The 57,006-nt window shown below is 54.8% G+C and carries 46 protein-coding genes; 15 read left to right on the top strand and 31 right to left on the bottom strand.

Features of this window, described 5'->3' with window-relative positions; genetic code table 11:
* The 7 genes from JW953_05690 to ssnA all read right to left on the bottom strand — a co-directional run.
* On the bottom strand, positions 1-768 hold a 768-nt coding region (locus JW953_05690; GenBank protein ID MBN1992174.1), incomplete at its 3' end, for a hypothetical protein.
* A 50-nt stretch (positions 769-818) separates the two neighbouring features.
* Positions 819-2,783: a hypothetical protein gene (locus JW953_05695; protein ID MBN1992175.1), complete on the bottom strand. Its 1,965-nt coding sequence runs from the start codon at positions 2,781-2,783 to the stop codon at positions 819-821.
* An 89-nt stretch (positions 2,784-2,872) separates the two neighbouring features.
* Entirely contained in the window at positions 2,873-3,349 is a 477-nt protein-coding gene (locus tag JW953_05700; protein MBN1992176.1) for a DUF4878 domain-containing protein, read from the bottom strand.
* 104 nt (positions 3,350-3,453) lie between these two features.
* Positions 3,454-4,884 carry an HlyC/CorC family transporter gene (locus JW953_05705; GenBank protein ID MBN1992177.1) on the bottom strand — a complete coding sequence of 477 codons (1,431 nt, stop codon included), beginning with the start codon at positions 4,882-4,884 and terminating at the stop codon, positions 3,454-3,456.
* Positions 4,877-6,220 carry an HlyC/CorC family transporter gene (locus tag JW953_05710; GenBank protein MBN1992178.1) on the bottom strand — a complete coding sequence of 448 codons (1,344 nt, stop codon included), beginning with the start codon at positions 6,218-6,220 and terminating at the stop codon, positions 4,877-4,879. Before JW953_05710 ends, JW953_05705 begins: the two co-directional genes overlap by 8 nt.
* 30 nt (positions 6,221-6,250) lie before the next feature.
* The gene (locus JW953_05715; GenBank protein MBN1992179.1) at positions 6,251-7,153 is read right to left on the bottom strand and encodes a cation transporter; all 903 of its coding nucleotides are present in this window, start codon (positions 7,151-7,153) and stop codon (positions 6,251-6,253) included.
* Positions 7,154-7,159: 6 nt separating this feature from the next.
* Positions 7,160-8,497, bottom strand: a complete 1,338-nt coding sequence (gene ssnA, locus JW953_05720; protein MBN1992180.1) for a putative aminohydrolase SsnA — start codon at positions 8,495-8,497, stop codon at positions 7,160-7,162.
* Between the two features lie 358 nt (positions 8,498-8,855).
* Between ssnA and JW953_05725 the strand changes: the two genes are divergently transcribed.
* Positions 8,856-9,557: a glycosyltransferase family 2 protein gene (locus JW953_05725; GenBank protein ID MBN1992181.1), complete on the top strand. Its 702-nt coding sequence runs from the start codon at positions 8,856-8,858 to the stop codon at positions 9,555-9,557.
* Here JW953_05725 and JW953_05730 read toward each other — a convergent pair whose 3' ends face one another.
* Complete coding sequence (locus tag JW953_05730) at positions 9,558-11,072, bottom strand: PD40 domain-containing protein (protein MBN1992182.1); 1,515 nt, start codon at positions 11,070-11,072, stop codon at positions 9,558-9,560.
* 208 nt (positions 11,073-11,280) lie between these two features.
* On the opposite strand from JW953_05730, the gene JW953_05735 reads away from it, so the two are divergent.
* Positions 11,281-11,901 (top strand): redox-sensing transcriptional repressor Rex, encoded by a 621-nt coding sequence (locus JW953_05735; protein ID MBN1992183.1) that lies wholly within the window; start codon positions 11,281-11,283, stop codon positions 11,899-11,901.
* An 87-nt stretch (positions 11,902-11,988) separates the two neighbouring features.
* Here JW953_05735 and JW953_05740 read toward each other — a convergent pair whose 3' ends face one another.
* The 10 genes from JW953_05740 to JW953_05785 form a co-directional block, all read right to left on the bottom strand.
* Positions 11,989-12,996, bottom strand: coding sequence for a rod shape-determining protein (locus tag JW953_05740; protein MBN1992184.1), 1,008 nt, complete (start codon positions 12,994-12,996; stop codon positions 11,989-11,991).
* A gap of 156 nt (positions 12,997-13,152) precedes the next feature.
* A complete protein-coding gene (locus JW953_05745) occupies positions 13,153-13,605 on the bottom strand; it encodes a F0F1 ATP synthase subunit epsilon (GenBank protein ID MBN1992185.1) in 453 nt (150 codons plus the stop codon).
* Positions 13,606-13,634: 29 nt separating this feature from the next.
* Positions 13,635-15,035 carry a F0F1 ATP synthase subunit beta gene (gene atpD, locus JW953_05750; protein MBN1992186.1) on the bottom strand — a complete coding sequence of 467 codons (1,401 nt, stop codon included), beginning with the start codon at positions 15,033-15,035 and terminating at the stop codon, positions 13,635-13,637.
* 71 nt (positions 15,036-15,106) lie between these two features.
* On the bottom strand, positions 15,107-16,000 hold the full coding sequence (gene atpG, locus JW953_05755) for an ATP synthase F1 subunit gamma (GenBank protein ID MBN1992187.1): 894 nt from the start codon (positions 15,998-16,000) through the stop codon (positions 15,107-15,109).
* 12 nt (positions 16,001-16,012) lie between these two features.
* Positions 16,013-17,539, bottom strand: a complete 1,527-nt coding sequence (locus tag JW953_05760) for a F0F1 ATP synthase subunit alpha (GenBank protein ID MBN1992188.1) — start codon at positions 17,537-17,539, stop codon at positions 16,013-16,015.
* 53 nt (positions 17,540-17,592) lie between these two features.
* Entirely contained in the window at positions 17,593-18,120 is a 528-nt protein-coding gene (atpH, locus tag JW953_05765) for an ATP synthase F1 subunit delta (GenBank protein MBN1992189.1), read from the bottom strand.
* Complete coding sequence (gene atpF / locus JW953_05770; GenBank protein MBN1992190.1) at positions 18,120-18,611, bottom strand: F0F1 ATP synthase subunit B; 492 nt, start codon at positions 18,609-18,611, stop codon at positions 18,120-18,122. The genes atpH and atpF overlap by 1 nt, the downstream gene beginning before the upstream one ends.
* 52 nt (positions 18,612-18,663) lie before the next feature.
* Complete coding sequence (gene atpE, locus JW953_05775) at positions 18,664-18,903, bottom strand: ATP synthase F0 subunit C (protein MBN1992191.1); 240 nt, start codon at positions 18,901-18,903, stop codon at positions 18,664-18,666.
* A gap of 66 nt (positions 18,904-18,969) precedes the next feature.
* Positions 18,970-19,953 carry a F0F1 ATP synthase subunit A gene (atpB, locus tag JW953_05780; GenBank protein MBN1992192.1) on the bottom strand — a complete coding sequence of 328 codons (984 nt, stop codon included), beginning with the start codon at positions 19,951-19,953 and terminating at the stop codon, positions 18,970-18,972.
* Between the two features lie 46 nt (positions 19,954-19,999).
* Positions 20,000-20,209, bottom strand: a complete 210-nt coding sequence (locus tag JW953_05785) for an AtpZ/AtpI family protein (protein ID MBN1992193.1) — start codon at positions 20,207-20,209, stop codon at positions 20,000-20,002.
* 211 nt (positions 20,210-20,420) lie between these two features.
* Here JW953_05785 and JW953_05790 point away from each other — a divergent pair, with 211 nt between their 5' ends.
* Both JW953_05790 and JW953_05795 read left to right on the top strand, forming a co-directional pair.
* Complete coding sequence (locus tag JW953_05790; protein ID MBN1992194.1) at positions 20,421-21,464, top strand: response regulator; 1,044 nt, start codon at positions 20,421-20,423, stop codon at positions 21,462-21,464.
* A gap of 209 nt (positions 21,465-21,673) precedes the next feature.
* Positions 21,674-22,828 carry a hypothetical protein gene (locus JW953_05795; protein ID MBN1992195.1) on the top strand — a complete coding sequence of 385 codons (1,155 nt, stop codon included), beginning with the start codon at positions 21,674-21,676 and terminating at the stop codon, positions 22,826-22,828.
* A 34-nt stretch (positions 22,829-22,862) separates the two neighbouring features.
* Here the strand turns inward: JW953_05795 and JW953_05800 are convergent, their stop codons facing one another.
* From JW953_05800 to JW953_05810, 3 genes are all read right to left on the bottom strand, one after another.
* Positions 22,863-24,026: a flippase-like domain-containing protein gene (locus JW953_05800; GenBank protein MBN1992196.1), complete on the bottom strand. Its 1,164-nt coding sequence runs from the start codon at positions 24,024-24,026 to the stop codon at positions 22,863-22,865.
* Positions 24,013-24,807, bottom strand: a complete 795-nt coding sequence (locus tag JW953_05805) for a class I SAM-dependent methyltransferase (GenBank protein ID MBN1992197.1) — start codon at positions 24,805-24,807, stop codon at positions 24,013-24,015. The genes JW953_05800 and JW953_05805 overlap by 14 nt, the downstream gene beginning before the upstream one ends.
* Before the next feature lie 76 nt (positions 24,808-24,883).
* Positions 24,884-26,164 carry a DegT/DnrJ/EryC1/StrS family aminotransferase gene (locus JW953_05810; protein ID MBN1992198.1) on the bottom strand — a complete coding sequence of 427 codons (1,281 nt, stop codon included), beginning with the start codon at positions 26,162-26,164 and terminating at the stop codon, positions 24,884-24,886.
* A gap of 372 nt (positions 26,165-26,536) precedes the next feature.
* Between JW953_05810 and JW953_05815 the strand changes: the two genes are divergently transcribed.
* Positions 26,537-27,862 carry a S41 family peptidase gene (locus tag JW953_05815; protein ID MBN1992199.1) on the top strand — a complete coding sequence of 442 codons (1,326 nt, stop codon included), beginning with the start codon at positions 26,537-26,539 and terminating at the stop codon, positions 27,860-27,862.
* 90 nt (positions 27,863-27,952) lie between these two features.
* On the opposite strand, the gene JW953_05820 is transcribed toward JW953_05815, so the two are convergent.
* The 4 genes from JW953_05820 to JW953_05835 form a co-directional block, all read right to left on the bottom strand.
* The gene (locus JW953_05820; GenBank protein MBN1992200.1) at positions 27,953-28,687 is read right to left on the bottom strand and encodes an rRNA pseudouridine synthase; all 735 of its coding nucleotides are present in this window, start codon (positions 28,685-28,687) and stop codon (positions 27,953-27,955) included.
* Positions 28,684-29,397 carry a pentapeptide repeat-containing protein gene (locus tag JW953_05825; GenBank protein ID MBN1992201.1) on the bottom strand — a complete coding sequence of 238 codons (714 nt, stop codon included), beginning with the start codon at positions 29,395-29,397 and terminating at the stop codon, positions 28,684-28,686. The genes JW953_05820 and JW953_05825 overlap by 4 nt, the downstream gene beginning before the upstream one ends.
* 188 nt (positions 29,398-29,585) lie before the next feature.
* Positions 29,586-31,427: a glutamine--fructose-6-phosphate transaminase (isomerizing) gene (gene glmS, locus JW953_05830; GenBank protein MBN1992202.1), complete on the bottom strand. Its 1,842-nt coding sequence runs from the start codon at positions 31,425-31,427 to the stop codon at positions 29,586-29,588.
* Between the two features lie 6 nt (positions 31,428-31,433).
* Positions 31,434-31,667, bottom strand: a complete 234-nt coding sequence (locus JW953_05835; protein ID MBN1992203.1) for a hypothetical protein — start codon at positions 31,665-31,667, stop codon at positions 31,434-31,436.
* A gap of 463 nt (positions 31,668-32,130) precedes the next feature.
* Between JW953_05835 and JW953_05840 the strand changes: the two genes are divergently transcribed.
* Positions 32,131-33,396 (top strand): helix-turn-helix domain-containing protein, encoded by a 1,266-nt coding sequence (locus JW953_05840; GenBank protein ID MBN1992204.1) that lies wholly within the window; start codon positions 32,131-32,133, stop codon positions 33,394-33,396.
* Positions 33,397-33,403: 7 nt separating this feature from the next.
* Here JW953_05840 and JW953_05845 read toward each other — a convergent pair whose 3' ends face one another.
* On the bottom strand, positions 33,404-34,084 hold the full coding sequence (locus JW953_05845) for a (d)CMP kinase (protein ID MBN1992205.1): 681 nt from the start codon (positions 34,082-34,084) through the stop codon (positions 33,404-33,406).
* 273 nt (positions 34,085-34,357) lie between these two features.
* Between JW953_05845 and JW953_05850 the strand changes: the two genes are divergently transcribed.
* From JW953_05850 to JW953_05880, 7 genes are all read left to right on the top strand, one after another.
* Positions 34,358-38,929, top strand: coding sequence for an FAD-dependent oxidoreductase (locus JW953_05850; protein ID MBN1992206.1), 4,572 nt, complete (start codon positions 34,358-34,360; stop codon positions 38,927-38,929).
* A complete protein-coding gene (locus JW953_05855) occupies positions 38,926-39,360 on the top strand; it encodes a hydrogenase iron-sulfur subunit (GenBank protein MBN1992207.1) in 435 nt (144 codons plus the stop codon). Before JW953_05850 ends, JW953_05855 begins: the two co-directional genes overlap by 4 nt.
* A complete protein-coding gene (locus JW953_05860) occupies positions 39,357-40,043 on the top strand; it encodes a methylenetetrahydrofolate reductase C-terminal domain-containing protein (protein MBN1992208.1) in 687 nt (228 codons plus the stop codon). Before JW953_05855 ends, JW953_05860 begins: the two co-directional genes overlap by 4 nt.
* A 12-nt stretch (positions 40,044-40,055) precedes the next feature.
* Positions 40,056-41,048: a methylenetetrahydrofolate reductase gene (locus tag JW953_05865; protein ID MBN1992209.1), complete on the top strand. Its 993-nt coding sequence runs from the start codon at positions 40,056-40,058 to the stop codon at positions 41,046-41,048.
* A 23-nt stretch (positions 41,049-41,071) separates the two neighbouring features.
* Positions 41,072-42,460, top strand: a complete 1,389-nt coding sequence (locus tag JW953_05870; protein ID MBN1992210.1) for a 4Fe-4S dicluster domain-containing protein — start codon at positions 41,072-41,074, stop codon at positions 42,458-42,460.
* A gap of 252 nt (positions 42,461-42,712) precedes the next feature.
* Positions 42,713-43,552, top strand: a complete 840-nt coding sequence (locus JW953_05875) for a coenzyme F420-0:L-glutamate ligase (GenBank protein ID MBN1992211.1) — start codon at positions 42,713-42,715, stop codon at positions 43,550-43,552.
* A 39-nt stretch (positions 43,553-43,591) separates the two neighbouring features.
* Complete coding sequence (locus JW953_05880; GenBank protein ID MBN1992212.1) at positions 43,592-45,349, top strand: formate--tetrahydrofolate ligase; 1,758 nt, start codon at positions 43,592-43,594, stop codon at positions 45,347-45,349.
* Positions 45,350-45,390: 41 nt separating this feature from the next.
* Here the strand turns inward: JW953_05880 and JW953_05885 are convergent, their stop codons facing one another.
* On the bottom strand, positions 45,391-46,290 hold the full coding sequence (locus tag JW953_05885; protein ID MBN1992213.1) for a hypothetical protein: 900 nt from the start codon (positions 46,288-46,290) through the stop codon (positions 45,391-45,393).
* Positions 46,291-46,292: 2 nt separating this feature from the next.
* Positions 46,293-47,609, bottom strand: a complete 1,317-nt coding sequence (locus tag JW953_05890) for a nitrate reductase (GenBank protein ID MBN1992214.1) — start codon at positions 47,607-47,609, stop codon at positions 46,293-46,295.
* 335 nt (positions 47,610-47,944) lie between these two features.
* On the opposite strand from JW953_05890, the gene JW953_05895 reads away from it, so the two are divergent.
* Positions 47,945-49,867, top strand: a complete 1,923-nt coding sequence (locus JW953_05895) for a PAS domain S-box protein (protein ID MBN1992215.1) — start codon at positions 47,945-47,947, stop codon at positions 49,865-49,867.
* A 55-nt stretch (positions 49,868-49,922) separates the two neighbouring features.
* Positions 49,923-53,114, top strand: coding sequence for a PAS domain S-box protein (locus tag JW953_05900; protein MBN1992216.1), 3,192 nt, complete (start codon positions 49,923-49,925; stop codon positions 53,112-53,114).
* A 229-nt stretch (positions 53,115-53,343) separates the two neighbouring features.
* Here JW953_05900 and JW953_05905 read toward each other — a convergent pair whose 3' ends face one another.
* Genes JW953_05905 through JW953_05915 form a run of 3 tightly spaced genes read right to left on the bottom strand, consistent with a single transcriptional unit; the run spans position 53,344 to position 56,700 of the window.
* Complete coding sequence (locus JW953_05905; GenBank protein MBN1992217.1) at positions 53,344-55,113, bottom strand: PD40 domain-containing protein; 1,770 nt, start codon at positions 55,111-55,113, stop codon at positions 53,344-53,346.
* Positions 55,114-55,132: 19 nt separating this feature from the next.
* The gene (locus JW953_05910; GenBank protein MBN1992218.1) at positions 55,133-55,717 is read right to left on the bottom strand and encodes a hypothetical protein; all 585 of its coding nucleotides are present in this window, start codon (positions 55,715-55,717) and stop codon (positions 55,133-55,135) included.
* Between the two features lie 11 nt (positions 55,718-55,728).
* The gene (locus JW953_05915; protein ID MBN1992219.1) at positions 55,729-56,700 is read right to left on the bottom strand and encodes a zinc ribbon domain-containing protein; all 972 of its coding nucleotides are present in this window, start codon (positions 56,698-56,700) and stop codon (positions 55,729-55,731) included.
* Positions 56,701-57,006 lie beyond the last annotated feature (306 nt).

The raw sequence follows: 57,006 nt of genomic DNA on the forward strand, positions 1-57,006 counted from the left end.
AGCATTTGAATACCGATTAGCTTGACCTTTATTATCCCATATTTTCTTGTTAATGTTAAATCTTATGTCACTGCAAAAGTCGAGTATATATTTGGCGATGGTTTCTTCAAAGGCCGTGATAAATTGTTCCACCGAGCGCAATTGCTCCCGCCGGAATTCCTGCGCCTCCCGTTGAAACGCTTCGGTGATGGGGGGCACCGCTTTGCCCTTGACCGCATTGCGGGCCTGGCGCAGGAGCGCCGCCAGCGGCCCGGCCCCCGGCACCAGAGCCAGGGCTATTTCCGCCGCGCCTTCTACCGTGCCTTCCAGGGCCTTGGCCCAATCTACGGCCCAGCGGCCCAACTCCGTCCACTCTACCGTGCTGTACACCGATTGCTCCAGCCGGTCTAAATCCTTAAGCAACGCCTTTTGGTAGGGATCGGTCAATTCACCGGCCGGATAGGGCGAGCCGTCTTCTTGGCGGGGGCGCAGGGCGTCGAGCGTGCGCAGAATGAGCACCCGCCACAGGGCAATTTCTTTACGGTCGTATTTCCAGGCGTTGAACCAGGCCGTGTGGTAGCCCTGGGCGTCAACCTGCTGCTTCATCAATTGCATCAGGCTGGTTTTGCCGCTACCCCACCGGCCAAATACGCCAATGGTCAGGGGAGTGCTGGTGGCCGGATCAATAATCAGTTCGGCCAGGGCGTCAATGTAGGGTTGAAAATCCAGGCCGTCTTTGCCGGCGGGCCGGTCGGTGAGGATGGGATATTTGGTTTGGGCTGGGGCCATTGGTTCCTCCAGGGGTGGCGCAGGTTTGAACCCATTATAACACAAAGCGGTTAAAACAGGTTAATGATGGCAATGACCCCCCCGGCAAGGAACAAAAAGCCCACGATACTGCCAATCACTATGGCCACAATGCCGCCGGCGCCAAACTCGCCGCCTGGGCTGATCTCATCGCCCTCAAGGGCTTGTTTGACATTGCGCACAGCCTGTTGGGCGTAATATTCCCAGGAGCGCTGTCTGACCCCGGTCCAAACCCAGTTTGGCCTGGGGGTGGGAATGGTCAATTTGAGGGCGGGGCTGGCGGTTACGGCTGAAGCAACTTCTGGATGGGCTAGGGCTTGCCAGGGGCCAATGATGTAGTGGGCCGATTGAAGCACATCGGCTGAGAAGGGCTGGCCGTTCATTGTTTGAACAGCTTGCGGCGTGAGGCCCACCGGCTTAAGTTGCAGGTCCGGCAGTTCGTGCCGGAGATGTTCGATAACCGTTTGGCCCAACCGGCCCTCCTCATCGTCCATAACCACCACTACCACGTCGGCCAGCCGTTTGGCCTGGTCAGCCTGCTCCAGTTGCCCGTCTTTACGGATGGCCTGCCAGTGATACAACCAGACCCCGGCGGCTAACAGGGAAATGACCAGGGCGTCCAGCACCAGGGTAATGAAAGCGGGAGGGAGGTCCGCCCCCAGCAGGGCGGTGAGCAGATGGTACACAAACCAGCCTACACTGCCAAAAAAAGCCAGTGCAGCCACCAACATGTAAAAATAGAGGTAGATTTTGCGCGTGGTCGAACGGCGTTCTTCAACGGCGGCAGCGTCCGATTCTTTGGGCGGGGTCAGGGCCAGGGCCTGCAATTTACGCCAGAGTAACAGCCACACCGGCAAACCGATAATGGTCATGGCGGTAAAGATAGACACTTGCTCGCGGTAGAAAGAGAAGCCAATCGCCGCCGGGGTGGTCAGCAGGTCAATGAGGATACTGAGCAACCCCACCAGGCCGCTCAACAGCACGGCCAGGCCAATGGCTGCTACCAGGTAAGCGTAAATCCGGCGCACACTGGCCTGGCGCGGCGCTTCAGGGGCGCGTTCGGCGTCTTGATGGAGAACATACCAGTGATAGGCCCACAAAACGCCACCCACAATCACCAGGGGTAGCGGTCCGCTCAATTGGCTCAGCAGCGGTTCTTTGGCCGGCGGCGCGCCCAGGGCCAGTTCAATGAAACGTTTGAAAAGGGTGCTGGCGCTGGCCACGGCCATCACCGAGAAGACAAAAATATTCAAATAAAGATAGACTTTGCGTAAAACGGAGCGTTCTTCGAGCGGGCTGCCGGTGAAGAAGGCGCGTTGCAACACAAGCCAATGGCCCACCCACACCCCGCAGCCCACCAGCAATTGGGCGCTGCCGTTGGCTACCGGGGTGCGCCAGTTAAGGCCGGTGGCCAAAGCTTGCATGAGGGTTCCCAGCAAGCCAATTGCGCCCAGGCTGATCATCACCACTCCGGCCTGGGCAAAGGCCAGCAGATAAAGCCGGCGAATTCCCAGAAGATCTTCGCGGGGCGGGGTGAGGCGGTTATCGCTTTGTAACTGCCGCCAGAGGTAAAACCAGATCATGCCCCACACCACAATGGCCGCCAGGTGTTCGGCCGTGGTCAGGTTGTAGGGGTAATAAGTTTGGTGGACCCCGCCGAGCAGGTTGAGCAAGGCGTTGTCAAGCAAACGATAGATATTGCTGATAATGGGCGTGGCCCCGGTAGCCATTACTACGCCAAAAAATATGCGACGGATGGTTGAGCCGCGTTCGGCCTCATCCCTGGCGGCCAGGCGTTGGGCAATGAGCCAGTGGAACAGGAAAATGGGCAGGCCCACGATAATGGCGGCCAACAGGGAGGCCAGGGCGATAATTTGGCCCTGGCCAATCTCCTGGCTCACAATCAGCCGGATCAGGCCAATGATGGCCCAGGCTATGACGGTTAAACTGATGGCCGACACCAGATATAGGTAAATGCGTTGGAGGGTTTGCATCATTATTCTCCTGAAAAATAGTAAGGGTTAAAAGGCAGGAGGAGAGGCAGACAGAGGGCACACATTCCTGCGTTCCGAATCTTTTGCCCTACTTAATCCTTATTCTCTTCCTCATTCCAATCATAGCCCCAGTAAGGATAGGGGTATTCAATCACCTGCCAGTTGCCGCCGCCGGCGCGGCGTAGATAAACGGTTTCCTCCCTGGTGTAGTGGCCGCGCTCAAAAGGCCCGCCGCCGCTATAGGTGGTAATGGATACTTCCACCCTGGCCCGTTCGCCGTTGATGCTGCTCCGGCCAATTTGCAGCGAGGCTTCTGAACCGTTGTCTACCGTGCGGATGAATTCGTCGAGGTCCGGTTTGGATTTGAGTTCATCCGAAAGATAGCCGTAGGCTTTTTCAAACTCCCCGCGTTGGATGGCCAGAAAGTAGTTATGCACCACGCTGGCCGGGGTATCGTCGGCAATGTAATCTTCTTGTCGGCCGCTGCGGGCCAGCACCATGATCACCGCGATGATCACCAGGAGCAGGATGCCAATGACAATGCCGATGAGAAATCTGTCGTTTTTCATTGCTTATCTCCTTTGCCAATCTTTTACCAGTATAACATTAAAATGGATGGTTGTAACCTATCAAAAGTTAGGTTGTGCGGGTAAAGGAATGAGCAAAAGGCGTGTTATGCCCCAGGCATTGCCGCTACGGGATACTCAATGCGGGCGCGGGCCACGGCCAGGCCGTCAACGGCCAAGACGGTAAAGTGGATGTTGTGACAGTAGGTAAATGTGTCGCCAACCTGGGGCACGCGGCCCAAGCCGGTCATGATCAGGCCGCCAATGGTCTCAATGTAGGGCAGGTTTTCTGTGCAGCCCAAATTGAGGTGTTCTTGCAAATCCTCAATTAAATAATCCCCCGCTACCTCAAGCACCCCGGGCGCAATTTGAACCAGCGGTTCGCTTTCCAGGTCAAACTCATCCCGCACTTCACCCACCACTTCTTCCACCAGGTCTTCCAGGGTGACGATCCCGGCGGTGCCGCCAAACTCGTCGAGGACAATGGCAAAATGGATGCGCCGGCGTTTGAAGGTGGTCAATAGGTTTTCCACCGGGTAATGTTCGGGCACTACCGGCACGGGCCGGAGCACCAGGCGAATATCAAACGCGCCTTTGGAACGAGCCTGGTAACGCACCAAGTCTTTGATGTGCAGGATGCCAATAATCTGATCCAGGTTTTCTTCGTAAACAGGCAGACGACTGTATGGACTTTCGGCCATTTGTTTAAGCAAATCGGGCCAGGGAGTATCGTGGGCAACCGCTTCCACTTTAGGCCGGGGGGTCATTACCTGTTGGACCTGCCGTTTGCCAAAATCAAAAATATTCCGAATAATTTCTTCTTCGTTTGGGTTCAACAGACCGCCTTCAACACTTTCTGAGACCAGCAGCTCCAATTCTTCGGGAGAATGGAGTCGGGCGCCTGTTTCAGCCGGGGGAATACGCAAGAGGTACAGTAAAGCGTTGCCGACGCCGTTGAGCAAATACACCGGCACGGCAAAAATAAACTCCATCAGGCGCATGGGTTGGGCGGCAAAAAAGGCGGCCCGATTGGGCGCGGCCAGGGCCAAAGACTTGGGCACCATTTCGCCCAGAACGACGTGCAAATAGGTGAGAAAACTGACGGCCAGCACATAACCAAATGTAGTGATCAGAGCATCATGCGGGTCAATGCCCAGGAGCCGGCCCAGATAAGGTTCAAGAAAATGAGAGATCTGCGCCTCGCCGTACATGCCCAGGCCAAGCGAAGCCACGGTGATGCCCAACTGGGCCGTGGCAATGTAGCGATTTTGTTGGGGCAGGGAACGTAAAATGGTCAAAATGTGGCCGGCCGGTTTATGCCCCTGGTTGGCCAGTTGTTCCATCTGGCTGGGCCTGACGCCTATGAGGGCGAACTCGGCCAGCACAAAAAGGCCGTTGAGCATGACCAGCAGAATAATAGCCAGCGAAGGAATGACCAGGGTATCAAGGCCGGGCAGGTCTTGGGCAGCGGTGACGGCGGCCGCCAGGAAAAAAACGGGCAGCGGCAGGCTTAAAGCCGGCAGTAAAAGTTTACTCATCACTCCCCACTTCCCATTCATTGATGTGGGGCTGCGCGCCGGGGCGCAGTTGCAGCGAAACCTCGGTGATGCTGCGCGTGTCTATGGCTTCTACCCTAATTTTGATGCCCGACGTGCCAATGGCGGCTTCGTCGCCAACCACCGGCAGGCGGCCCAGGGCGCTAAAAACAAGCCCGCCCAGGGTGTCGGCTTCGTCATCGGGCAGCGCCAGCCCCAGATATTCATTAACGTCCGTCACCAGCAGGTCGGCCCGCAGGTGAATCCGGCCTCCCGCCTCGGCCGAGATCAACGGCAGTTCGTCGTCAAATTCATCCTGAAGCTCGCCAAAAATTTCCTCAATCAGGTCTTCAAAGGTGATCAGGCCCGCCGTGCCGCCGTACTCATCCAGCACAATGGCCATGTACTGGCGCTGCTCATTCAGCGTGGCCCAAACATCGGCCACGGGCAGCGTTTCGGGCACATAAACCACTTCCCGCACCACTTCTTGAGGATGCTGCTGGCCGGCCAATCGCAGGCGAAATAGGTCTTTAACATGCACAAAACCAACAAGGTCGTCTATACGGGTTTGGTAAAGGGGTATCCGGGAAAGACCGGCCTGGCAGGCCCGCTCCAGCAGGTCGTCAACGGAGCTGTCAACGGGGGCGGCAGTCAACCGGGTGCGAGGAACCATCACCTGGCGGGCCAGCAGTTCGCGCAGGCGAAAGGCGTTGCGCAACATTTGTTGTTCCCCTTCATCAAGCAGCCCACCTTGGTAACTTTCGCCCACCAACAGCTCAATCTCTCCGGGAGAATGAACGTGGTGGTGAGGGCCATGTTGTTTGATCCCCATTACTTTGAGTATTAAATTTCCGCTGCCGTTCAACAGCCAGATAAAGGGGCGGAGGATAACCAGGGACCACTGCATGGGGATGGTGACCATCAGGGCCATCCGTTCGGGGTAAAGCAGGGCTATTGATTTGGGGAACAGCTCGCCCAGAACAACCTGCAAGATTGTCAGACAGATAAGCACGGTGGTAGCGGCAATAGAATATGCCGCTGCTTCAGCCAGATGGCCCAATTTGCCCAGCAGCGGGGTAATGGCGTTTTGGCCGTAAGCGCCCAGCGCCAGCGAGGATACGGTGATGCCTACCTGGCAGGCCGCAATATAATCGTCCAATAACGTGGTGTTTTCAACAATCGGGCGCAATATTCTGGCCAAGCGATGGCCCTCGCCGGCCATTTGATTGATGCGGGTTTTGCGGGAACTGACGGTGGCAAATTCAGCCGCCACGTACAGGGCGTTGGCTGAAACCAGCAGGGTAATAACGGCTATGACCAGGATGATTGAGATCAACATTTTAAGCCTAAAAGGATCGGGGTTATTTTATCAAGAGAATTGAGCCGGCTCCACATGGACCACTACATCCTGGATCTCAAGTTCGGCCTGCAAACGGTCTTGCACCTGGTGCCCCAGATAATGCGCTTGAGTCAGCGACAAACGGCCATCCACCTGAATGTGCAAATCCAAATAGGTAGCCTGATCGGCGCCCCGGCTGCGGATTTTGTGGCAAGATTCAACCCCTTCAACCGACAGGGCGATTTTTTCTACCAGGGCCGGGTCAACCACAGCGCTATCGGCCAGCACGCCTGTGGCCCGTTGAATAATTTGCCAGCCAATCCGGCCAATCGCGGCCACAATAAATAACGCCACCGCCGCGTCAACCCAGGCCCAGCCCAATTTTACGGCCGCCAGGCCGGCAATGACCGAAACCGAAACAAAAATATCTGAACGGGTATGGGCGGCATCGGCCAGCAACAGGCTGCTTTTCAGTCGCTGCCCCTGGCGGCTTTCGTAGGATGACACCCACCAGTTCAGGCCAATGGTCACAAACACCACGGCAAAACTTACCACGGTCACTTGGGGGCTGCTGCCTTCAACCAGGCGGGTAAAGGCGCTTTTGATCACGTTCCAACTACTGAACAGTAACAACAGGCCGATGCCCAGGGTGGCGAACGTTTCAAATTTTTGATGCCCGTAGGGATGGGTTTCATCGGGCGGGCGTTCGGCAATGGTCAAACCAACCAGGCCAATAACGTTTGACGAACCATCCAGGGTGGAGTGAAAGCCATCGGCCATCATGCTGATTGAGCCGGTAACTGCGCCCACGGCAATTTTGGCCCCGGCCACCAGCAGGTTGAGGCCCAGGATTTTCCAGAGAACTCGTTTGACTTGAGGCGAAGAGGGGGTGGTTTTTGGCGAGCGAGATGGAGGGATATTGGGGGTGACCATATCCGGTTACATCTCCCTCACCCGTTGCCAAACTGTTGTAGCCAACTGAGTAGCTTTTTCCGCGATAGCAACCTCATCCAGGGTCAAAACCTCACGATTTTTCATTAGCATTTGTCCCCCGGCAATGGTGTGGGTCACGTGGCTGCCGTCCATGCCAAAAACCAGGTGCCAGGGATAGTTGGCGTCGGTGAGGGGGGTATAGGGCACGTAGTCCAGCAGAATGATGTCGGCAAATGCGCCGGGAGTTAGAGCGCCAACCGGCTTGGGGAAGAACAAGGCGGCAATGGCGGCGTTATTGTTAAAGGCTATTTCCATCAGGCGGTCGCCGGGCATCACCCGGGGGTCGCCTTTGTTGATCCGGTGCAGCAAGTAGGCGGTGTGGATTTCGGTGAACATGTTGTTAGTAAACCCATCGTTGCCCAGGCCCACGGTAATGCCTTTATTGAGCATTTTCTCCACCTCGGCCACGCCTACGGCGTTATTCATATTGCTGCGGGGCTGGTGACTGACTTTGGTTTGGGTGGCCCGGAAAGCGTCCATTTCATAGGCGTCTACGTGAATGGCGTGCGCGACCAGTGTTTTTGGGCCCAAAATGCCGCGTTTCTCCAGCCGTTCGGCCACGCGCAGGTTGTACTTTTTAAGGCTGTCGGCTTCATCGGCCTTGTCTTCGGCCACGTGGATGTGAAAGCCGGTGTTCAAGCCCTGGGCGGCCTCTACGCAAGCGGCCAGCGTGCCGTCGCTCACGGTAAAAGACGCGTGCAAGCCAAATGAGCCTCCCAACTTGGGGTTGGGCTGGGCCTGTAATTTTTTGAGAAACCGCGCATTTTCCACAATGCCGGCCGCAGCTCCGCCTAATCCATTCCGGTCGGTCACCTCATAACAGAGGCCAGCCCGCAGCCCAGACTCAACCACCGCTTCGGCCAGCGCGTCAAGCGAACCGTCAATGTGGTTAGGGCTGGCATGGTGATCAATCAGCGTGGTGGCGCCGTGGCGAATGGCGTCAACCAGGGCCACCAGGGCGCTGTATTTGCTGTCTTCCAGGGTCAGGGCGCGGTCAATTTTCCACCACAACCTTTCCAAGATTTGCATAAAGTTTTTGGGCGGTTCGCCGGGAATAGCCATACCGCGGGCAAACGCGCCGTAAAAATGGGTATGGGCGCAGATCAAACCGGGCATAACAATTTTGCCGCCCGCGTCCAATTTTTTGGCATGGGGGTATTTGCCGGCCAGGTCGGCTGTGCGGCCTACTTCAATAATTGTATCGTCTTCATAGTAAACAGCCCCGTAAGGCAAAACCTTTTTGTCATCGCCAAAGGTGAGAACCGTGCCATTTGTAATTAACATGTTAACCTCTTTGTTATGGTGATGATGTCATTTTAATCCGGTGAGGGGATAAGGTCAATTCATAGGGTTGGGGAGGGGACGTTTATATTTGCTACACGCCCCGCTTGGGTTATAATGCGCTGTCCCCTTAAAAATTGTGAATTGTGAATTGTGAATGATTAATTATTAATTTTTTGTTTTTGGCCGCGCCCTAACCTGGGCAAGCCGGAACCAAAAAAGGGTTTTTACCACAAAAGGCACAAAGAATCTTGGTGATTTCGTGCTCTTGGTGGCTTTGTGGTTAATATTCTTGTCCAAAAAGCACGGATGCAACGGCTAAGGTACAACGCCGGGGACCACTTTTTAGTTGAGGTAAAGGATGAACAAAATCTCTATTGTGATACCCTGTTTTAACGAGATCAATACGATTGAAGATATTGTCCAGACCGTGCTCCGGGTTGAATTGCCGCTTGAGCGAGAACTGGTGATTGTTGATGACTTTTCCACGGACGGCACCCGTGATTTTTTACAAACGTTTGCCGGCCGTAATGAGATCAAGGTTGTTTTTCATGCCGTTAACCGGGGCAAAGGAGCGGCGTTGCGCACCGGCTTTGCGCACGCCCAGGGAGACATTATCATTATTCAAGACGCCGACCTGGAGTATGACCCGGATGAATATCCTAGATTGCTCAAACCTATTCTTGATGGCAAGGCCGATGTGGTTTATGGCTCCAGATTCGCCGGCGGCGAGTCGCACCGGGTATTATATTTTTGGCACGCGTTGGGTAATCGGTTTTTGACCTTCCTGTCCAACATGTTCACCAATTTGAACCTGACCGATATGGAGGTTTGTTACAAGGTTTTTAAGCGCAGTATTTTGGACCGGATTGAATTGGCCGAAGACCGCTTCGGCTTTGAACCGGAATTCACCGCCAAAATCGCCCGGCTCAATTGTGTTATCTACGAGGTGGGCATCTCTTATTATGGGCGCACCTACGAAGAAGGGAAAAAGATTGGCTGGAAAGATGGCATGCGGGCCATTTACGTTATTTTGAAGTACGGTTTGTTCAAAAAATCGTAACTATTCCAGCCAATTCAGCATCCGTTCGTTCATGCCGCGATACTCCAGGCTAAATTGGTTTTGCGCCTCCGGCGGGAAAAAGGGCTGCTGGTTGCTGCCGTCAGCGTTCATTACCCAAATTTCCCACTGTTCGGTGCGATTGGTAACAAAGGCAAGCTGTTGGCCGTCGGGCGACCAGGCCGGGGAGGCGCTGCTGTATTGGGGAGTCGCCAAAATTGGCGGTTTGGTCAGCCGCTGCCGGTCGCCGGTCGCCAGGTCAAGCGTGTAAACTTCCCAGTGATCGTGTTGTTTATAAGTGAGGGCCAGCTTTTGCCCATTGGGCGAGAATACCGGCCCGGTGTCGCGCAAGTCGGCGGTAAGGGGCAATTGGGTGTTGTTGGTCAGGTCAAGTTGCATCAAGCCTTGTTCCCCATCGTAGATAACGCGCCAGGGATTTTGCGGGTCCCAGGCAGGGTTATAGCTGTACAAATCGGTGGGCAGGTCTGCAAAGTGTCCCGTAGCCAGGTTGACCCGGCGCAACTTCCATTGCAAATCCTCCAGCCGGATAAAACATATCGTCAGCACGCCGGTGGCCGAACTTAGATGGGTTTTGATAATCCGGATTCTGTTGGGTAAACGCACGCCGTCATCGTAGTCAAAACTTCTACATTCGGGTTGTGGATCGCGTAGCCCGCCGTGTTGGAAGGAAACGATGATCTCTTGTCCATCCGGCGACCATGTGGGTGATTTGGCCTGAAGGGTTTCCTCCAAAATCACCCGCTCCTCACCGCCATCTAAATTGATGGTGTAAAGCGTGCCCATCTCCGCCCCGTCCCAGCGGGTAAAAGCAACCCGGCTTCCATCAGGCGAAACCACCGGATCAATGGCCCCGCCGGCCAGCCGGCGCAGGCCGGTTCCATTGGCGTTGATAACGTAAAGATCGCCGCCGCTGCCGGTCATAAAAACCAACTTGCCGCCAAGTCCGCCGCCAATGTTTGACCCGCCGGCCGGGGTGTTTGCGGGCGATGCCGGCGGCGGCGAGACCTGCGCTGTGGGCACGTAATTCAGCGAGCCGGTAATTTTAATATAGGTTGGCTTGCCCGAAATCCAGCCGCGCCGGCCGTTGGCCGTGACCACCTGCACCCAATGGCTGCCGGCAGCAGCGCCAACAATGTTGAAGGTATCCCCCTTATAAGCAACCCCAACAGCGGGATATTCTGTGCCTGGCCCCTGGCGGATGTTGATTGAATGGACAATAACTTGAGCCTGGGCGACGAACGGCGTCGCTGTTGGCGGCGGGGTGGGCGTGGCCGACAACAGCGCCAGGTCAGAAGCCAGCAGCGGAGTGCGGGTAGGGGTAGGGCTGGGATAAGGCAGGCGTGTGGCCGTTGGAGGAACGTCCTGGGCTTGGCTCTGCTCCGTGGCAGAACGCTCAAACGGGACGATGGTGGGGGTAGGCGTGCCGTTGCCAACAGCGCAGGCGTTTAAAGCAAATAGGATTGGCAGGATGACGGGCATCCAGGACTTTATTTTCATTTTGGCAATATCGCTTTCGCTTGAAAGGTCATTGGTTTGACTCGCGCCGCGCGCGTGGCCGAGTATAATCATATTCAATTGGCGCAGACAGGCAAGAAACAACCCGGAAGCCGGTCTGCTGTTTGGCTGTTGCCAGTTTGGTTGATTTATGGTAAGATAGTTACAGATTTCACTTATATTATTGTAAAATAAGAGGAGGGGCTGAATTATGCCAGTAAATGATGTGCCTGATATTGTGATTGGACGGTTGCCGATTTATTTACGGGCCTTAACTTTAATGCAGGAGGCAGGCCAGGAGATTACTTCGTCTCACGAATTGGGGGAGAAGTTGGGTATTGGCTCGGCGCAAATTCGTAAGGACCTGTCCCATTTTGGCGAGTTTGGCAAGCAGGGCACCGGCTACGAAGTGGGGTATTTGCGGGAGCAAGTGGCCAAAATTTTGCACGTTGATCGAGATTGGATAGTGGCCCTGGTAGGTTTTGGCGACCTGGGGCAGGCCATTTTGCATTATGGAGGGTTTGACCGGAAAGGATTTCATATTGAGGCTATTTTTGATAACGATCTGGATAAAGTGGGGCAGGTTGTTGAAGAAAGAACGATCCGTTCGTTGGAAGATTTGGAAGGGGTGATTTCGGGCCAACATATCCAAATTGCCATTTTGGCCGTGCCGGCCGGGGCTGCCCAGGAGGTAGCCAATAAATTGATTGAGGTAGGCATCAAGGCTATTCTCAATTACGCTCCCATTACCTTGAGCGTGCCAAATAATATTCAGGTGCAGTATATTGACCCAGTGATGCATTTGCAGCGGATGGCCTATTATCTGGCGTAAGGCAAAAGGTATTTTTTTGCAAAGAAAAAACTCCCGCCGCAGGTGATTCTCGGCGGGAATTTTTTTTAGACTTATCCAAACAGTTTTTTAATATACAGGCGAAGCTGCCCGTTCCAGCATCTCGCGGATTTCCAGGCCCCGGCCGGCCCCCAGGGCCACACAGGCCACAGGATTATCGGCGACGTAACAGGGCACGTCAACTTGTTGGGTGAGCAATACGTCCAGGTTGCGCAGTTGCGCTGTGCCGCCGGTCATAATAATGCCCCGGTCAATAATGTCGGAGGCCAGTTCCGGCGGTGTTTTTTCCAGCACGCTTTTGACCACCCCGCAGATGGCGGCCAGCGGCTCGCTCATGGCCTCGGCTACTTCGTTGGAATTAAGGGTGATGTTTCGGGGCAGCCCGGCCACCTGGTCGCGCCCTTTAACTTCCATTTCCATCGGTTCGTCCATAGGGACGGCGCTGCCGATTTGAATTTTGATTTCTTCAGCGGTTTGTTCGCCAATGGCCAGGTTGTGTTTGCGACGCACGTAGTTGATAATGGCGTCATCCAAACTCATCCCCGCCACCCGAATTGAATTGCTGGCCACAATACCGTTCATGGCTACCACCGCGGCTTCGCTGGTGCCGCCGCCCATGTCAACCACCATGTTGCCGGTGGGGGTGTCAATAGGCAGGCCCGCGCCAATGGCGGCGGCCAGCGGTTCGGGAATGGTATAAGCATCACGATGGGCTGCTTTTTTGGTGGCGTCTTCCACCGCCCGGCGCTCAACGCTGGTAATGCCAACCGGGGTACTGATCATCACTTCTGGCTGAAATAGTCGGAAGCGCCCCACCAGCCGTTCCAGGTAAAAAGTCAACATGCGTTCAGTCACGTAATAGTCGGCAATAACCCCGTTACGCAGGGGACGGCTAATCTCAATGGCTTCGGGCACGCGGCCTAACATGGCCAGGGCTTCTTGGCCGATGGCCACAATGCGCTCATCGTTTTGCGAGATAGCCACCACCGACGGCTCTTGCAAAACAATGCCGCGCCCTTTGATATAAATAAGAATGCTGCTGGTGCCTAAATCAATACCTATTCTCTTGGTGAACATACCTTACTCCAAATCCGATTAAGCCTGAATTGTAATCTAAATTCAAGATTGAGCAAGAGACAGGCCCTAATACCGCAAAAAAACCAGGAGCTGTTCTTCCTGGTTTCAAAGAACACCGGATTTGTTGGGGGGCAGGCGTCAAGGTGCGGCTCGGGCCTAATCAGGCGGCCTTTCCCCGGTGGGTCTATCTCTGGTTTTGCGACGGCGTTGGGCCACTTGGATACGAGTGGCCGAACGCCGCAGCGCAGCTTCGGCCTGGGCAAAATCCATTGCGCCACCGGGTTTGGCTTGGGCTAAAGAGGTTTCAGCCCGTTGGCGGGCCATTTTGGCCCGGTCAAGGTCAATCTCGTCGACCCGTTCGGCCGAATCGGCCATAACAACCACGTGAACGGGCTGCACTTCCATAAAACCGCCGCCAATGGCAAAAAATTGGTCCGGCTCGCCTGTTTTTTTTACTTGCAACTCACCGTAAGTGAGCGTGGTGATTAAAGGGGTGTGATGCGGCAAGATGCCCAGCATCCCTTCGGAGCCGGGAGCAACCACCATACTCACGTCGTCATCAAATAGAGTGCGTTCGATGGTTAGGATTTCAAGATGGAGCGTTGGCATTAGCCAATCCTTTTTGAGAACTGAGAATTTTAGTCTTGAGCCTGTTCAAACCGCTCAAATACTTCGTCAATGTTGCCGGCCATGTAGAAGTATTGTTCCGGCACATTATCCAGTTCGCCTTCCAGAATCTTTTTGAAACCGGCCACGGTTTCGGTAATTGGCACGTAACGTCCGGGGCGGCCGGTAAAACCTTCGGCCACGAACATGGGTTGCGAGAAGAATCTCTGTATTTTCCGGGCGCGAGCCACTGCCATTTTATCGTCCTCTGACAACTCGTCAACACCCAGGATGGCGATAATGTCTTGCAGGTCTTTGTAACGTTGCAGCACCTCCTGCACGTTTCGGGCCACTTCGTAATGCTCCTCGCCCACAACCCGGGGGTCAAGAATACGGCTGGAAGAAGCCAGCGGGTCTACGGCCGGGTAGATGCCCAATTCTGAAATGGAGCGTTCCAGCGAAATGGTGGCGTCCAGGTGAGCAAAGGTAGTGACCGGTGCGGGGTCGGTGTAGTCGTCGGCGGGCACGTAAACGGCCTGCATACTGGTGATGGAACCGCGCCGGGTGGAGGTAATACGTTCTTGCAGCTCGCCCATTTCGGTGCCCAGGGTGGGTTGGTAGCCAACGGCGCTGGGCATCCGGCCCAATAAGGCCGACACCTCGGAGCCGCTCATCACAAAACGGAAGATGTTATCAATAAAGAGAAGAACGTCCCGGCCTTGATCGCGGAAATATTCGGCCATGGTCAGGCCCGCTAGAGCCACCCGCAAGCGCACGCCCGGCGGTTCGTTCATCTGGCCAAAAACCATACAGAGTTTGTCCAGCACCCCGGCCTCTTGCATCTCCCGGTATAACTGGGTTCCTTCGCGGGTGCGCTCCCCCACCCCGGCAAACACAGAATAGCCACCATGTTCCCGCGCCAAAGAAGAAATCAACTCTTGAATAATGACCGTTTTACCCACTCCGGCGCCACCAAACACGCCGGTTTTGCCGCCTTTGGTAAAGGGGGCTATTAAGTCAATGACCTTAAGCCCGGTTTCAAAGATTTCGGTTGTGGTCACTTGATCCTTAAATTCGGGGGCGGGGCGATGAATGGGGTAATGGGTATTGCTGTCAACCGGCCCCAGCCCATCTACGGGCCGGCCTAACACGTTAAAGATACGTCCCAATGCATTAGGCCCAACGGGCACCGTAATAGGTCCCCCCGTGTCAATCACCGTCTGTCCCCGCCGCAAACCATCGGTGGCATCCATGGCAATGGTGCGCACAATATCATCGCTCCGGTGTTGTTGCACTTCCAGCACCAGGGGTTCCTGATTCTCGCGTTCAACTTCCAGGGCATAATAAATCTCGGGTAATTGTTCCGGTGGAAATTCTACGTCTACAACCGCGCCTAAAACCTGCACCACGCGGCCGGCAGTTCCTTTAGTCATTCGTCCTCCAAAAAATTAGAGATGAGAAATTAGAAGCCAATCGGCCAGTTCTATTTTCTCATTTACAACGCCTAGGCCAAAGCCTCGGCGCCGCCGGCAATGTCTAACATCTCCTTGGTGATAACGTCTTGACGGATTTTGTTATAGGTTAAGGTGAGTTCATCAATCAAATCATTGGCGTTATTGGTGGCGTTACGCATGGCCACCATTCGCGCCGAGTGTTCGCTGGCCAGGGCTTCCAGGATGGCTTGATAAATCTGCAATTCAGTAAAGTGAGGCAAGATAGTGTTAAGCAAGGTGGCCGGGTCAGGCTCATACAGATACTCGGTGGCGGCCATGGTGGTTTCTTCGGTCAAGTGTCGACTCATTACCTTGCCGGCAAGTTGGCCAGAAATTGGCAGCAGCAGCCGGATGGTAGGGTCTTGCTGTAGGGTGTTGACAAACCGGGTATAAGCCAGATAAACCTCGTCGTAATCCCTGCGCAAAAAACCATCAATTGCCACCCGGGCGATGGGGGCAATATCCAAAGAAGTGGGGCGGGGGGGCAAATCGCTAAAATCGGCCTCTATGGTTCGCCCGTAACGCGCCATCAGATCACGCCCTTTGCGGCCAATGGTGATCAGTTTGGCCTCTTCCCGCTTGTTCTCGGTCATAAATTGTACGGCAGCCCGAATAACGTTGGTATTATAAGCTCCGGCCAGTCCTCTGTCGGCAGTAATCAAAATAATGGCCACATTTTGCACGGAGTCTCGATGGGTCAGTAAGGGGTGCAGTTGTTCGTTCCCCGGCTGCGCGGCCAAATACATTAAGATTTGCCAGGCTTTGTTAGCATAAGGTCGGGAAGCCAGCGCCTGTTCCTGGGCGCGGCGCATCCGCGAGGCAGCCACCATTTGCATAGCCCGCGTAACCTGGGCAATATTTTTGATACTTTTGATTCGTCGGCGAATTTCACGAATAGAGGCCACAACTGATCCTGCTTAACTTCTCTTCGAGATTTCGTAACCAAAAGAGTGGTTGTATTCGGCCAGAGCTGTTTTGAGCGAGCGTTCTATTTCATCGGTTAATACACCCTGGTTGGCTATAGCCTGGCCAATCTCTGGATGGTTGGCCTGCATAAAATCCACCAGATTGGCCGCATAGGTTTGAATCTGCTCCACCGGCACGTCTTGACCAAAGCCATGGGTGATGGCGTAAATGGAAATAACCTGGTCTGCCAACTCCATTGGTGCGTATTGCGGTTGTTTGAGGACTTCGGTCAAGCGCCGCCCGCGTTCAAGCTGTTCGCGGGTGGCTCTATCCAGATCGGAGCCAAATTGGGCAAAAGCGGCCAACTCGCGGTACTGGGCCAGTTCCAGGCGCAATTGGCCGGCTACTTGGCGCATGGCTTTAACCTGGGCGGCGCCACCCACACGCGATACGGATAAGCCAACATTTATGGCTGGCCGTTGGCCGGCATAAAATAGGTCGCTCTCCAGGTAGATTTGGCCGTCGGTAATGGAAATAACGTTGGTAGGGATGTAGGCGCTCATATCGCCGGCCAGGGTTTCAATAATGGGCAGCGCGGTTAACGACCCGCCTCCCTTTTCCGGCGACAGCCTGGCCGCGCGTTCCAGCAGGCGCGAGTGTAGGTAGAACACGTCACCCGGATAGGCTTCACGGCCGGGGGGACGGCGCAGCAGCAACGAAATCTCACGGTAAGCCCAGGCATGTTTGCTGAGATCATCGTACACTACCAGCGCGTCTTGGCCTTTGTCCATAAAATATTCGCCAATGGCGCAGCCGGCGTAGGGGGCAATGTATTGCATCGGGGCCGGTTCGGAGGCCCCGGCCACCACCACCACGGTGTGCGCCATTGCGCCGTACCGTTCTAACGTGGCTACCACTTGCGCCACCTGGCCCTGCCGCTGACCAACGGCCACATAAATGCAGATCAGGTTTTTGCCTTTTTGGTTGATGATGGTATCAATGGCCAGGGCGGATTTGCCGGTTTGCCGGTCGCCAATGATCAACTCTCGTTGGCCCCGGCCAATGGGGATCATCGAGTCGATGGCTTTGATGCCGGTTTGCACCGGCGTGTCCACATTTTGCCGTTCAATCACTCCGGGCGCGATTTTTTCGATGGGATAGTAACCCTTGTTGGCAATAGGGCCTTTGCCATCAACGGGTTCACCAATGGCATTCACCACCCGGCCAATCAGGGCCTCGCCCACCGGCACCGAGGCAATGCGGCCGGTGCTTTTTACCGTGGCCCCTTCTTCGATGTGCTCGTAGTCGCCCATAATCACCACGCCAACCTGTGCGGCTTCAAGGTTGAGGGCGATACCCAGAACGCCGCCGGGAAATTCCAGCAACTCGGTAGCCATCGCTTGGGTCAGGCCACTGACCTGCGCAATCCCATCGCCCACGCTCAACACAGTGCCCACATCGGTATATTCTACGGGGGCTTCAAAGGCTTCTATTTGTTGGCGTATTTGGGCCGTAATCTCGTCTAACTTTAGAACCATCTTTTCTCCACAAATATTGGTTGAACGTTAGCCACGTTAGCCTGTTAAAACGTTCAACGTTTAATGCCTAAGGCGTTGCTCATTGCCTCAAGCCGGGTAGCGACGCTGCCGTCAATCACTTTGTCGCCAATTTGTACCACTACCCCTCCGACAATGGTCGGGTCAACGGCAAAAACAAATTCCAGGTTTGCCCCGTATTTGGCGCGTAGTTTTTGGCGGAATTGTTCTTTATCGTGGTCGGACAGGGTAATGGCCGTGTTCACCCGGGCCACCTGAACCTGGGGGCCGCCCCGGGACATCTGTTGGATGTCGGTCAGAACGTCAGCCAGCAGGTCTATATCGTCATTTTTGAGCAGGGTGTACAGGAAATTACGCACGGTTTGCTCGGCGTTAAGGGGGATGATGTCGTTCAATTTTTGCTGCCGTTCGGCAAACGGATGGTTGGCATCTTGCAAAAAGCCAGCCAGTTGTGAGTTGCCGGCTAACTGTTCTTGCACGGTCTTGAGCGGCAAGAGCCATTGTTCCAGGGCCAGGCCAAAAACAGCCAGGGCATATTTGCGCGATAACTCCTGCGCTTTCACTACGCTTCTCCTAAATCAGTTAAAAACTGGTTTACCAATTGGCGTTGGGTGTGGGCGTCAATGCCCTCGCCGATGATTTTGCGCGTCATCTGGAGGGCCAGTTCGGCCGCTTGTTTTTGCAGGTCGGCGGCAATTTGCTGCTTTTCCTGCTCGGCTGCGGCCCGGGCTTGGGCCTTGATTGTTTCGGCTTCCTGGCGGGCGGAGTCCAAGATATCCAGCCGCATTTTTTCGGTAACTTCTGCCGCTTTGCGGGCTTCGGCCTGAGAAGCTTCGCGGGCCATAGCCAACTCTTTTTCAAATTGGGCCCGTTGTTGGGCGGCTTCTTGCGCGGCAATATCGGCGGCCTCAAGGCTTTTGGCGATTCGCTGTTGGCGTTCGGTCAGCATAGTTTTGACCGGCTTGTACAAAAACAGGCGGAGCAGGATAACCAACAGGGCAAAGTTAATGATATAAGCAATAATCCCGTTCAGGGAAATACCTAACGCTTCCAATTGTCTGTGCCTCCTTTTCCCCAATAACAGGGGGGAAAATTGCTTGGCGCGTTCAAGCCACAAATACCAGGATCAGGGCCACAACTAGGTTGTAAATGGCCACGGCTTCGGTAAAGGCCATTCCAATGAACATGTTAATGCGGATTTGCGGCTCGGCCTCGGGATTTCGGCCTATTGCCTGCAGGGCGCCCATAAACAAAATACCCAGGCCAATGCCAGGGCCAAGCGCCCCCAGCCCCACGGCCAGGGCTGCGCCTAATAATTTGAAGGTTTCGGGCGTAAGTTGTTCCATAACTAAGCCTCCACGGTGATTAAAATTTGGATATTTCAAATAGCGAATTACAAACAGTTTTTTTGGTCAATGTTCTTCGTGGGCTTGGGTGGCAATGGAGAAGAACACCAACGATAGGATGAAAAAAACAAAGGCTTGGATCAAGCCCACAAAAATTTCCAGGCCAAAAAACACCAGCACCAACAAGAGCGATACCAGGGACGTAATGACAATAAGCACCACTTCCCCGGCAAAGATGTTGCCAAACAACCGGAAGGAGAAGGAGATGATTTTGAAAACTTCGCTGACCAGTTCAATCAGGCCAACAAGGAAATCGAGCAGGCCCATCCAAACGCCTTGGGTGACAAAACTTTTTAAGCGAATGAAATGGCCTATATAGTTGAAACCATGCTCCCGCAGGCCAAACACCTGCACCAGCACCATTGTAACCAGGGCCAGGCCCAGGGTTAAATTTAAGTCGCTGCTGGGAGCGCGAAAAATAGGCACAATCGTTACGTTGAGGCCGCTCTCTGCTGCGGGCGTAATCTCCTCTTTTGGAGGCGTTTCATCTTCACCGGCATGATCTTGTTGGTGGGGCAAGGCCTCCGGGTTGAGGATAATAATATTTTCTACCGGCACACCGCCGTGGGCAGTAGGGTGCACAAAACCAAAGCTGCCCAGCAGGGGGGTCAACAGGCTGAACCAATTGGCAAAGAGGAGATAGATGAAAATGGTGGCCAGGATGGGGAAGAACGTTGCCCCCCATTTTTTGGGCGCAAGCGAGGTTACAAGGCCATCCAGGCTCTCAATCAAAAATTCAACAATATTCTGCATGCCCCCCGGTTTTTCTTTAAGGTTGCGGCCGATGAAGAACGCGACCACGAGGATGATGATTGACAGAATGAGGGAAGTAAAAAAGGCATTGGTCACAATAAACGGCCCAACGGCGAAAATAGGCTCGGCTGCTATTTCGATGGCGGCCCGGTCAACGGGAAACAGGATGTTCCCGATGATCATGATGGCGATAATAACAAGGGCAATGCCTGAGCCTATAGCAATTTTTCTGATCATAGCCGGAATTACCTTTAGCTGTGGTCAAACAATGGGGACTGATACTCTATTTGGTTTCATTTACCGTGCGATAAATGGTATACATGGCAAATGCCAAACCCACAATCATCAAAACAAGCAAAAGCCATGGCGCGGTGCCCAGTTTATTATCCAGCCAAATACCCAACCCCAGGCAGCCAAAAACTGAGCATAATAAAATGCTACTGATTTGGGCAAATAAATAATAGCCTTTAAGGGGCCCCAGTTTCTTTTTCATTGTGCAAAAACCCCCGGGCAACAGAAAGCGATTATACCACGCCGCAAAAATTTAGCAAAATGATTATAAAATTGTCTATTTTCTGGCCCAGCATAGGCCGACCATACTGGGCTAAAGTGTCTTGGAATCAATACTCTTTGTAATAAGTTGACATGAACAGCAAAAACAGATACAGTTCTCTATGACAACTTGATGGTTTGAGTTTGTAATTATGAAAAGAATTTTGGTAGCTTGCGACCATCCTCAAATGGATAATCCTCTGCGCCGCAGCCTGGCGCACCTGGTAACTTCTTGTGAGATTGACGTGGCCTATGATGGTTACACCGCTTTTGAACAAATCAGTAGGCAACCGTATGATTTGATTGTGGTTGATTTTTTGCTGCCCGGCCTGGACAGTTTAGAATTGGTGGAGAGCATCCAGTATATTGATCCCGGCGTGCCCGTTATCCTGCTGTTGCAAAAAGAGCATAAATCCATCAAACAGCCGGCGCATACGGTCAAAGCTCAGCCTATTTTATGCCCCTTTAAGCCGCTCAAATTTTTACGGCTGGTAGACAAACTGCTGCACCAACAGTTAAATCGTTATCGGCAATTGGCCGGCACTTTGCAAACCATTCTGGAAACGCTGCGCCAACAAACGTGTACCCCCTGCGTTTTTTTGGCGGAGGAGAATGGGCAGGTTCTTCTCTCTCACGGCGAGCTTGATGAAGAACAATTGGCCGCGCTGGGTAATCTGGCGGTTGGTGTTTCGATGTTGGAGGAGGAACTTAAACGATTGTTTGCCGGCGACAAAACATTGCATGCGCATTATCAACGAGCGCAAAAAAACCACGGCCTATACGTGGTGCCCGCTACAGAAAACCTCAACCTGGCCCTGCTTTCGTCACAGCTTCCTTCGGTTCAGGATGTCGAAATTTGGCGACAATTGGATCAAACCGCTCTCCAAATCCAGCAGGCTTTTGACTGTTACCATCAGGGGGCAACACCCTCGGTTGGCGATGAACATGAGTTTGATCAGCCTGAAATCCTGGCCCAGGATCACGTGTTCATTCCGCTCTCGTTTGAAATTGAGTTTGACGTAGATGAAGCCCCCGTTGAGACAATTTCCCCCCCTGAGCAGGTTGAGCGTGAGGCTGAGCATGAGGCCGAGGCTGACCTTGAGGCTGAAGAAGATGAAGTGGCGGTCAATTGGGCCATTCTCTCCAGCAATGCCAATCTGCTGAACCGCCTGCACAATCTCACCCGGACCGACTGAGGAGAATATTTGTTTTGGCAAGAATCGTTGTAAATGGGCGGTTTATGGGCCTGCTCAGTAGCGTATCCCCCTTTGCTTTGACGCGCTGACTATAAAAAAATTGGGCAAGATTAGGTGAATTTTTCATCCTGTAAATCCGGTAAATCCTGTCGAAAAGTCTATTTAAGAGTCAGAGTGGTTACCCCAAGTTCCCCAAGGAGTTGATGTTAATGACACGGTTACAATTTTTTAGCCAACAGGTTATTGTTCTTTTTGTTGTGTTAATTCTGAGTACGGCCTGTACCCTACCCCGTTTGGGAAAGGGTAACGATTCCGTAGGGGGCGGCCAGATGCCCCAGGTTACGCTCACCAATCCCATTGCCGGTCAGAAATTGGAAACGGGCCAGGAACTCAAGGTGGTCTCTACCGCCATAGACTCCACTTCCGGCATTGTCCGGGTTGAGTTGTTGGTTGATAACCAGGTAACTTGGGTTGACGCCAATCCCCAACCCCAACCCAACGAACCTTACATTGTGGCCCAACCGTGGACTCCCCTCATCCCCGGCAGCCATGTGCTTCAGGCGCGGGCTTACAATACGGATAATGTAGCCGGCCAATCGGAGCCGCTGGTGGTTGACGTAGTTGTCCCGGCTCAAGCGGCAGTTGCGGAGCCGCCAACCCCTACCGGCGAAATAATTGCGGAAAACACGCCTACCAATACTCCCGCCCCTCTGGTTGATGCTCGCGCTCCTGCGACAACCCTTTTGCCGGCGACGAACACACCCTCACCGCAGACCTCTACGCCAACAGATACCCCGCCTCCAACCATCACTCTCACCCCTACCGCCACCCCTACCCCCGGCTCTTTTCAAGCAACCGGGCTTGAACCGGATGGCCGTTTTAAGGACATCTGGCAAAAAATAGGCGCGGGTGAGAGCCGCCTGGGCTATCCCATCGGCCCGGAACTGACCGACCGCAACTTTGCCCGCCAATATTTTGAAAGAGGGCTGATGTACTGGTGGGATAATCCTGATGGGTCTGACGATATTTGGGTGATTGACTCCCCCGCCGCCGATTTAAAAAGCGGCGCAACCTGGAATCGTTATCCTGACGAGTGGGCCGGGGATGAGGCTTATGCCTGTGATGAGGCCCGGCGTAATGGCGAGATGGGGCCAATCCGCGGGTTTGGCTGGCTGTGGTGCGCGCGGCCCGAATTACGCGCGCGCCTGGGTAATCCCCGCACTGGAGAAGCCGGATCCGGCGGCAACCCTCCTTTTGCCCACGTGCAATTTTTCCAGGGAGGGGTCATGCTTTTGAATCCACTCAACAATGAAGTGTTTGTTTTGTTTGACCAGGGAGATTGGCTGAGGTTTGGGTGGAATTGAGGGGAGTGCGTCCCAAGATTTTGGCGGTAGGGATTTAATATTTTGTTGGGGCCATGCTGCGGCCGGCATCAATATCCTTGGTGGATAGCCCTTCGACCATAAAACTGATCACCCCGGCAATAACTTCTGGGATGAATTGGGATAGGTGCAGGATAATGGTTGCGGCCGCTACTGTTTCGGCAAAATTGGGGGCCACGGGCAGGCCGGCAAATGTCGAATCTAGGGTGAGTTTGGCCGCAAATTGCACCAGCCCTACCCCGGCCGGCGCGCCGGGAATGGTCAGGGCCAGGGCCATAGCCGGGAGCATCAACACCGACGTTTGCCAGGGCAGCGGCGCCCCAAAATCAAAGGCTTTGAGGGCAAACCAGAAAGCCAGGGGGATGGGTATCCAGGTAAAAACATTCCACAACAAAACCATGGCCAGGTGGGGAGGGTTTTTGAGAATGGCCAGGCCGCCGGTAAAACCGTCCAATATTTTTAGAGCCAATTGCGCCAGGTTTTGGGGCAAAAGTTTGGCAATCAAAGTGTCGGCCCAGTGGCGTTTGAGCAAAAAAACAACCAGGGCCGCCAAAGCGCCTACGTAAAGCACCGCCCCGGCCATGCCTGCTTGTTGTAAAACCTCATTGCGGACCCCCAAAGCAATGACCCCCACCAAAACCAACAAGACGGTCAGGCCATCAAGAATTCGCTCCACCACCAGCGCGGCAAACGCGCCTGTTTTGGATAGACCACAGGAGCGGCCCTGCACATAGGCCCGTAAAAACTCACCGGCCCGGGCCGGTAACACCACATTGGCCGTAATGCCAATCACCAACGCCCGAAAGGTAGGCCAAAAGGGAGCATGGCCCATAGGCTTGAGTAGCCATTGCGCCCGCAGGGTGCGGAAATAAAGATGCACGTATACAAAAATGGTTGAGGGCACCAGCATCCAGTAATTGGCCTGGGCCAGGGCCTGGCCCACTTCAACCAGGTTGATGTCGGCAAAAACAAAATCCAGAAAAAAGAAGCTGATGGCCAGATTGAGCATCATGTTTTGCCAGCGGGGGGGCAGGCGGTCAACCAGACTCAAGAGGCCGATTCCAGCAAAGACAATAATGTAGACGGGATAAATCACACTGCCCAGTTGCCCATAACGATAACCAAAAAAGGCGGCAATGGCCAGGATGATGAGGCCGCGAATTAAGTTAGCTCGTTTCATGATGGTATGACCGTTTTACCGTTTCCTTGTTTTTTTGCGCTAATGGCTTTTGCGTCAAACAGATGAGACTGCTGCCCAGGGGCAGCGTGCGGCCCTGGCGTAGCCATTTTGCTTCCAGGGTTTGCACCCCAATCAACCACCGGTTCAACCAGGCCGGCAGGGGCCGGGAGTCAAGCCGGCCCAGCGACGGCAGCCGGCGCGCCGCCAGGCGCACCATAGTGACAACGGGTAACAGGATTGAATTGGTGTATGAACATGTTTGCAACTGAAAACCGGCCTTAGCCAATTTTTTGCGGATATCGGCCAGCGTGTATCGCTGCCGGGCGCAGTAAATCTCGTCGTGAACGCTGTGCAGGCCGGGCAGGGCGGAGTCGGTGAGCAAAAGCCAACCGCCCGGTTGCAGAATGCGGTAACATTCGGCCAGCGCCTGATGGTCGTCCGTGATCCAGCGATGATACAACACATCAAAGGCCGTAACCAGGGTAAACGTATGATTGGGATAGGGCAACGTTAAGCCGGAGCCTTGCACCAGGCAAGATGACGGGCGGCGGCGACGGGCCAAGTTCAGAGCCAGGGAACTCAGGTCCAGGCCGATAACGCTGCCCCACCGGGCCAAAAGTTCCAGGTTGCCGCCGGTGCCGCAACCAATGTCAAGAATAAGTTGCGTTGAGGCGGCGGGAATGTGGCGTTCAAACAGGGCTTGCGCCATCCGCCGCCGGCCGGTAAACCACCAGTGCCAATCTTCATAGTGATACATCCACTCATATTCTGGCTGTTGCATCAATCATTCTCCGGCGGGGTTAAAAAATGGGGATTGCGGTAAAGCGGCCCGGCGCCGGCCCTTCCGGGAACAACAATCAACCGGCGACCTCTTGATAGGCTCGACCGATCACGGCGGCAATATACTCGATTTGCGGCGCGGTCAACGATGAGGCCGAGGGCAGATAAAAGCCGCGCTCACACAGCCTCTCGGCCACCGGAAAACGTTGGCCCTTATAATTTTGATAATAGATAGGCTGCAAATGCATGGGAATAAAAAAGGTACGCGTTTCAATGCCATGCCGGGCCAAATAAGCCCGGAGTTGATTGCGATCCATGCCAAACTCGTCTTCCACCAGGATGGAGTACATCCAGAAAACATTTTTGGCCCACTCTGCTTCGGGCGGCGTGACAATCCCGGGGATTTTTTTGAGGAGTTTGGTATATAACGCTGCATGGCTGCGGCGACTTTCCACAAAGTGATTTAAGCGTTCGGTTTGGGCCACGCCAACTGCCGCCTGCATATTGGTCATCCGGTAATTAAAGCCCACGTATTTGTGCCAGAAATGACGTTCTTTAGAAAAAGCATGGTCGCGTAGATTGCGGGTCAGGTCGGCCAGGTGAGCGTTGTTGGTGGTAATCATGCCGCCTTCGCCGGTGGTGATGATTTTGTTGGCGTAAAAGCTGAAACCGGCGGCGTGTCCCAAGCCCCCGGCCCGCCGGCCTTTATACTCTGCGCCGTGGGCTTCGGCGGCATCTTCCAACACAAAAAGGCCATGTTTGTCGGCCAGGGCCATCAGGGGGTCCATGTCAACCGGATGGCCGTAGGTATGAACCGGCATAATGGCTTTAGTTTTGGGTGTGATTTTGGCGGCCACCTGGTCAACGTCCATGTTCCAGGTCTGGAGTTCGGAGTCGATCAGCACCGGGGTGGCCCCGGTATAAGTGACAGCATTGATGGTGGCAATCATAGTGAAGGCGGGAATGATCACTTCATCGCCGGGCGCCAGTCCCAGGGCGGCCAGCCCCAAATGCAAAGCGACCGTGCCGTTGGCGCAAGCGATGCCGTATTGGCAGCCACATTCGGCCGCAAACATTTCTTCAAAGCGGGGGATAAAGCCCCCAATTGAGGAAATCCAATTGGTGTCCAGACATTCCGCAACATATTTTTTTTCATTGCCGCCCAGCGTCGGTTCGCACACCGGAATGATGCCGCTCAATTCTTCCGCCGCCAGCACAAAAGCCCGGTTGCCTAAAGCATCCACCCGGTCAATCAATTCAGAGCGATCCGGGGCTTGCAATTTGGGGTCCTGGCCGGGAATAATTGCGGCTAACTCTTCGCCAAAATCTTGCGGGGTAATGGTTGATGGTTCTAACATGGTCAAAAGTGGCTCCTTTTTATGCAACATAAAACGTGAAACGTAAACCCATTCTTACGTTTCACGTTTTGACATTATGTTGATGAGGCTATTATTTTGCCGAGTCAACTGCGGCTATGGAATTATAGTCACTTCAGCCGGTTGCGCAACCTATACTTTGCCCGCTGGCTACCAACCGCTAGCTTTTCTTGTTCTCATCTAAACTTGTTTGGCCCAAGCCTGATTTGGGAACAAGAAACCCCGGAACAACTTTGAATGTAGAAACCTTCTTTTTCAGGTTGTGTTAACCAATGAATCGTAAGATAATAAAGATCAAGCCCGTTTTTGCGGCAAGGATTGTGATAGTTTTTAACGGAGTAATAAGTTATGGGTATGATGAAACGATTGTTGACTATGGTCGTTATGGCTTGGGTTCTTTTTTTTGTTATCTCGGGCGCTTTTGGCGCAGGGGTTGTTTTGGGCCGGTCGGACTTCTTCTTTAATCCGGCCGTGGTTCACGCCGAAGATCAACCGGCTGAGTTCGGCGTATTCTGGCAGGTTTGGGACCTGGCGCATCAATTTTTTATTGACCGGGAAGCCCTGGATAATACTCGCCTTACTTATGGCGCAATCAACGGCCTGATCGCGGCCCTGGGCGACGAAGGCCACACCCGTTTTTTAACGCCTGAAGAAGTGGAGCGCCAGCAAACCGAAATTTCGGGTAAATTCTACGGCATTGGGGCCCAGGTGGGCATAGAAGACGGCCTGCCCGTGATTGTTGCTCCCCTGGATGGCTCCCCGGCGGACCGGGCCGGCGTAAAGGTGGGTGACATTATCCTGGAAGTAGATGGGCAAGACGTGACCACCATGCCCCTCAACGAGATCATAGATCTCATCCGGGGTGAGGAAGGGACAGAGGTGGTCATCACCTTCTTCCGGCCTGATACCAATGAAAGCCTGGAAATTGCCATTATCCGGGCCGAGATTGAACTGGACGCGGCCACGTGGACAATGATCCCCGGCACTGAGGTGGCTTTGATCCGTTTGGCCCAGTTCAGCGCAAATTTGAATGACGACGTGTTGGCTGCCATAAAAGGGGCCAGAGCCGCCGGGGCGACGGCCCTGGTGCTGGATGTTCGTAATAATCCTGGGGGGCTATTGGAACAGGCTGTTATCGTAACCAGTCAATTTTTAAAGGGTGGCAACGTGCTGTTACAGGAAGATGCCGAGGGCAATCGCGTGCCTTATCCCGTTGAGCCGGGCGGCATTGCCCCGGACATACCCATTGTGGTGCTGATCAATCGGGGTTCGGCCAGTTCCGCCGAAATTTTTGCCGGGGCTATTCAGGATCATGAGCGCGGAACGGTGGTGGGCGAAACCACCTTTGGCACCGGCACGGTCTTGCGTCCCTTCAAATTGGATGACGGGTCGGCTTTATTGCTGGGCACCAGCCAATGGTTGACTCCCAACGGGCGATTGATCCGCAAGCAGGGCATCGAGCCGGATATTGTGGTTGAGTTACCTGTAGGCAGTGACCTGCTCTCCACTTATGAGCTTAAAGAAATGAGTGTGTCTGAGTTATTGGATAGTGAAGATAAGCAGTTGCTTAAAGCCTTGGAAGTGTTGGAAGCCCTGCCTCAAACCGGTATCGCTCCCGGCACTGTGCTGGATCATTACCTGCCCGACTACTTACGACCCGCGCGAGTAGGGGTTGAGTGAACTCTATATTGATTGAATTGTATCCCAAGAGAGCCTGGATAATGGTCCAGGCTCTTTTTGTGCTTAGGGATGAGCATAATGGGTTGTGAGTTAACGGGTGGTTGCTTTTTTTAGCCGTTCCACTTCTCTGGGATTCAAATGCCGCCATTGGCCCGGCTTGAGGTGGCCCAATTTGAGCGGCCCCAGACGCACCCGGATCAATTTTTTGACCGGGTGGCCCAACGCTTGGGCCACTGCCCGGATTTCCCGTTTACGCCCTTCGGTGAGGATGACTTTGAGCCAGGTGTCTTCACCTTCCAGGTTCAATATTTCCACAATGGCTGCGCCTACCGGCTTGCCTTCTACCTCAAGGCCGCCCTGTCGCCAGCGCAGGAGCGTTTGAGTGGCGGGATGGCCGCCGACCAGGACGTGATACTCTTTTTCAATTTGATAGCGGGGATGGGTTAGTTTTTGGGTCAGGTCGCCGTCGTTGGTGAGTAAAATCAAGCCTTCGCTGAGCAGGTCAAGCCGGCCGACCGGGTAGATTCGTTCCGGCGAGTCAACCAGGTCAAGCACTGTTTTGCGCCCTCGCTGTTCATCGCTGGCGGCGCTCAAAACGTGGCGGGGTTTATTAAGGATAATGTAGACCTGTTTCCCCACCCGTTTGCCCAGCGGCTGGCCGTCCACGGCGATAACGTCGCGCTGCGGGTCGGCTTTTACCCCCACTTCGGTCACGGTCTGGCCGTTGACCGAAATCCGGCCCTGTCTGATTAACTCCTCACAGGCTCGCCGTGAAGCTACGCCCGCATGAGCCAAAATTTTTTGTAAGCGTTCTTGGGTGCTCACCGGATATATTTTTCGGCCCGGTTGAATAGGCCGTACTTTTTACCATCAGGCATAATGGCCCCGCTCAAATTGGTTGCCTTTAGCTTAACGCCAAACAGTTTGGCTTCGTTCAAATTGACCCCCCTCAGGTTGGCCCCGCTCAAGTTGGCCCCAAACAGGTTGGTGTGGCTCAAATCGGCCCCAAACAGCATGGCCTGGCTCAAATCGGCTTCGGACAGGTCGGCCCCTCTGAGATTGGCCCCGCTAAAATTAACCTGGCTGAGATTGGCCAGGCTCAGGTTGCTCTGGCCCAGGTCGGCCCCGGCCAGGTTGGCCCGTCTCATTTTGGCCCGGCTTAAGTTGGCGTTAAGTAGAACCGCCTGGTATAGATTGGCTTCCGTCAAATCGGCTTCGGACAGGTCGGCTTGCCATAGGCTGGCTTCGCTCAAGTCGGCATTGTTGAGCCTGGCCCAACTGAGGACAGTTTCCTTCAAACTGGCTCCCCTCAAGTCAGCGTCCCTTAAGTCGGCCTCATGTAGAATGGCCCGGCTCAAGTCTATTCCCCTCAGGTTGGCTTCACTCAAATCGGCTCCGCTCAGGTCGGCCTGGCTCAAAACTATACCCCTCAAATCGGCCCCCCTTAAGGACGCTCCGCTTAAATACGGCTTTTCACTTCTCTGGCGAGCAGATTTTACCATCTGCGCCATCTGCGCCTGGGTCAATTTGTTCATAGTACGGTTCCTTCCCCGCTTTCATTGCGGAAACGTCCTGTTGATAAGATTACTATAGCATAGAATTTGGGGCTAAACAATTTGCCCTTGAAATAAAATGATCCCCTGCCGTTATTTTGCTTGTAGCACGGCAGGGGAAGGAATGGTTGCAGTTTTTTTATTGAGGTGAAACTTTTTGGGCTGAACCTCTATTCCACAGTTACACTTTTAGCCAAATTGCGCGGCTGGTCCACGTCGGCGCCGCGCCAGACGGCGGTGTGGTAGGCCAGCAATTGCAGCGGGATCACCGAAATGATAGGCGTGATCAGCGGATGCGCCTGGGGAATGGTCAGCACATGATTCGATTTGCTGGCTACCTCTTCATCCCCCTCATTGATCAGGGAGATCACAATGCCGTTGCGAGCGCGAACCTGCTCGATCTGGCTGATCATTTTATCGTACACATGATCCTGGGTGGCAATGCAGACAACGGGCATGTTGTCGTCAATCAGGGCAATGGGGCCATGTTTCATCTCGCCGGCCGGGTAACCTTCGGCGTGAATATAGCTGATTTCTTTGAGTTTGAGCGCGCCTTCTAAAGCAATAGGGAAGTTAAAACCACGCCCCAGAAAAAGATAATTGGCGTGTTTGTGATACAGGTTGGCCAGTTTTTCGTAATCATTGTAGCCTTCGGCCAAAACCTGACCGGCCAGTTCCGGGAGGTGGGCCAGTTCTGAAGCCAGGCGATAACTGGCTTCATGGGAAAGCAGGCCGCGCAATTGGCCCAAATATATGCCCAGCATAAACAGGTCGGTCAGGGTAGTGGTGAAAGCTTTGGTGCTGGCTACCCCAATCTCCGGCCCGGCTTTCATCAAAATGGCCCCGTCGCTGATGCGGTGGGCCATGCTGCCCATCACGTTGACAATGCTCCAAAGTTTGGCCCCTTTCTCCCGGCCTTCCTCCATTGCGGCCAGCGTATCCACGGTTTCGCCGGATTGGGTAATGGAGAGGATCACGGTTTTATCGTCAATCAACGGGTCTCGATACCGGAACTCGGAGGCGTAATCCACAGAAACATTGATCCGGGCCAGTTGTTCGATGATAAATTTGCCCACCAGCCCGGCGTGATAAGAGGTGCCGCAGGCCACAATGATGATCCGCTTGATCTCGGCGGCTTCAGCCGGGGTCAACTTCAATTCCTCAAAATTGATTTGGCCGGTGGTAAAATCAACCCGCCCGCGAATGGTGCTTTGGATAGACTGCGGCTGCTCGTAGATCTCTTTTTGCATAAAGTGGCGATATTGCCCTTTGGCCGCGCTGACCGGGTCCCAGGAAATGAAGCGTGGTCTTTTGAGCACCGGGTCGCCGGCCAGGGTTTGATAGGTGACTTCGGCGGCGGTGATAACGGCCATTTCGCCGTCTTCTAAAAAAACAACCTGTTGCGTGTGCTCCAAAATGGCCGGGATGTCGGAGGCCAGGTAATTTTTGCCCTGGCCCAAACCCACAATCACCCCCCCGGCGTTGCCTAAGCGGGCGGTGACAATTTTATCCGGTTCACCTTTGCTGATAACGGCAATGGCGTGCGCTCCCTCAAGCTTAAGAAAGGCCTGCCGGCAGGCTTCCACCAGGCTATGGCCTGCGGCCATGAATTTGTCAACCAGGTGAGTGATCACTTCGGTATCGGTGTCGGATTTGAATTCATGGCCCTCGGCAATCAATTTGGCCCGCAATTCAATAAAATTTTCCACAATGCCGTTTTGTACCACGGCTATGGCCCGGGCCTCGTCAACGTGAGGATGAGCATTGCGCTCAACAGGGGGGCCGTGCGTGGCCCAGCGGGTATGGCCAATGCCTACATGGCCGGTCAGCGGGGCAGCTTGTAATTTTTGCTCCAGATTAATCAGCTTGCCTTCAGCCCGGCGAATATCCAGGTCGCCATCCACCGCGGCAATGCCGGCGGAGTCGTAACCGCGATATTCCAATTTTTTTAAACCTTCAAGGATGATTGTTGCGGCTTCGGGTGTGCCTACACAGCCAACAATGCCACACATAGTTATTTACTCCTTTCCACGCTGTGGGTACTTGTGTTGAAAAATGATAATAGGATAGGTTCCTTGTTTGTGCTTTTGGAAGGGCCACTGCCCTTCTACTGAAGGGCCACTGCCTTTCTTTTGTCCCAGCAATTGCTTGCCGGTTTTGCGGAAAGGTTTGTGATTTTTCTCAGCAAGAGAAAAGAGGGGATAAATCGGGGTGTGGCTACCCGGCAGGTACCCGCCGATAATTTCGATCAACCTGCACCTCGTCACCCGGCTCCAGAAAAGATGAGGGCTATCTCTGAACTTTGTTCAGAAACGAACTTTGCCTTCATCCTGTTTAAAGTTGGGTCTGGCGCTGATTATCCCCGGTTCAATTATTTAACTTTTTTTCATATAGTCTGCCTCCTGACGGTTGGATGTGGGCGGGGGTCTGTCCCAATTTTTTAGTCATGGGGTAAGGACAGGATATTGTCCTGTCCTTACCGCCAAAATCTTGGGATGCACCCATGGTGCCTCGTTGCTTTTTGTATTATTTGTAAGTATAATATCTCAAAAATACACATCAGTCAATAGATTTTGATGACTCTTTGTTGTAAAAATAAATACTAAAAGAAAACAAATTTACCCTGAATAACTTTTTTGGATTAATAATTGTGTATTTAGTATACTTGCTTACTTATTGTTGAACTTTATGGGTATATATGGAGGAACGAGACGGATGCATACCAATGAGTTTGGCCTGCGCCTCAAACAACTGCGCGCGGCTAAAGCGCAAAAACTGGAACGGCGCAAGATTCCCCAGCGAGAAGTGGCCGAAAAATTGAACGTTACGCCCGGCGCTTACGCCAGTTGGGAGTCGGGGCGCACCCGGCCCGATATTAACTTACTGCCTCAAATTGCCGGTTATTTTGAGGTGAGCATTGATTTTTTGTTGGGCTATACGACCAATACCCCAACCGGCGCGGAATTCATCCCGGTCCAGGCCGATGAAATATGGTCGTTGCGCCGGAAAGTGCAGAGCGAGGGCGAGCGTTTGGGCATAGAGATTTGGCAGCGTCTTCTGGCCAGGGCCAGTTTGCAAACCATTGGCGCATCGCTCAAAATTCACGCCCGCGCCGAACTGGAACGTTACCTGCGTGACGTTTTTTATACGGACCTGATCAGTATTGACCGTTTACCCCAAGAGAGTGACCTGGCTCAACAACTGCAACGCGCTTTCCGGCTGCGCGAGGTGATTGTGGTGCCGGTGCTGGAGGAAGCGCCGTACTTTATCAGAAATGTGCTGTTGGGCGAAGCGGCGCGAGCTTATTTTAATACTCACGTTTTTGAAGGAATGAAAGTGGGCCTGGCCGGCGGTTACTCTGTTAGCCGCATGGTCTACTCCCTCCGGCGCGGCGAGTGTCGCTCTATTGAGGTCTATCCGCTGGCCATTAGCCCGGTGATTGAAGCCGTTGGTATTGACGCAAACAGCCTGGTAGGGGCGCTGGCGTATCGCCACGAGGGGTACAATGTGCAGGGATACACTTTGCAGTACGCCAGCCCGCTGGATTGGCAGGACGCCGAAAATATCCGGCAGTTTGCGCCTACCTTGCGCATCCTGGCCAAAGCCAAAAGTGTAGACATTGCTTTTATGGGCCTGGGTATTGTGGGCCGCCGGCGCTCGCCCATTGACCTGCTCGGCGACCTGGTGGACACGCTGACGCCGGGCCTGGAGCTTATGCGCGACAGGGGCGCTGTGGGCGACATTCTCTATCACCTGGTTGACCAAACCGGCCGGCCGGTGGTTCCCGAAATCAGTAATCTTATTTGTTCTATTGAATTACAAGACTTACACGATATGGTGCAGTTGGGCATACCCGTTATCGCCATTGCCTCGCGCCGGGAGAAATTGGCCATTGCCCTGGCCGCCATAAAAGCCGGGTATGCCAACGTGTTGATTATTGACGACAAACTGGCCCAGGCCCTGTTGGCGGCCAAAGCCTAACCGGCCCCTAATTTTTGGCGGTTTGCCGGGCCAAGTGTTTTAATTGCTCCACCACTTCCTGGATGCTCAAATTATCGGTATCCACAATAATCGCATCGTCAGCCGGCGCCAGGGGCGAGACCGGATTTTCCCGGTCCTGCCGGTCCCGTTTTTTGATAGCGGCCAGAATTTCGTCAAAATTGGGATTTTGGCCCTGGGCCAAACTGTCTTTATAACGGCGGCGCGCGCGCTCCTCGACAGAGGCGCGCAAAAATATTTTCAGGTCGGCCTTGGGCAAAACAACCGTGCCAATGTCTCGCCCCACCATCACTATAGCGCCGCCTGCGGCAATACGGCGTTGTTGGTCTGTTAAGGCCCGGCGCACGCGCGGGTAGGAGGAGACGCGGGAAACAAATTTTTCTACTTCCGGGCTGCGGATGGCCCAGGTTACATCCTGGCCGTCGGCCAAAACAGTGTATTGGCGACCGTCGTCCGGGCCGTCTGGTTTTACGTCAATAATTAGCGTTTCGGCCAGTTGTGAAACCTGTTTCACGTTTTCCACGGCCAGGTTACGGTGCAGGGTGGCCCACGTTACCGCGCGATACATCACGCCGGTGTCAAAATATAAATAGCCCAACGCCTGGGCCAGGCGGGCGGCGACGGTACTTTTACCGGAGGCGGCGGCGCCATCTATGGCAATGATCACTATACATCACACTTTCTACACCTTAATTTTGCCCAATTCTACTCGCCGCCGAGTCAAATAGCAAACTGAATGGGAAATGATCATAGCGGCAACTATTTGTGACTAAAGGCGTTAGATTATAAAATATCTGCCCCGCCGGTGGTAGTGGGGCCGAAAAGGGCCAGATTATACAAGTTCCGGCCATGCTGACCATTTCTTTTAACAGATTATTTTGTATACTTAATAATAAGGGGAAATTTTCTTCCGCTGTTTGGAATAAGTTGGAGACAGATAAGTATGACCAATAACGGCCGCGAAAAAAACAAAACCGTGGTTGGCGCGGTGATGGTGGTGGGAGGGGGCATTGCCGGTATGCAGGCCTCGCTGGATTTGGCCGAGGCCGGCTACCGGGTTAACCTGGTAGAAAACAAAAGCGCCATTGGCGGGCACATGGCCCAACTGGATAAAACCTTTCCCACCAACGATTGTTCCATATGTACCATCTCGCCCAAGTTGGTTGAGGTGGGCGGCCATCGCAACATCAAGCTGATGACCAATACCGAGGTGTTGGATATTAAAGGGCAGGCCGGAGATTTTACGGTCACGGTCCGCCACAATCCCCGTTACATTGATCCCGTCAAGTGCACCGGTTGCGGCGATTGCGCCAAGGTATGCCCCATTATCCTGCCCGACCATTTTAATGAAGGACTCTCCGAGCGGCGGGCCGCCTATAAACTTTATCCGCAGGCCATGCCCAATGCCTATGCCATTGAAAAGCGGGGCGTTGCGCCCTGCCGTAACGCCTGCCCCGCCGGCCAGCGCGCCCAGGGTTACATTGCCCTGATCAACGCGGGGCGTTACGCCGACGCCATGCGGGTCATTAAAGAAGATAATCCCTTTCCCGGCATTTGCGGCCGCATTTGTAACCACCGTTGTGAGGATGCTTGCAACCGGGGCCAAGTGGAAGAACCGCTCAACATCCGCGCCCTCAAACGGTTTGTGACCGATTGGGTTTACGAGCAGCCCCGGGTGTTGCCCGATCCGGTTGAACAAAAATATGCGGAACGGGTGGCCGTGATTGGGGCCGGGCCTTGCGGCCTGACCGCCGCCCAGGACCTGCGCCGGCTGGGGTACGGGGTTACTGTGTTTGAGTCGTTGCCGGTGGCCGGGGGCATGCTGCGGGTGGGCGTGCCGGAATTTCGCCTGCCCGCTGAAATTGTGGAGCGCGAAGTGCGGGACATTGTTGACCTGGGCGTGGATTTGCGCCTAAATACCCGCGTGGATAATTTGGACGACATTTTTGCCGAAGGTTTTCAGGCCGTGCTGGTGGCCGTGGGCGCGCATAAAGGGGTAAAACTGTCCATCAAAGGGCGCGACCTGGCCGGGGTGCTGGTCAATATGGACTTTTTGCGCAACGTGCGGCTGGGCGCCCCGCCTAATTTCTCCGGCAAACGGGTGATGGTGCTGGGCGGCGGCAACGTGGCCCTTGACGTGGCCCGCACGTCGGTGCGGTTGGGCGCGGCTGAAGTGCGCCTGGCCTGTTTGGAAGAAAAAGAAAAAATGCCGGCCCATGCCTGGGAAGTTGAAGACGCCGAGGCCGAAGGCGTTATCATTCAACCGGCCCGCTCTTTTAAACAAATTCTGGACAACGGCCGGGGAGAGGTAGGCGGCCTGGAATGTTTGCGCGTTAACTTTATGGAATTTGATGAAGAAGGTCGCCTGACCCTGGAAACAGAACCCGGCTCCGAACATGTCATTCCTTGCGACATTGTTATTTTTTCCGTGGGCCAGCGGGCGGAACTGGCCTTTATCCCGAAACGGGCCGGGGTGGAAGTTACCAAACGCTCCACCGTGGCTGTTGATCCCCACACCCTGGCTGCCGGCCGGCCCGGCGTGTTTGCCGCCGGCGACGCCGTGACGGGCACCACGTTTGTTATTGAGGCGGTGGCCGGCGGCCATAATGTGGCGCAGTCCATTCACCGCTATTTGCGCGGCCAAAAATTGGAACCGCCGGCTAAACCGGACCTGCCGGTGGTGGAAATGTCCCGGGCCGAAATTCAAGAACGCCTCCACCAGGGCGAAATCAAAATTGAACCGCGAGTGGCCATGCCCGTGGCGCCGGTGGCAGAACGCCGCCAAAACTTTGAAGAGGTAGAACAGGGCTACACCGAAGAACAGGCCCGCGCCGAAGCGGCCCGCTGCCTGGCCTGCGGCATCTGCTCCGAGTGCCTGAGCTGCTCGTATGAGTGCAAGGCCGGGGCCATTAACCACGATGAACCACCCCGGATTGAGCAAGTTCAAGTTGGCGCGGTAGTTTTAGCGCCCGGCTACCAGATTTATCAGGCCGAATTGTCCGAGGAGTATGGTTTGGGTCGCTACCCCAATGTGGTCACGGCGCTCCAATTTGAACGGCTGTTGAGCGCGTCCGGGCCAACTCACGGTCACGTGACCCGCCCCTCCGACGGCAAACCGGCCCGCAAAATTGCTTTTCTGCAATGCGTTGGCTCGCGGGACCAATCGCACGATTATTGCAGCGCGGTGTGTTGTATGTACGCGGCCAAAGAAGCGGTAATGGCCCGCGAGCACGACCCCGAGGCAGAGGTGACCATCTTTTTTATGGACATGCGGGCCTATAGCAAGGGTTACGAGGCTTACTATCGCCGGGCCGAAGAGCGGTACGGCATTCGTTATGTGCGCTGCCGCATCTCGGCCGCCAAAGAAGACCCGCAGACCGGCAACCTGCTGGTGCGCTACCTGGCCGCCGCCGAGGGCAACGGCCACGAGCGCGGCCCGGAACAGGTGGTTGAAGAATCTTTTGATATGGCGGTTTTGTCGGTGGGCATGGAAATCTCGCCGCAGGTGCGGGCGTTAGGCCGGAAACTGGGCATCCAACTGGACGACTACGGCTTCTGCCACACCACTCAGTTTAATCCCCTGGAAACCAGCCGGCGCGGCGTTTACGCCGTTGGCCCCTTCCGCGAGCCAAAGGACATTCCGGAATCGGTGATGGAGGCCAGCGGGGCCGCGGCCCTGGCCGGGGGGCTGCTGGCGCCGGCGCGGGGCACGCTCATTTCCCCGGCTGAATATCCGCCCGAACGAGATGTGGGCCGGGAAGAGCCGCGCATTGGCGTGTTTGTGTGTCACTGCGGTTCTAACATTGGCGGTTTTTTGGATGTGCCGGGCGTGGCCGCGTATGCCCAAACTCTGCCCCACGTGGTTCACGCCGAAGACAATCTTTACACCTGCTCTCAGGATTCCATCAAACGCATCACCGAAAAAACTATAGAATTCAAGCTGAATCGGGTGGTGGTGGCCTCCTGCACTCCCCTCACCCACGAGCCGCTTTTTCAAGACAGTATTCGCCAGGCCGGGTTGAACCCCTACCTGTTTGACATGGCCAACATTCGCAACCAGTGCTCCTGGGTTCACGGGGATGATTTTGCCGGAGCCACCTTAAAGGCCAAAGAGTTGGTGCGCATGACGGTGGCCCGCGCCGCCGAGCTAAAACCGTTGCATCGCCTTGAGGTGCCGGTCACCAAACGGGCGCTGGTTATTGGGGGCGGGCTGGCCGGGATGCAGGCCGCGCTGGCCCTGGCCCAACAGGAAGTAGCCGTGGACCTGGTTGAGCGAGAAGCGGCCCTGGGCGGTAATTTGCGCCACGTCCGCTTTTTGCCGGAGTTGTCGGGTTCAAAAGACCAAACCCGGCTCCAATGGCGCGACGCCCAAGCTTATCTGCAAGACCTGATCGCGCAGGTCAACGCCGCGCCGGGCATTACGGTCAGGCTGCAAACCCAACATCTTAAAACCGACGGTTACAAGGGTAACTTCACTTCCACGTTGCGTGCGCCGGAGGGAGAAGTAACCGTTCAGCACGGCGCAACCATTGTGGCGGTGGGGGCGCAAGAGTATCGGGGGCCGGATTACGGCTACGGCAGTAACCCGCACATTCTTACCCAGCAGGAATTTGAGGCGCAATTGGCCGGCGAAGATTTGGCGGGCGGGGATTTAGCCGACGTGAACTCGGTGGTGATGATCCAGTGCGTGGGTCCCGCCGAGCAGCATTGCAGCCGCACCTGCTGTACCATCGCTTTGAAAAACGCCCTCAAGTTGAAGGAACTCAATCCCGCGGCCCAGGTTACAATTCTTTACCGCGACGTGCGCACCTATGGTTTTAAGGAGCGACTTTATACCGAAGCGCGCCGGGCCGGGGTTCTTTTTGTGCGGTATGAGGCGGCGCGCAAACCGCAAGTCAACCAGCCCGCCGCCGGGCCATTAGAGGTGCAAGTTTGGGAACCCATGTTAGGCCGGGAGATGGTGTTGCGGCCCGACCGTTTGGTATTGAGCATGCCGATGGTGCCGGCGCAGGGGGTCAAAACATTGGCCAACCGGCTCAAAGTGGGCGTTGACCTGGACGGCTGGCTGATGGAGGCCCACGTTAAACTGCGCCCGGTTGATTTTTCCACCGAAGGCTTTTACATGGCCGGGGCCGCCCACTATCCCAAATTGTTAGACGAAACCATTACCCAAGCTCAAGCCGCCGCCGCCCGCGCGGCCACCATCTTGAGCCGGGATTCGCTGGAGGTGGGGGGGATCGTGGCCCAGGTGAGAACGGACGATTGTGTGGGCTGTCTCACCTGCGTTCGCACCTGCCCCTTTGGCGTGCCCCAAATTAAATTTGACCTCACCGGCGTGGGCAACATTGCCGGGGCGGCTTTTATTGAACCGGCCATTTGCCAGGGCTGCGGCACGTGCGCCGCGGCCTGCCCGGCCAAAGCCATTGATCTAAGGCACTACACCGACGCCCAGGTATTACCCAAAGTTGACGCCTTGTTTGCGCCGGCGTGTCTGATAAAGGAGTCTGTTCAATGACCACCGAAAACAATTTTGAGCCTACCATTTTGGCCTTTTGCTGCCGTCACTGCGCCTATGCCGCGGCCGATTTGGCCGGCGGCCTGCGCCTCAAGTATCCGGCCTCGATCAAGATCATCGAGTTGCCCTGCACGGGTAAGTTTGACGTGTTGTACGCCCTGCGCGCTTTTGAAGACGGCGCCGACGGCCTGCTGGTGGCCGGTTGACTGGAAGGCGACTGTCATTACCTGGAAGGTAATCTTAACGCCAAAAAAAGAGTGGCCTACGTCAGCAAACTGCTGGCCGAAATTGGCCTGGAGGGCGAACGCGTTCAAATGACCAACCTGTCGGCGGCAATGGGGGCGCAGTTTGCCCAGGCCGCCACCGACATGGCCCAAAAAATCAGCCGGTTGGGGCCTAATCCCCTGCGGGCCGGCGGAGGTAAAAAATGATCATTGCCGAACAAAAACCCCTGGTCAAGATAAAAGAAATGCTGGCCGGCCAACAAAAAGTGCTGGTGCTTGGCTGCGGCACCTGCGTGACGGTATGTTTTGCCGGCGGCAGCAAAGAAGTGGGCATCCTGGCGTCCAGCCTGCGCATGGCGGCCAAACTGGAGGGCCAACCCAAAATAGTGGATGAAATGACCGTCCAGCGCCAATGCGAGTGGGAATATATTGACCCGCTGCTGGAAAAACTGGACGATTACGACGCCGTTCTCTCGTTGGGCTGTGGGGTGGGGGTGCAGGCCCTGGCCGAGCGATTTCCCGATAAACCAATTTTGCCTGGACTGAACACCTCGTTTATGGGCCTGCCCACCGAACAGGGCGTTTGGGAAGAACGCTGCCAGGCTTGCGGCGATTGCATTTTGGATTTGACCGGGGGGATTTGCCCCATTGCCCGCTGCGCCAAACAATTGCTCAACGGGCCGTGCGGCGGTTCGCAAAACGGCCGGTGTGAAATTGACCCGGCAGTGCCCTGCGCCTGGCACCTCATCTGGGAGCGGGCCGAAAAACTGGGTTTACGGGACAGGCTGCTGGCCGTGCAGCCGCCCAAAACTTGGACCACCAGCCGCGACGGCGGCCCGCGCCGCATTATCCGCGACGATCTACGTTTGCCCGAAGAATACCGGGAATGAGGAGTGGGTTAAATGACCGACATTTCAGCGAACGGCTATAAATCCGGCAGTAACCTGGAGCGCGTTATCCGGGCCGGCCATTTTGTGGTTACCGGAGAGCTTGGCCCGCCGCAAGGCTGGTGCCGCGAAGAAATTGAGCGCAAGGCGGCCTTGCTCAAAGGCGTGGTGGATGCCGTCAACCTGACCGACAACCAGACGGCCATTGTGCGGATGTCGAGCATTGCCGCCGGGCGAATTTTGGTTGAGCTGGGTTTGGAGCCGGTGGTCCAGATGACGTGCCGCGACCGCAACCGGCTGGGCATCCAGAGCGACCTGCTGGGCGCGGCGGCGTTGGGCATGCGTAACTTGCTCTGCCTTTCGGGCGACCACCAGAGTTTTGGCAACCATCCCACCGCCAAAAATGTCCACGATGTGGACAGCATTCAGTTGGTGCAGATGGCGGCCAATATGCGTGATCAGGCCGTATTCCAGTGCGGCGACGAAATTGAAGGCGGCGGCCTGCCCGTTTTTGTGGGCGCGGCGGCCAACCCTTTTGGCGACCCCTTTGAGCTGCGGCCCTATCGCCTGGCCAAAAAAGTGGCGGCCGGGGCCGATTTTATCCAAACCCAGCTTATTTACGATATTCCCCGTTTTAAAGAATACATGCGGCGGGTGGTTGACCTGGGCCTGCACAAAAAAACGGCCATCCTGGCCGGGGTAGGGCCGTTAAAGAGCAGCGGCATGGCCAAATACATGCGCGACAAAGTGCCCGGCATGATCGTTGCCAACTATTACGTGGACGAGATGAGCAAAGCCATTGAGGGTATTGCCAAAGAAGAAAAAGCCGCCCGCACGCAAGCCTGGCGAAAACGAGGCATTGAACTGTGCATTGAGCAGATCCAACAAATCCGCGAGATTGAGGGCGTGGCGGGTATTCACATTATGGCTATTGAGTGGGAAGAGGCTGTTAAACCAATTGTTGAGGGAGCCGGATTATTGCCCCGGCCCACCTTTAATCAGAGTTAAGGCCTTTATTTAAGAGGTGCAAAATGACCCTGGCCCAACCAACAACCCAAACCCTGGCCCAAAAAATTGAACACGAGGTTGGCTCAAACGTATTTTTATGTTACCAATGCGTCAAGTGCAGTAGCGGCTGCCCCCTGGCCAAACACATGGACTTGCTGCCCAACCAGGTGATGCGGGCCGTGCAACTGGACGACGAAAGCGTTTTGGAAAGCAAAACCATTTGGCTCTGCGCGGCTTGCCAAACCTGCACCACCCGCTGCCCGCAAGAACTGGACATTGCCGGGGTGATGGACGCCTTACGCATTGAGGCCAAAAAGCAGGGCTTGCCGCCCGCCCTGCCCGACGTAGATAAATTCAACACCCTTTTCTTGGGCGACATCGGCCTGTTGGGGCGATTGTACGAAGTGGGGTTGATGGGGGGCTTAAATTTGTGGACAGGCCAATTGTTCAAAAATATGGATATGGGCCTGGAAATGATGAAGCGGCGCAAACTCAAGCTCCTGCCCAGTCTGACCCGCCCCCCCAAACAAGTGGAGCCGGTTGACCCAACCGGCGGCAAAGTGGCCTATTATCCCGGCTGTTCGCTCCACTCCTCCGCGCCCGAATACGGCCGCACCGTGCAGGCTGTGGCCGGTGTGCTTGATTTGGACCTGGTGGAGCCGCCCGGCTGGACGTGTTGCGGCTCCACGCCCGCCCACTCTACGGATCAGACCCTGGCTACGGTGCTGCCCATGCGCACCCTGACCACAGTGGAACAGATGGGGCTGGACACCGTGACCGCTCCGTGCAGTTCGTGTTTTGCCCGGCTCAAAACAGCCGCGCACACCGTCGCTCACAATGAAACAATGGCCCGGGCCGTTGAGGATCAGCTTGGGTATGCCTATCAGGGTACGGTAACGGTGCAGCATTTGCTCGATACCCTGGTTGACCGGGTGGGCCTGGCTAAAATTGAGTCAAAGGTGCGGCAACCCTTAAAGGGGCTTAAAGTGGCCTGTTATTATGGCTGCCTGGTTACCCGGCCCAGCAAAATCACCGCCGCCGAACACCCGGAATATCCCCTAAAAATGGATCAACTGATGCAGGCCCTGGGCGCCGAGCCGGTAGATTGGTCGTACAAAACCGATTGCTGCGGCGGCGCGCTCGGCCTGACCCAAACCCCCCTGGCCCTGGAATTGACCCGGAAAATCTTGCAAAACGCCCGCGATTGTGGGGCCGAGGTGATTGCGGCCGTTTGCCCGTTGTGCCACGTCAACCTCGACGCCCGCCAGCGCCAGATTGGGTTTGAGCCGCCCCTGCCGGTGCTGTACGGCACGCAACTGATGGCCCTGGCCTTTGGCCTGGGCCAGAAACAGGCGGCCTTAAATAAAAATTTGGTAGACCCTAAACCGGCGTTATCGGATTATATTCGGTAGCCGGCGCAAATCCTCCTCTTAGCTCTCCCCCAACAAGGTTTACGCTACCAAGGCGGAACCCGGATAAAGTGGAAATTACCCGCCTTCCGGGGTTATCAGCCGTTTTCCCCATGGACCCGTCAAAAGAGGGTCAAATTTTGCATGCATTTACCATTATAACCATTTCCTTAAAAAAATTCTCTAATATACTGTAAGAGACTGGCCTCAAGGAGTCGCTAAAACGCGTTTCCTTAAGGAGAGGCATGCCCCGTTATGGAAATCAGACCCATTCAAACGCCCGTTATTCAAAAAGATCAAAACCTGGTGGCTGTTTTTCTGGACACTTTTCAGGAACCGTTGGCAGAAGGCGACCTTGTTTGTGTCACCTCAAAAGTGGTTTCCCTGGAACAGGGCAGAGTGGTCAGGTTGGCGGACGTCCGGCCTTCGGCCAGGGCGCGCCGGATGGAAAAGCTGAAATACTCCAAAGATTTTGCGGCCCAACCAGAACTGGCCGAATTGATCTTACAAGAAGCGGAACGTGTGTTTGAAGACGGGTTTGTTTACCTGACCCTCAAAGACCATGTTTTCATTGCCAATGCCGGCATTGACCTGTCCAACGCGCCCGCCGGCTATGCCATTCTCTGGCCAAGCCGGTCCTGGGCGTGGGCCGAAAATTTTAGACAAAGCCTAAAAAAGCGTTATCAAATTGAGCGCTTGGGCGTGATTGTAACCGACTCTCACCTCACGCCCCTGCGCCGGGGCGTCACCGGCCTGGCCGTAGCCTACAGCGGCTTTGAGGGGATCCAAAGTGAAATAGGCCGGCCCGACCTGTTTGGCCGGCCTTTGGAAATTACCGAAAAGGCCGTGGCCGACGACCTGGCGTCGGCGGCGGTATTGGTGATGGGCGAGGCCGGGGAAAGCACTCCCTTTGCCCTGATCCGGGCCGCGCCGGTCGTCTTTACCGATCGCTCCATAGACCCCCAGGAAACGTTCATTAATCCCAAAATGGATTTGTACGCCGGAATTTATCAGGACAGTTTTAAAGCCCTGCTTGATATTCCAATGAAGCCCTTTCCGGCAATCGGTCCTCAAGGGCAAGAGACCGAGGCTTGAATGAGGCTTTATTTAGTAACAACCAAGGAAGGTTAGACCATGTTTAAGGTTCGCCACCCTGTACCCAGTGATATTGAAATTGCCCAAGAGGCGGTTCTCAAACCCATTAAAGAAGTGGCCGAGGCGGTAGGTTTGGGTGAGGACGATCTGGACTATTACGGCAAGTATAAGGCCAAAGTTCACCTGGACGTTCTGGAAAAATTCAAGGATCACGCGCAAGGAAAATACATTGACGTGACGGCAATCACGCCTACCCCCCTGGGAGAAGGTAAAACAACCACCACCGTTGGTTTAAGCCAGGCGTTGGGCGCTCATTTGAACAAAAACGTGTTCACCTGCATTCGCCAGCCCTCGCAGGGGCCAACCTTTGGCATTAAAGGCGGCGCCGCCGGCGGCGGTTACAGCCAGATAGTGCCCATGGAGGATTTTAACCTCCATCTGACCGGGGACATTCACGCGGTCACTGCCGCCAACAACCTGCTGGCGGCGGCCATTGACGCGCGGATGCTGCACGAGCGCAACTATGGCGAGCGCTTCACCAAAGTTACCGGGTTGGACCCGTTGAACCTTAATCCCTATACCATCACCTGGAATCGCGTGCTGGATGTAAATGACCGCGAATTGCGTAAAGTGGTGGCCGGCCTGGGGGATAAGGGCGACGGCGTTCCGCGCGAAACAGGGTTTGACATTTCTGTGGCCAGCGAGGTAATGGCCATCCTGGCCTTGACCACCGGGCTTGGTGATATGCGCGAGCGGTTGGGCCGCATTGTTATTGGCCAAACTTGGGCCGGAGAGCCGGTTACGGCCGAACAGTTAGGCGCGGCCGGGGCGATGACGGTGTTAATGAAAGAGGCCGTTATGCCCAACCTGATGCAAACCCTGGAAGGCACCCCGGCCTTTGTGCACGCCGGGCCTTTTGCCAACATTGCCCACGGCAACAGCAGCATTATTGCGGACCAGATTGCGCTGAAATTGGCCGACTACGTGGTCACCGAATCGGGCTTTGGCGCGGATATTGGCATGGAAAAATTCTTTAACATTAAGTGTCGTTATTCGGGCCTTATCCCCAACGCGGTGGTGCTGGTAGCCACCATTCGCGCTCTAAAAATGCACGGCGGCGGTCCCAGGGTGGTTGCCGGCCGTGACCTGGATAAAGCCTACACCGAGGAAAACCTGGCTTTGTTGGAGAAAGGCTGCGCCAACCTGGTCAAAAACATTCAAATTGCCGGGCTGTTTGGCATTCCGGTGGTGGTGGCGATCAATCGCTTCAAATACGATACCGAGGCTGAGGTGGCCCTGGTTAAACGGATGGCCGAAGAAGGGGGCGCTTATGCCGCGGCGGCGTCTAGCCACTGGGCCGAAGGGGGCGCCGGTTCGGTGGAACTGGCCGAGGCGGTGATGGACGCCTGCGAGCAGCCCTGCAATTTTGATTTTCTCTATCCGCTCGATATGTCCATCAAGGAGAAAATTGAAACCATTGCTACCAAAGTTTACGGCGCAGACGGGGTGGATTATTCTTCGGCGGCTAACCAACAAATTGCCGCCTACGAAAAAGCGGGCTTTGGCAATTTGCCCGTGTGTATGGCCAAAACTCACCTGAGCATCAGCCACGACCCCGCCTTAAAAGGCGTGCCTACAGGCTTTGGGCTGCCCATCCGCGAGGTACGGGCCAGCGTAGGGGCCGGTTTTATCTACCCCCTGTGCGGCGAGATGCGCACCATGCCAGGGCTGCCCTCCAAGCCGGTTTTTATGCAAGTAGACCTAGATGACGAGGGTAAAGTGGTTGGCCTTTTTTAAGGTGTTCCCCAAGGGAAGTGTCCCGTTGGCCTCAAAAACAATTAAATCCTTTCAACCGGGTCAAGCAGGGCAATCAGGCCCAACGCGCCCACGTTGGCAAATAACAGGGGCGCCATCAGCGGCGCGCCCCGGATGAAGCGTTCAAGCACAATTTCGCTTTCTCTCACCAGATTGCTGTCAATGTGCAGTATTGCCCCAATAATCCCCACTACAATGAGCAGAAGCATCGCCGCAATGTAGGTGGTCAGGTCGGCGCGGGACGGTTTATTAATCGCCCCCAGGGTTACGGCCACCGCTGTCCCAAATATGCCAAGCGCCGTGGGCGCCCACAGCCAGGGATTGGCAAAATTCACACGGGCATGGTCCAAAACGCTGCTGAGAACGGTGGCCAGGGCCGCCATGCCCACAATGTAAAAGTAGGCCCGCGTTTTGGCGTAAGGAAGCTGCACCCGGCGGCGGCCAAGCAGGATCAGGCTGCCGCTATCGGGCGGGTCTTCTATCCAAACGGCGCTGAGGCCCAACAGCCCCACCATTGAGAACATCAACGGCCCCAAAATAGGCGGCGCCCAGACCAGCAGGTCAATAGAAACGCGCTGACCCACCGGCGCGGTGGGCATAATTCCCCGCACCACGTGAAAATACGCGCCTAACAAACCCACAACCGTACTGACCAGAAAGGTTAAAGTGGCTATAATGGTGGCCAGAGGGCGGTTTTTAAGGGCAATAAGCCCGGCCAGCAGCAGCAATATCCCGCCAACAGGGCCAAAGACAATGGGAATCCATTCGTTGGGCACAATGGTGCCGCTGATGCTATGGGCCAGGTAAATGTCAATGCCTAAAAATATCAGGTTGGCCGCCATCATTAGCAACATCAACTGATCGCGTGAAAAAGGCAAACGCGCGCGCCGCACAACCGGAACAACTTTGGCCAGGTGATACATGGCTATTCCCCTGCCTTTTCCAATTTCTCGGCGACCATTTCCCGCAATTCGGCCAGTTCGTGCAAAATTTCGTAGGCACCGTGCCATTGCACATAATCCGGCCCCTGCATCCAGGCCCCAAACTTGGCGGTGCGCCCCCAGTGATGCCACAGGTTGAAGTAAGTAAAATCAATCGGTTCGTCAAATGGCTCCGGCGTAACCAAACCTTTCTCCTTTAGCGGGGCCATGATTTGATCGCTTTCAACCACCCAGGCGTTGATGGCTTCGGTCAGTTTGTCGGCGTCGGTGTAAAAGTCGTCAATAAATTCCCGGTTATGACATTCCTGGCACACGGTTTGCATGCGCGCCCGGTTATCTGACCAACCGGGGCGGCGCTGGCTGATGGGCGCAAACAGGTACCAGGTCAGGCGGTCGCCCACGTCGTGGGTGGTGCCGGCGCCCCCAAAACCGCTTATGTGGCAAACGGCGCAGGTGGCTGCGGGAAAGTCTTGCACGGTCAGCGTGCCGGCTTCGGCCTCCCAATGCCAGTTGTGGCCGCCGGTGGCGTAGGCAATGCCGTGCGGCGACTCGTGGTAAATTTCCCACTGGGGATGGTCCGGCCCAATGTGGCAGTAGTTACAGGTTTCCGGTTTGCGCGCCTGCTCCAGGCTGAATTCGTGCCGCAGGTGACATTTTTGGCATTGACCCACCGAGCCGTCCAGGTTGGGTTTGCCGACGTTATGGCAGCCTTCGCAGGCAAAACGGGTCACGTCTGGCCCTTCCAACCGGTATAGGGCGTTGCGCATTGTTTCGGGCTGGTAGCCTCCCTCGGGGATGGCCTCATAAATGGCCATTAGATGGTCAAATTGGTCCGGGTATTTTTCGGCCAAACCGTCGGCGCCCACCATGGCCATGTAGGCCGGCAGGCTATGGCGGCTTTGATTAAATTGAGCCACTTCGGTGGCATGGCATTTTTGGCACATAGCCGGGGTGGGCAATTGCAGCACGTAGGTGTCTTCGTGTTCTTTGGCCCCGGGATAATCACTTTTTACTTCGTGACAATCCCGGCACGCCACCTCGGCGGCGGCCATAGTACTATGACCATATTGTTCAACAATGCCAGGTGTGGTACGCTGGTGACAGACCACACATGCATCATCACTGCTGGCCAGGGCATTTGCCCGCTTAGGCCCGGCAGCAGACGGGGCTACCGCTTGACCAACAACCAACGCCAGTAAAGCCAGGCCCAATACCAGAATCACCGCTACCAAACCAATAACCAGCACTCGCATTGAGCGCAGTAAATTGGGTTTTTTGTTGGGGTTGGGTTGGATTGTCATTAAACTTCCCTCCTCAAAAGCAATTTAAAAAGGGATGAGCATAAAGGTTAATCACCTTAACACTAAAAGTAAATCGTGTCAACTTTTAGAAACGCGGGGTCTGATTCCCAAAAAAAGGTTTGAGGCTGTACTTTTTTAAGGATTTGTTTTATGCTCAAGCCGCAAAGTTTAAGAGCCTGTCTGAAAAGCCGAACAGTTGCTTCGAGCGACGAAGGGAGTGAGAAATCCCTACGCGGTAACGTTTTCGAGCCAGATTCCAGGGATTTCTCGGCCTGTGGCCTCGAAATGACATGCTTTTCAGACAGCTTCTAACAACAAGTAGGAAAAAGTGGCCTATGAAAACAGAACCAACCAGATTCATAGTGGCCTTTATGGGTTTGCTGGTATTTTGGCTGCCACCCCTCAAACCGGCCATAACTCAGGCAGAACCCTGGCGGATTCTCATTTTTAACTCCCACCATCTCAACCAGCCTTATCCATATTATGATGATTACCGGGCTATTTTGGGGGCCGCCATTATCTTTGTGGCCTTTGAGACCTTTGTCATCCTTTACCTCCTGCTCAATACCTTTCGCCGGCGGCAGGCCGAGCAGGCGTTACAGCAGCGAGTCAACCAATTGGCCCTGCTCAGTGAAATCGGCGGGCAAATTGTGGCCGTGCTTGAGCTGGACAACGTGCTGATTAGAGCGGTTCAATTAGTGCAAGAAAACTTTGGTTATCATCACGTGGCTATTTTTACCCTGGATTATGGGCAGGGGCGGCTGGGCATGCGGGCCAAAGCCGGCACCTATACGGCCCTCTTCCCCCCCGATTATACGCTGAAATTGAACGAAGGCATGGTTGGCTGGGCGGCCCATCATAATCAAACTCTGTTGGCCAATGATGTGGCCAAGGAGACTCATTATGAAAACTCGTTTCCCGGTGAAGGGGAAATAATCACCCGGTCCGAGTTGAGCGTGCCCATTCAGATTCGCGGCGGGGTGATTGGCGTGCTTGACGTGCAAAGTCCCCAGCGGAATGCCTTTGATCAAAACGATTTGTTGGTGTTAAAAACCCTGGCCGATCAAATTGCCGTAGCCATGGAGAATGCCCGGCTCTACGAAGCGATAAAACAGGAGCTGAACGAACGCCGGCAGGCCGAGGAGGCGTTGCGGGCGAGTGAAGCAAAATACCGGCAACTGGTTGAATACGCCCCGGCCGGTATTTGTGAAATTGACTTTGTCCAAAACCGGTTTATCAGCGTTAATGACGTGATGTGTGAATATAGCGGTTACACCAGAGAAGAATTTTTGGCGCTGAATCCCTTTGCGCTCCTGGTTGGGGAAAGCCGGAAACATTTTATAGAAAGACAACAGAAACTATTTAGCGGCCAGCCTGTGCCCGACATTGTTGAATGTAAAATCAGGGGCAAAAACAGCCGTGAGTTTTGGGTGCTGCTTAATATGAGTCATCGGTACAAGGAAGGTGAGCCGGTTAGCGCCACCGTGGTAGCCCACGATATTACCGAGCGCAGGCAGATTGAGGCAGAAATCCGTAAACTCAACGTGGAACTTGAGCAGCGCGTGCTTCAACGCACGGCCCAACTTGAAGCGGCCAACAAAGAATTGGAAACCTTTGCCTACTCGGTTTCGCACGACCTGCGCGCGCCGCTGCGCAGCATTAACGGCTTTAGCCAGGCCCTATTGGATGAATACGCGGGCGTGTTGGGTGAAATGGGCCAAGATTACCTGCACCGGGTATTGGCCGCCAGCCGCCGGATGGGTCAGCTCATTGATGATTTGCTAAAATTATCGCGTTTGACGCGGGGGGAGTTGCATCGCCTGCCCGTTCAGCTCAGCGTTTTGGCTCAAGAAATTGTGGCGGATTTGCAACAGACGCAGCCCAAACGGGCGGTAGACTTTATTATCACCCCTGACATAGTGGTTAAGGGGGATGAGCAGCTGCTGCGGGCGGCGTTGGAGAATTTGCTGGGCAATGCCTGGAAGTTTTCCCGGCAGCGTTCTCGCGCCAAAATTGAATTTGGCCGAACAGAGATCAACGACGAGCCGGTTTATTTTATCCGCGACAACGGGGCCGGGTTTGATATGGCTTATGCCGATAAGTTATTTGGCGCTTTTCAACGCTTGCACCGGGACACAGAGTTTGAGGGGGTTGGCATTGGCCTGGCCACCGTGCAACGGATCATCCACCGCCACGGAGGGCGCATTTGGGCTGAAGCCGGGGTGGATAAAGGGGCGACGTTTTACTTTACGCTTTGATGGAATGATGATAAACTATACCGGTTTTAGAAACCCGCCCAACTTGGAGTAATTCATGAGGATACCCCTACGTGTCTTGATTGTTGAAGATTCAGAAGATGACGCCCTGCTGCTGGTACGCGAACTGCGTCATGGCGGCTATGATCCCACTTTTGAGCGGGTTGAGACAGCCCCGGATATGAACATGGCCCTGGCGCAACAGGCGTGGGACGTGGTTCTGGCGGATTTCAAAATACCCGGTTTTGGCGGCCTGGCCGCTTTGGCGTTATTGCAAAAGCGCGGGCTTGATTTACCCTTTATTATTGTTTCAGGCGCCATTGGCGAAGAAACGGCGGTAGAAGCGATGAAGGCCGGGGCGCACGACTACGTGATGAAGGACAACCTGGCCCGTCTGCTGCCTGCCGTGGAACGCGAATTGCGCGAGGCCATGGTCCGGCAGGAGCGCAGGCAGGCGCGGATAGCCCTGGAAACCCATGCCCGCCAACAAGCCGCCCTGTTCCACCTCAGTTCTGAGTTGGTGGCCACCCTGGACGAAACGGATATTTGTGATAAAGTGGTTGTTGGTTTGCATAAGACGTTGGGTTATGATCACGTGGGCATTTTGCTGGTAGACGAATCTACCGGCGAGCGCGTATTGCGGGCTTGCACGCCTGCTGCCAATATGTCGCTTGATTTACGCCTGCCGTCCGGCCAGGGCTTGAGCGAACGTCCCCTGTTGGATGGCCGGCCCCACTATACCCCTGATGTAACCAAAGAGCCGGATTATGTGCCGGCCTTCAACGGTTTGTCTGAGTTGGACCTACCCCTTAAGGTCGGCCCGAAGGTTTTGGGAGTGCTGGTTATTGAGAGTAGCCGGGTTGATGCTTTTAGTGAAGATGATTTTGCCGTGCTTACCGCCGCCGCCAATCAGGTGGCTGTGGCCCTGGCCCGGGCCAGGGAACACCAGGCAGTTAAAGCGGCTGAAATTCGTTACCAGAGTCTGTTTAGCCGGATGCCGGTGGGCCTTTATCGGACGGCCCCGGGGGGGCAATTTTTGGAGGTGAATCCGGCTCTGGTGGAGATGTTGGGCTATCCAAACCGGGAGGCTCTTCTAGCCATCAACGCTATTGATCTGTACGTTGATGTGACAGAACGCCATCGCTGGCAGTCCTTGTTGGAACAAGAAGGGGTGGTGCGAGATTTTGAGGTCCAGATGTACCGGCATGATGACGCCATCATCTGGGCGCGGAATACAGCCCGGGCCGGGCGAGACCAGGAAGGGAGCCAGATACTTTATTACGAAGGTAGCCTGGAAGACATCACCGCCCACAAACAGGCCCAAGAAGCGTTGCGCAAAAGCGAAGAACGGTATCGTCGTTTGATTGAAACTTCTCCTGATGCCATTACCCTGACCGACTTACAGGGTAATTTGCTGATGACGAATCAACAAAACGCCAGCATGCTTGGTTACGCAAATGTGGAAGAACTCCTGGCCAGTCAAAAGGATGCCTTTGATTTTATCGCTCCTCTAGACCGGCAGCGCGCAAAGCAAAACCTGGAAAAAACATTGGAGAGCGGGAGCGTGAGAAATGTTGAATACACCATGCTCAGAAAAGACAATTCCACTGCCCTGGTAGAACTGAGCGCATCGTTGATTAAAAATGCCACCGGAGCGCCGGAAGCCTTTATTGGCATTGTCAGAGACATTGCCGAACGCAAGCGGGCCGAGGAAGAACGTCGCCGCTTGAGCGCGGCCATTGAGCAGACGGCCGAGAGCGTGATTATCACCGATACCGAGGGGGTGATTGTTTACGTTAATCCCGCCTTTGAGCGCGTCGGCGGCCATAACCGGGCCGAAGTGATGGGGCAGCATAGCCGTATTCTCAAAAGCGGCCAACACGATGACGCCTTTTACCGGGAGATGTGGGCCGTAATTAGCGGGGGGGCAGTGTGGCAAGGGCGGATTGTCAACAAGAGAAAGGATGGCAGTTTTTACACCGACGAGGTGACCATCACCCCGGTGCGCAACGAAAGCGGCGAGATTGTCAACTACGTTTCCGTGCAGCGCGATGTGAGCCGCGAGTTAGAACTGGAAGAACAGGTCCGGCGGTCGCAACGAATGGAAGCGGTGGGCCAGCTAACGGCAGGGATTGCCCACGATTTCAATAATTTGCTGACCGCCATCAATGGTTTTGCCGAGTTGCTGCAATATCGCCTGCCGGTGGATAGTCCAAGCTATGATATGGCCGGAAAAATTCTACATTCGGGCCAACACGCGGCAGACCTGGTGAGCCAACTGCTGGCCTTTAGCCGCAAGCAGTTAATCCAGCCAAAGGTATTGAGCCTCAACGAGGTGGTTATGGATATTGTGGACAAGATGCTCAAGCGGGTCATTGGTGAAACCATAGAGCTGGCCTTGTTCCTGGAACCGGCATTATGGCCGGTGAAGATTGACCCGGCCCAGATGGAGCAGGTTATTGTTAACTTGGCGGTCAACGCCCGCGATGCCATGCCTGGCGGCGGCAAATTGACCATTGAAACAGCCAATGTGGTTTTGGACGATGCGTATGTGGCCGGCCACCTGGGTGCCGAGCCGGGCGAACACGTGCGGTTGTGCGTGAGTGATACGGGTTGCGGTATGAGCAAAGAGGTGCAGGCCCATATTTTTGAGCCGTTTTTTACCACCAAAGAGGTTAATGAGGGCACAGGGTTGGGCTTGGCCACTGTTTTTGGCATTGTCAAACAAAGCCAGGGCAATATTTGGGCCTACAGCGAAGAAGGGGTAGGCAGTACCTTTAAAATCTATTTACCGCGGGCAACTCAGGCCACCGACACCGCGCTCCGGCTGGCGGAAACGGATGATTTGCCCCGCGGCGCAGAAACAATCCTGGTGGTGGAAGATGAGGCAATGGTGCGTGAGTTGGCCGTGCGGGTGCTGGGCTGGCAGGGTTACACCATTCTACAGGCGGCCAATGGCCGGGAAGCTTTGAGTTTGGCCCAGAAATACAACGGAGAAATCCACCTTTTGTTGACGGACATGGTCATGCCCCAATTGGGAGGCCAACTATTAGCCAACCAGATAAAAACTATCTGCCCTGATATTAAAATTCTTTTCACTTCAGGTTACACCAGCCAGGCTATGGTAACACATGAGATGTTGTTTGCGGGCGCAGAGTTTATCCAAAAGCCCTTTTCGCCAAGAGAATTGGCCCATAAGGTGAGGGAGGTGTTGGACGGAGCGGATTGGGAAATAGGAAGCAGGAAATAGAAATTAGATAGGGCCGGTTTATCAACATTCGGCTAAGGTTTCTAATTTCGCGATTGTTCACCTTGTGGACGAGCGTTCCGGTTATTCAACCGGAACGGGTAAATATCGGGTTAACCCGGTCAAATATCCGGTTACGGTTTCAAAACTGTAACCATCAGGTGGAACAGCGAATGGTTACCTAATTTCTAAATTCTAAATTCTTATTTCCAACTCCGGTTCATCCGGGGGGTTAGGGTTGTTCAACCAAGGCCCACCAGGGTTTGGCTTCTAGGGGCAGGGGCACTCCTTTGAGGGCAATCAGGTGCGAGTCTTCGCCGAGGGCGCGCATTTTGGGCCAGGTAAAAAAGCGTTCTAAGGTGTTTGGGGGATAAACATCGAGCATGGCCTGGTACCAGTTGGCGGCGCTGCTATTTGTCTCGGCCTGGTCGTCGGCCAAACGTTTTTGGTAATGCCAATATTCAAAGGCCAAAAAGTGCCAGGTCCAACTGTATTCCTCGTCGTCGTGCGAGGAAATGCGTTGCCAGCCGTACTCGCGGGCCAGGGCGGTCATGTCCACGTAGTAACCGGCCAAGTTGGCCTTTTCTAGGCCGCCCTGTTCGGGGGCAATCTGGGTGCGGGCGCGGCTGCTATAATTCCACGGGTTGGCCGTGACCGGACGGCCACACCGGCCGCTCTGGTCGGCGCAGCGTAGAAAAATGCGCCAGTAGGTTTCGCCGCTGTAATCTTCGCGCCCAATCTCGTGGGCCAATTCGCCGTTTAGATGATAATCAAACAGGGTGTCAATGGCCCGCCCGCTTTTATGCCAACTGGCATATTGCGACGTTTCGCTGTAAGCAGCCACATCCCGCGTGGCATCCGACAATACCCCCAAAAAGTCATACCCCACCTCGTCCCGCAACCGAAACCGCCAGGCTTGAAATGAGTCATCCACCGTATCGGCCAGCCAGGGCGTGCCTACTTCCAGATCATCCAAACGAACCAGGTTAAAAGGCTCAGCCTCGTGCGCCTCGTTGGCGGTCAATTGTTCCCGGTACAATGGCGAACCGCCATTGTCGCTCAAGGTTGCGACCCTTTGGCCGGCCTCAACTGCCTGCTGATGCCAGGTCAAACGCCCCTGGATGCTAATGATGCCGGTCAATAGGTGGGGGAGTTGATGGATTGCGCCGGACGTTTGTAGAGCCACCACTTCTCCATCCCAACGATGAAAGATGGCCGCCAGGGTATCACCGGTGGGACTCCAGGCCGGGCCATCGGTGCGGCCCAGCCAAGTGACCGGCTCCATCGGCCCGTTTTGAGTGGGGGGCTGAGCTGTGTCTAAAACAAATACCTCCCGGTCGCCCAAATCGTCAATCACAAAGGCCAATTGCTTGCCGTTAGGATGCCAGACGGGCCATTCTTCGGCGGTCGGGGTATCGGTCAGGCGGGTGACATTGCCGCTGGCTATCTCAAGTAAGAATAAATCCTTGTTGCCCTCGCGCCAACTGGTAAAGGCCAGGGTGCGGCCGGCAGGACTCCAGGCCGGGGCAAAGTCGCCCGCCGGCGAGTTGGCGGTCAGATTTATGGCCGGGCCGATCCCGGCGGCGTCAACGCGCCAGATGTCCAGGTTGCCGGCCTGGTAGGATTCGTAGGCCAGGCTCTGGCCGTCGGGACTCCAGGTTGGCGCGCCTTCGTAATGGGGCGAGTTGGTCAGGCGGGTTTCCTGGCCGGTGGGCAGGTCAAGCACGTACACGTCCCAATTATTATTGCGGCGAGAGGCAAAGGCCAGCTTGTCGCCCTGGGGCGAGTAGGCGGGGTCGGCATCTTCAAAGACGTCGTTGGTGAGTTGGCGGGGGGTAGAGCCATCCGGGGCCAGGCTGTAAATATCCCACTGGCCGTGCCGGTAAGCGGCAAAGGCGATACGTTCTGCCGTAGAGGTAGGTTGACCTTTAGCCGGGTCGGCGGCAAAAGTCAGCAAAAATAAAATGGTCAAGCCCAAAGCGGGAAGATTAGTTTTTGACAACAATTAGCGTTCCTGATTTCTATTTTGTAACTTCCAAGAGCGCCTGCTCCACAATTCCCTCTAGTGAAGTCAGACTCTCCTGCAACCGGCCAATGTATCCGGCCAGTTCGGTATCGCCGAGGTTGAGGGCAATGGGTACGTCAAGGTTGAGCGGCACGGTGGTGGAAATGGGAATGGTGCGGTCAATGGAAACCGGGATGCTGGTGTCAATGGGAATTTCAATGTCCACCGGCACGGTCACGTCCACCGGAAAGCCCTGGCCTGTCCCCAGCGGGTCGAGCAAAATGGTGGTATTGATCTCCTGTTTGATGGGCACAGACAACTGAACGGGGATTTCGATGGTTTCGTTAAAGGGGATGTCGGCCTCAACAGGGAAATCCTCGTTCACGGCTACGTTGAACTCAATGGTTGCTTCCTGAAAGGTTTGCAGATCGGTAATGGTTTGGGCCAGAGTCTCTTGCACCACCGGCCCCCACGCCCGGGCTGCATTTTTGGCCTGTTGCTCAAGGCGTTGTAACTGCCAGATCAGGTAGAGGTTCAAACTCAATGACACCAGCACCAAAATGAAGAGAATGATCATTAAAAACTTTGTACTTTTTGACACAATTTGTCTCCTTATGTTTGACGTCGTTCGGCGCCGCAGGCGTGGCAAAAATTGGCGTCTTCGCGTAGAGCCGCGCCGCAGCGATAACAGAAGCCCACCGTGACCGAGGGTTTTGATGGGGTACGGCCAGGTTTTACCCTTTTCTTGCGCCAGCCCGGTTGCGCGGATTTGGCCGGCCAGGGAACCACTTCTGCCTGTTTCCGGCTTAACCACCACCAATAACCACCACCTGCCAGCAGCAGCAGGATACCGCCGCCAATCAACAGATAGCCCCGGTTGAGTTCCTGCCCGGTGACTGCTCCCGTTGCGGGAGACGTTTGGGAGGGCAGAGACGTATTGCCTGCCGGTTGCTGCGCCGCTAAATCATCGGTATCGCGCCGGTAAGTGGCCGCCAACTCAAAAGTGTCCCCGGCGGCCAGACCGGCCACCTGAATGGTGTGATATTTTAGTCCGTCTCTACCGGCAAAGGTGTTGTTAGGGGCAGGGGTTAGCTCAAAATCTTCAGCCCCAAATGGCTCCTGCACTTCAAAAATGGCTGTTTCAAGATCATAAGCGGCCAGGAATTGAAAGGCCAGGCGGCGGGTTTGATTTTCGCGGTTTAGAAGCAGAGGGTCGTAATATTCCAACTGGATTTTGGGAGCAGGCGTGGAAAAGGTGAGTAATGTCTGGTTATCTTCGTGTAGAAATGTTATTCTATCCAAACTAACCTCCAGCAAGTTGCCATTCTGTTCCACCGCCACCGCATGCATGGAGTCAATATGCCCCGGCAGGCGGAAGGTTAGGGTGGCAGGCAAGAGCGTATCCGCGCTTAGCTCGGCTCGATAGATGATCAGAACCTCGGGCCGGTCATATTCCGGCCAGAGTTCAACCAACAAGCTTTTAAGTTTGGGCGGGGAGGATTGCGCTTTAACTTGGCCGTAGGGCCACAGGATTGCCAGCAGCGCCAGCATGACCAAGCTTCCCCCCAGAAATTTTTGTTTCATCGGCTTTTCTGGAAAGATTAATTCCTTGAGATTGTAAACGAAACGGTTGAAGTGTCAAGAAATTCAATAGCCTTGCCCAGATTATGAGGCTGCCCATTGTTTCTGTTTCCCTTAACCCTATTGTATAATTGCCCCATCAGCGAACGGTAAATTAATCATTCACAATTCACAACTCACAATTCACAATTTTCAAGGAGTTTATGGCTCATTGACTAACACTTTTAACTTGACATTGTCACATTGCACAACTGTTCTGCTTAATAGTTGTCATAATTAACAAAGTAGAGTAACTTTTTCTATCTTTCC

The sequence above is a fragment of the Anaerolineae bacterium genome (assembly GCA_016931895.1).
Lineage (GTDB): Bacteria > Chloroflexota > Anaerolineae > 4572-78 > J111 > JAFGNV01.

Excerpts from the sequence above, each read along its gene's own strand:
- JW953_05695 (MBN1992175.1), bottom strand. The coding sequence starts at position 2,783 with ATGATGCAAACCCTCCAACGCATTTACCTATATCTGGTGTCGGCCATC.
- JW953_05700 (MBN1992176.1), bottom strand. The coding sequence starts at position 3,349 with ATGAAAAACGACAGATTTCTCATCGGCATTGTCATTGGCATCCTGCTC.
- JW953_05705 (MBN1992177.1), bottom strand. The coding sequence starts at position 4,884 with ATGAGTAAACTTTTACTGCCGGCTTTAAGCCTGCCGCTGCCCGTTTTT.
- JW953_05710 (MBN1992178.1), bottom strand. The coding sequence starts at position 6,220 with ATGTTGATCTCAATCATCCTGGTCATAGCCGTTATTACCCTGCTGGTT.
- JW953_05715 (MBN1992179.1), bottom strand. The coding sequence starts at position 7,153 with ATGGTCACCCCCAATATCCCTCCATCTCGCTCGCCAAAAACCACCCCC.
- ssnA (MBN1992180.1), bottom strand. The coding sequence starts at position 8,497 with ATGTTAATTACAAATGGCACGGTTCTCACCTTTGGCGATGACAAAAAG.
- JW953_05725 (MBN1992181.1), top strand. The coding sequence starts at position 8,856 with ATGAACAAAATCTCTATTGTGATACCCTGTTTTAACGAGATCAATACG.
- JW953_05730 (MBN1992182.1), bottom strand. The coding sequence starts at position 11,072 with ATGAAAATAAAGTCCTGGATGCCCGTCATCCTGCCAATCCTATTTGCT.
- JW953_05735 (MBN1992183.1), top strand. The coding sequence starts at position 11,281 with ATGCCAGTAAATGATGTGCCTGATATTGTGATTGGACGGTTGCCGATT.
- JW953_05740 (MBN1992184.1), bottom strand. The coding sequence starts at position 12,996 with ATGTTCACCAAGAGAATAGGTATTGATTTAGGCACCAGCAGCATTCTT.
- JW953_05745 (MBN1992185.1), bottom strand. The coding sequence starts at position 13,605 with ATGCCAACGCTCCATCTTGAAATCCTAACCATCGAACGCACTCTATTT.
- atpD (MBN1992186.1), bottom strand. The coding sequence starts at position 15,035 with ATGACTAAAGGAACTGCCGGCCGCGTGGTGCAGGTTTTAGGCGCGGTT.
- JW953_05760 (MBN1992188.1), bottom strand. The coding sequence starts at position 17,539 with ATGGTTCTAAAGTTAGACGAGATTACGGCCCAAATACGCCAACAAATA.
- atpE (MBN1992191.1), bottom strand. The coding sequence starts at position 18,903 with ATGGAACAACTTACGCCCGAAACCTTCAAATTATTAGGCGCAGCCCTG.
- atpB (MBN1992192.1), bottom strand. The coding sequence starts at position 19,953 with ATGATCAGAAAAATTGCTATAGGCTCAGGCATTGCCCTTGTTATTATC.
- JW953_05785 (MBN1992193.1), bottom strand. The coding sequence starts at position 20,209 with ATGAAAAAGAAACTGGGGCCCCTTAAAGGCTATTATTTATTTGCCCAA.
- JW953_05790 (MBN1992194.1), top strand. The coding sequence starts at position 20,421 with ATGAAAAGAATTTTGGTAGCTTGCGACCATCCTCAAATGGATAATCCT.
- JW953_05795 (MBN1992195.1), top strand. The coding sequence starts at position 21,674 with ATGACACGGTTACAATTTTTTAGCCAACAGGTTATTGTTCTTTTTGTT.
- JW953_05800 (MBN1992196.1), bottom strand. The coding sequence starts at position 24,026 with ATGAAACGAGCTAACTTAATTCGCGGCCTCATCATCCTGGCCATTGCC.
- JW953_05805 (MBN1992197.1), bottom strand. The coding sequence starts at position 24,807 with ATGCAACAGCCAGAATATGAGTGGATGTATCACTATGAAGATTGGCAC.
- JW953_05810 (MBN1992198.1), bottom strand. The coding sequence starts at position 26,164 with ATGTTAGAACCATCAACCATTACCCCGCAAGATTTTGGCGAAGAGTTA.
- JW953_05815 (MBN1992199.1), top strand. The coding sequence starts at position 26,537 with ATGATGAAACGATTGTTGACTATGGTCGTTATGGCTTGGGTTCTTTTT.
- JW953_05825 (MBN1992201.1), bottom strand. The coding sequence starts at position 29,397 with ATGAACAAATTGACCCAGGCGCAGATGGCGCAGATGGTAAAATCTGCT.
- glmS (MBN1992202.1), bottom strand. The coding sequence starts at position 31,427 with ATGTGTGGCATTGTTGGCTGTGTAGGCACACCCGAAGCCGCAACAATC.
- JW953_05840 (MBN1992204.1), top strand. The coding sequence starts at position 32,131 with ATGCATACCAATGAGTTTGGCCTGCGCCTCAAACAACTGCGCGCGGCT.
- JW953_05850 (MBN1992206.1), top strand. The coding sequence starts at position 34,358 with ATGACCAATAACGGCCGCGAAAAAAACAAAACCGTGGTTGGCGCGGTG.
- JW953_05860 (MBN1992208.1), top strand. The coding sequence starts at position 39,357 with ATGATCATTGCCGAACAAAAACCCCTGGTCAAGATAAAAGAAATGCTG.
- JW953_05865 (MBN1992209.1), top strand. The coding sequence starts at position 40,056 with ATGACCGACATTTCAGCGAACGGCTATAAATCCGGCAGTAACCTGGAG.
- JW953_05870 (MBN1992210.1), top strand. The coding sequence starts at position 41,072 with ATGACCCTGGCCCAACCAACAACCCAAACCCTGGCCCAAAAAATTGAA.
- JW953_05875 (MBN1992211.1), top strand. The coding sequence starts at position 42,713 with ATGGAAATCAGACCCATTCAAACGCCCGTTATTCAAAAAGATCAAAAC.
- JW953_05880 (MBN1992212.1), top strand. The coding sequence starts at position 43,592 with ATGTTTAAGGTTCGCCACCCTGTACCCAGTGATATTGAAATTGCCCAA.
- JW953_05885 (MBN1992213.1), bottom strand. The coding sequence starts at position 46,290 with ATGTATCACCTGGCCAAAGTTGTTCCGGTTGTGCGGCGCGCGCGTTTG.
- JW953_05890 (MBN1992214.1), bottom strand. The coding sequence starts at position 47,609 with ATGACAATCCAACCCAACCCCAACAAAAAACCCAATTTACTGCGCTCA.
- JW953_05895 (MBN1992215.1), top strand. The coding sequence starts at position 47,945 with ATGAAAACAGAACCAACCAGATTCATAGTGGCCTTTATGGGTTTGCTG.
- JW953_05900 (MBN1992216.1), top strand. The coding sequence starts at position 49,923 with ATGAGGATACCCCTACGTGTCTTGATTGTTGAAGATTCAGAAGATGAC.
- JW953_05915 (MBN1992219.1), bottom strand. The coding sequence starts at position 56,700 with ATGAAACAAAAATTTCTGGGGGGAAGCTTGGTCATGCTGGCGCTGCTG.